Annotated in this window: 43 protein-coding genes, 2 pseudogenes and 1 other annotated feature (2 of these 46 only partly in view); of the genes and pseudogenes, 17 read left to right on the top strand and 28 right to left on the bottom strand. The window is 63.8% G+C overall.

What is annotated here, in order from left to right:
- From IPP28_13355 to IPP28_13375, 5 genes are all read right to left on the bottom strand, one after another.
- On the bottom strand, positions 1–1,121 hold the 5' portion of the coding sequence (locus tag IPP28_13355; GenBank protein MBL0041999.1) for a chromosome condensation regulator RCC1. It extends 82 nt beyond the left edge of the window; the window shows 1,121 of its 1,203 coding nt (coding positions 1–1,121); its start codon is at positions 1,119–1,121; its stop codon lies beyond the left edge, outside the window.
- 70 nt (positions 1,122–1,191) lie between these two features.
- Entirely contained in the window at positions 1,192–3,963 is a 2,772-nt protein-coding gene (locus tag IPP28_13360; protein ID MBL0042000.1) for a serine/threonine protein kinase, read from the bottom strand.
- Positions 3,960–4,523, bottom strand: a complete 564-nt coding sequence (locus IPP28_13365) for a sigma-70 family RNA polymerase sigma factor (protein MBL0042001.1) — start codon at positions 4,521–4,523, stop codon at positions 3,960–3,962. The genes IPP28_13360 and IPP28_13365 overlap by 4 nt, the downstream gene beginning before the upstream one ends.
- Before the next feature lie 7 nt (positions 4,524–4,530).
- The gene (locus IPP28_13370) at positions 4,531–5,133 is read right to left on the bottom strand and encodes a glutathione S-transferase family protein (GenBank protein MBL0042002.1); all 603 of its coding nucleotides are present in this window, start codon (positions 5,131–5,133) and stop codon (positions 4,531–4,533) included.
- Positions 5,130–5,708 carry a GNAT family N-acetyltransferase gene (locus IPP28_13375; GenBank protein MBL0042003.1) on the bottom strand — a complete coding sequence of 193 codons (579 nt, stop codon included), beginning with the start codon at positions 5,706–5,708 and terminating at the stop codon, positions 5,130–5,132. The genes IPP28_13370 and IPP28_13375 overlap by 4 nt, the downstream gene beginning before the upstream one ends.
- Positions 5,709–5,836: 128 nt before the next feature.
- On the opposite strand from IPP28_13375, the gene IPP28_13380 reads away from it, so the two are divergent.
- Positions 5,837–6,775 (top strand): exopolyphosphatase, encoded by a 939-nt coding sequence (locus tag IPP28_13380; GenBank protein ID MBL0042004.1) that lies wholly within the window; start codon positions 5,837–5,839, stop codon positions 6,773–6,775.
- Positions 6,776–6,802: 27 nt separating this feature from the next.
- On the opposite strand, the gene IPP28_13385 is transcribed toward IPP28_13380, so the two are convergent.
- From IPP28_13385 to IPP28_13430, 10 genes and pseudogenes are all read right to left on the bottom strand, one after another.
- A complete protein-coding gene (locus IPP28_13385; GenBank protein ID MBL0042005.1) occupies positions 6,803–7,966 on the bottom strand; it encodes an acyl-CoA dehydrogenase family protein in 1,164 nt (387 codons plus the stop codon).
- A 94-nt stretch (positions 7,967–8,060) separates the two neighbouring features.
- Positions 8,061–11,873, bottom strand: coding sequence for a TIGR02099 family protein (locus IPP28_13390; protein ID MBL0042006.1), 3,813 nt, complete (start codon positions 11,871–11,873; stop codon positions 8,061–8,063).
- 37 nt (positions 11,874–11,910) lie between these two features.
- The gene (rng, locus tag IPP28_13395) at positions 11,911–13,383 is read right to left on the bottom strand and encodes a ribonuclease G (protein ID MBL0042007.1); all 1,473 of its coding nucleotides are present in this window, start codon (positions 13,381–13,383) and stop codon (positions 11,911–11,913) included.
- 102 nt (positions 13,384–13,485) lie between these two features.
- Positions 13,486–14,058, bottom strand: coding sequence for a septum formation inhibitor Maf (gene maf / locus IPP28_13400; protein ID MBL0042008.1), 573 nt, complete (start codon positions 14,056–14,058; stop codon positions 13,486–13,488).
- Between the two features lie 10 nt (positions 14,059–14,068).
- Positions 14,069–14,539 (bottom strand): 23S rRNA (pseudouridine(1915)-N(3))-methyltransferase RlmH, encoded by a 471-nt coding sequence (gene rlmH, locus IPP28_13405; GenBank protein ID MBL0042009.1) that lies wholly within the window; start codon positions 14,537–14,539, stop codon positions 14,069–14,071.
- Between the two features lie 12 nt (positions 14,540–14,551).
- Positions 14,552–14,920: a ribosome silencing factor gene (rsfS, locus tag IPP28_13410; protein MBL0042010.1), complete on the bottom strand. Its 369-nt coding sequence runs from the start codon at positions 14,918–14,920 to the stop codon at positions 14,552–14,554.
- Between the two features lie 249 nt (positions 14,921–15,169).
- On the bottom strand, positions 15,170–15,826 hold the full coding sequence (nadD, locus tag IPP28_13415; protein ID MBL0042011.1) for a nicotinate-nucleotide adenylyltransferase: 657 nt from the start codon (positions 15,824–15,826) through the stop codon (positions 15,170–15,172).
- On the bottom strand, positions 15,826–16,848 hold the full coding sequence (holA, locus tag IPP28_13420; protein MBL0042012.1) for a DNA polymerase III subunit delta: 1,023 nt from the start codon (positions 16,846–16,848) through the stop codon (positions 15,826–15,828). The genes nadD and holA overlap by 1 nt, the downstream gene beginning before the upstream one ends.
- Positions 16,848–17,327, bottom strand: a complete 480-nt coding sequence (locus tag IPP28_13425; protein MBL0042013.1) for a hypothetical protein — start codon at positions 17,325–17,327, stop codon at positions 16,848–16,850. The genes holA and IPP28_13425 overlap by 1 nt, the downstream gene beginning before the upstream one ends.
- A 1-nt stretch (position 17,328) precedes the next feature.
- Positions 17,329–19,966 (bottom strand): annotated as a pseudogene (locus IPP28_13430) (leucine--tRNA ligase).
- Between the two features lie 129 nt (positions 19,967–20,095).
- Here IPP28_13430 and IPP28_13435 point away from each other — a divergent pair.
- Positions 20,096–21,427, top strand: a complete 1,332-nt coding sequence (locus IPP28_13435; protein ID MBL0042014.1) for an amidohydrolase family protein — start codon at positions 20,096–20,098, stop codon at positions 21,425–21,427.
- A 60-nt stretch (positions 21,428–21,487) separates the two neighbouring features.
- Positions 21,488–22,354, top strand: coding sequence for a thioredoxin (trxA, locus tag IPP28_13440; protein MBL0042015.1), 867 nt, complete (start codon positions 21,488–21,490; stop codon positions 22,352–22,354).
- Between the two features lie 25 nt (positions 22,355–22,379).
- Here the strand turns inward: trxA and IPP28_13445 are convergent, their stop codons facing one another.
- Positions 22,380–22,796, bottom strand: a complete 417-nt coding sequence (locus IPP28_13445; GenBank protein ID MBL0042016.1) for an MAPEG family protein — start codon at positions 22,794–22,796, stop codon at positions 22,380–22,382.
- Positions 22,797–22,885: 89 nt separating this feature from the next.
- Between IPP28_13445 and IPP28_13450 the strand changes: the two genes are divergently transcribed.
- A complete protein-coding gene (locus IPP28_13450; protein ID MBL0042017.1) occupies positions 22,886–24,547 on the top strand; it encodes a DUF1631 family protein in 1,662 nt (553 codons plus the stop codon).
- Positions 24,548–24,553: 6 nt separating this feature from the next.
- On the opposite strand, the gene IPP28_13455 is transcribed toward IPP28_13450, so the two are convergent.
- The 4 genes from IPP28_13455 to IPP28_13470 form a co-directional block, all read right to left on the bottom strand.
- Positions 24,554–25,714, bottom strand: coding sequence for an acyl-CoA dehydrogenase family protein (locus tag IPP28_13455; protein MBL0042018.1), 1,161 nt, complete (start codon positions 25,712–25,714; stop codon positions 24,554–24,556).
- Positions 25,715–25,771: 57 nt separating this feature from the next.
- Positions 25,772–26,803 (bottom strand): hypothetical protein, encoded by a 1,032-nt coding sequence (locus tag IPP28_13460; GenBank protein ID MBL0042019.1) that lies wholly within the window; start codon positions 26,801–26,803, stop codon positions 25,772–25,774.
- Positions 26,778–28,181, bottom strand: coding sequence for an MBOAT family protein (locus IPP28_13465; protein MBL0042020.1), 1,404 nt, complete (start codon positions 28,179–28,181; stop codon positions 26,778–26,780). Before IPP28_13465 ends, IPP28_13460 begins: the two co-directional genes overlap by 26 nt.
- A gap of 62 nt (positions 28,182–28,243) precedes the next feature.
- Positions 28,244–28,693: a GNAT family N-acetyltransferase gene (locus tag IPP28_13470; GenBank protein MBL0042021.1), complete on the bottom strand. Its 450-nt coding sequence runs from the start codon at positions 28,691–28,693 to the stop codon at positions 28,244–28,246.
- A gap of 151 nt (positions 28,694–28,844) precedes the next feature.
- Here IPP28_13470 and IPP28_13475 point away from each other — a divergent pair, with 151 nt between their 5' ends.
- The 3 genes and pseudogenes from IPP28_13475 (at position 28,845) to IPP28_13485 (ending at position 35,433) form a co-directional block, all read left to right on the top strand.
- A complete protein-coding gene (locus IPP28_13475; protein ID MBL0042022.1) occupies positions 28,845–29,771 on the top strand; it encodes a metalloregulator ArsR/SmtB family transcription factor in 927 nt (308 codons plus the stop codon).
- Positions 29,768–33,582, top strand: a pseudogene (metH, locus tag IPP28_13480) (methionine synthase). Before IPP28_13475 ends, metH begins: the two are co-directional and overlap by 4 nt.
- A gap of 90 nt (positions 33,583–33,672) precedes the next feature.
- Positions 33,673–35,433, top strand: coding sequence for a GGDEF domain-containing protein (locus tag IPP28_13485; GenBank protein ID MBL0042023.1), 1,761 nt, complete (start codon positions 33,673–33,675; stop codon positions 35,431–35,433).
- Between the two features lie 21 nt (positions 35,434–35,454).
- Here the strand turns inward: IPP28_13485 and IPP28_13490 are convergent, their stop codons facing one another.
- From IPP28_13490 to IPP28_13505, 4 genes are all read right to left on the bottom strand, one after another.
- Positions 35,455–36,777, bottom strand: coding sequence for a PD40 domain-containing protein (locus IPP28_13490; protein ID MBL0042024.1), 1,323 nt, complete (start codon positions 36,775–36,777; stop codon positions 35,455–35,457).
- Positions 36,778–36,851: 74 nt separating this feature from the next.
- Positions 36,852–37,901: a nucleotidyltransferase domain-containing protein gene (locus tag IPP28_13495; GenBank protein ID MBL0042025.1), complete on the bottom strand. Its 1,050-nt coding sequence runs from the start codon at positions 37,899–37,901 to the stop codon at positions 36,852–36,854.
- Positions 37,902–37,946: 45 nt separating this feature from the next.
- Positions 37,947–38,942, bottom strand: a complete 996-nt coding sequence (locus IPP28_13500; GenBank protein ID MBL0042026.1) for a restriction endonuclease — start codon at positions 38,940–38,942, stop codon at positions 37,947–37,949.
- A gap of 67 nt (positions 38,943–39,009) precedes the next feature.
- Positions 39,010–40,497, bottom strand: coding sequence for an ABC transporter ATP-binding protein (locus tag IPP28_13505; protein ID MBL0042027.1), 1,488 nt, complete (start codon positions 40,495–40,497; stop codon positions 39,010–39,012).
- A 459-nt stretch (positions 40,498–40,956) separates the two neighbouring features.
- On the opposite strand from IPP28_13505, the gene IPP28_13510 reads away from it, so the two are divergent.
- Genes IPP28_13510 through IPP28_13525 form a run of 4 tightly spaced genes read left to right on the top strand, consistent with a single transcriptional unit; the run spans position 40,957 to position 46,425 of the window.
- Positions 40,957–42,216 carry a site-specific integrase gene (locus tag IPP28_13510; protein ID MBL0042028.1) on the top strand — a complete coding sequence of 420 codons (1,260 nt, stop codon included), beginning with the start codon at positions 40,957–40,959 and terminating at the stop codon, positions 42,214–42,216.
- Positions 42,209–43,942 (top strand): site-specific integrase, encoded by a 1,734-nt coding sequence (locus tag IPP28_13515; protein ID MBL0042029.1) that lies wholly within the window; start codon positions 42,209–42,211, stop codon positions 43,940–43,942. Before IPP28_13510 ends, IPP28_13515 begins: the two co-directional genes overlap by 8 nt.
- The gene (locus IPP28_13520; GenBank protein ID MBL0042030.1) at positions 43,932–45,962 is read left to right on the top strand and encodes a hypothetical protein; all 2,031 of its coding nucleotides are present in this window, start codon (positions 43,932–43,934) and stop codon (positions 45,960–45,962) included. Before IPP28_13515 ends, IPP28_13520 begins: the two co-directional genes overlap by 11 nt.
- Positions 45,943–46,425: a hypothetical protein gene (locus tag IPP28_13525; protein MBL0042031.1), complete on the top strand. Its 483-nt coding sequence runs from the start codon at positions 45,943–45,945 to the stop codon at positions 46,423–46,425. The genes IPP28_13520 and IPP28_13525 overlap by 20 nt, the downstream gene beginning before the upstream one ends.
- A 622-nt stretch (positions 46,426–47,047) precedes the next feature.
- Here the strand turns inward: IPP28_13525 and IPP28_13530 are convergent.
- Entirely contained in the window at positions 47,048–47,749 is a 702-nt protein-coding gene (locus tag IPP28_13530; GenBank protein ID MBL0042032.1) for an ATP-binding protein, read from the bottom strand.
- A 337-nt stretch (positions 47,750–48,086) separates the two neighbouring features.
- Here IPP28_13530 and IPP28_13535 point away from each other — a divergent pair, with 337 nt between their 5' ends.
- From IPP28_13535 to IPP28_13545, 3 genes are read left to right on the top strand one after another with little or no spacing between them, the layout of a single operon-like run.
- Entirely contained in the window at positions 48,087–49,151 is a 1,065-nt protein-coding gene (locus IPP28_13535; GenBank protein MBL0042033.1) for a hypothetical protein, read from the top strand.
- Positions 49,141–49,650 (top strand): HNH endonuclease, encoded by a 510-nt coding sequence (locus IPP28_13540; protein MBL0042034.1) that lies wholly within the window; start codon positions 49,141–49,143, stop codon positions 49,648–49,650. Before IPP28_13535 ends, IPP28_13540 begins: the two co-directional genes overlap by 11 nt.
- A 4-nt stretch (positions 49,651–49,654) precedes the next feature.
- A complete protein-coding gene (locus tag IPP28_13545; protein MBL0042035.1) occupies positions 49,655–51,493 on the top strand; it encodes an ATP-binding protein in 1,839 nt (612 codons plus the stop codon).
- A 210-nt stretch (positions 51,494–51,703) separates the two neighbouring features.
- Here IPP28_13545 and IPP28_13550 read toward each other — a convergent pair whose 3' ends face one another.
- Together IPP28_13550 and IPP28_13555 are read right to left on the bottom strand one after the other, a co-directional pair.
- Complete coding sequence (locus IPP28_13550; protein ID MBL0042036.1) at positions 51,704–52,900, bottom strand: hypothetical protein; 1,197 nt, start codon at positions 52,898–52,900, stop codon at positions 51,704–51,706.
- 272 nt (positions 52,901–53,172) lie between these two features.
- A complete protein-coding gene (locus tag IPP28_13555; protein MBL0042037.1) occupies positions 53,173–53,529 on the bottom strand; it encodes a hypothetical protein in 357 nt (118 codons plus the stop codon).
- 67 nt (positions 53,530–53,596) lie between these two features.
- On the opposite strand from IPP28_13555, the gene IPP28_13560 reads away from it, so the two are divergent.
- A protein-coding gene (locus IPP28_13560; protein MBL0042038.1) for an IS3 family transposase occupies positions 53,597–54,828 on the top strand; the annotation gives its coding sequence in 2 pieces (ribosomal slippage) (positions 53,597–53,885 and positions 53,885–54,828; 1,233 coding nt in all).
- Positions 53,875–53,991, top strand: a sequence feature (AL1L pseudoknot). It overlaps the preceding gene by 117 nt.
- Positions 54,829–55,061: 233 nt before the next feature.
- On the top strand, positions 55,062–56,009 hold the full coding sequence (locus IPP28_13565; GenBank protein MBL0042039.1) for an FRG domain-containing protein: 948 nt from the start codon (positions 55,062–55,064) through the stop codon (positions 56,007–56,009).
- 332 nt (positions 56,010–56,341) lie between these two features.
- Here the strand turns inward: IPP28_13565 and IPP28_13570 are convergent, their stop codons facing one another.
- Positions 56,342–56,629: a hypothetical protein gene (locus tag IPP28_13570; GenBank protein MBL0042040.1), complete on the bottom strand. Its 288-nt coding sequence runs from the start codon at positions 56,627–56,629 to the stop codon at positions 56,342–56,344.
- Positions 56,630–56,748: 119 nt separating this feature from the next.
- Here IPP28_13570 and IPP28_13575 point away from each other — a divergent pair, with 119 nt between their 5' ends.
- Positions 56,749–57,671 carry the start of a serine/threonine protein kinase gene (locus IPP28_13575; GenBank protein ID MBL0042041.1) on the top strand. It continues 1,804 nt past the right edge of the window, so 923 of the gene's 2,727 nt are visible here — the first part of the coding sequence; the start codon lies at positions 56,749–56,751; its stop codon lies off the right edge, out of view.

Here is a 57,671-nt window from a genome sequence, read left to right on the forward strand (position 1 = left end):
GCGCCACCGATCTGGCCGGTGCCCAGTTGCCCGAAGCTGCCGTGGCCCCAGCACATCACGTTGATCGGATCGGTGCGCACGCGCGCGCAGGTGTGTTCGCTGCCGGCCGCGATGGCGGAGACCTCGCCAACGCCGACCACGGCGACGGGTACGACGTGGTTGTTGCGATTCCTGCCATCGCCGACGTTGCCGAAGTAGTTGTATCCCCAACAGCTCATCGCGCCACCGTCGCGGATGACACAACTGTGGAAGTCGCCGGAGGCCACCGCGCTGGCATCAGCGATGCCACTCACCGCCACCGGCACGGCGCTGTCCTGACCGAGTCCGTCACCCAGCGCGCCATAGCTGCCAGAGCCCCAGCAGGCGACGCTGCCGCCTTGCAGCACCGCGCAGTTGTAGTCGCTGCCGGCGCTGAGTGCGATCGCCGTGCTGATCCCGAACACGTCGACCGCCGCGAGCACGCCCGGATCAGGATTGATGCCGCCGTTGCCGAGCTGTCCGCGGTGATTGCGACCCCAGCACTTCACGCTGCCACCGTCGACGATGGCGCAACTGTGGCTTTGACCGACCGCGATCGCGGTCGCGCCGCTGATGCCGACGGCCTGTACCGGAACATTGGTTTCGGTGAAGGCGCCGTTGCCGAGCTGGCCGTGATAGCCATGCCCCCAGCACCACACGGTCTCGTCTTCCAGCACGGCACAGCTGTGGTTGCCGCCGGTCGCCACCGCCAGGGCGGTCGTGATGCCGACCACCGCCACCGGCGTGCCCGGACTGGATCCGCTCCCGTGGCCGATCTGGCCCCAGCGGTTGTAACCCCAACACCAGACACCGCCCGAGCCCGTGACGGCGCAAGTGTGCTGGTAGCCGCCGTCGACCGAGACGACATCGGTCAGGCCTTCGACCTGCACCGGCGCCGCGTAGCTGTAGTTCGCCGCGATGTCGCCGAGCTGACCCTGTTCGTCCCAGCCCCAGCAATGCAAGTCGCCGCCCGGCACGACGGCACAGGTATGCCCGCCACCGGCCGCGAGTTCCTGGGCGTGAGCCGCCATCGACAGGAGCAGGACCGCCAGCGCACCCGTTGCCGCCCAATACCCCGATGTCGAACGTTTGGTCTTGCGCATGATCGCCGTCTCCGATTCCGACGCAACGAACGTCGTTTCCGGTAGACGCACGGAAACCGGGTGAAACGGCTCATTCGTCCTGCAGGCGTCCTCGCAGGGCATCACGTCGTGATGCCGCCGTGGGCGACAGCCGGCCTTCGGCTTCGAACGCGGCCCAAATCGCAAGGGCGGATTCAACCGCCCGGCGTGCCACCTCGACATCCGCGGGTGCATGCCAATGGGCCTCGGCAACCTGTGCCCAGGCCTCGGCGAGATAGTCCCGGAATCGGGCGGCATCCGGGTCGGCGGCCGCGAGTGCGGCCAACGCATTCGCTGCCGCCAGCAGCGAAGCACGGCCGCTGGCGACGTCGCCGGCGGCCACCAGGTTGCGCCCCAGGTGCATGCGTGACAATGCGTGGCTCAATGCGAAATCGGGTGAATGACCGACCAATGCGGCCTGCATCGACAAGGCTTCGCGATGGCTGGCCACCGCACCGGGAAAGTCGCCCAACGCTTCGCGCAATTCGCCATGTCGACGATGGGCAAGCGACAGCGCCAGGCTTGCTTCCGGATTGTCCGGACTCGCGCGGCGCCAACGCTCGTTGACTTCGATCTGGCGCGCAACGATCGGCATCGCATCACGGGCCCGTCCAGCCTTCAGCAACTGACGTGCGGCCCAGCCGCAACTGGCGGATACGGCCTGCCACAACATGTCGTTGCCAGGGTCACGGGCGAGCATCGCTTCAGTGGTTGCAAGCGCCTGCAGGGCCGAAGCGACCGAAGCATCGAGGTCGCCCAATGCCTCGCGCACCGGCACCAGTCGCGAATGCACCAGGGCCTGCTCGTATCGATAGAAACTGTCGTCGGGGTCGGCGGCCGCCAGATCCGAAATCGTCTCCAGGGCGGCATCGAGCGCGGTTGCCGCCTGTGCCATGTCGTTCTGGCCGATCCAGTATTCGCCGTCTCGCAACTCGCTCTGGTATTGCCCGAAGCGCAGCCCGGCATCATCGGGATGCGACTTCATGGCGGCTTCGCGCAGCGCGCGGGCCTGCTCGTGCGCGCGTCGCGAGGCCGCGATTTCGTTCAGCGATCCGGAACTCTCGCGACCGAGCAAGTCGCCGTAATGATCAAGCACGTTCGCATGTTCGATCACGATGTCGGTCTGCGTCCGGGTGCTCGCAGGCAGCGCCGAAAATGTCGCCAGAGCCCGCTCGAACCGCTGCTTCGCGTCACGGAGTTCTCCCGCCTGATAGCGCAACTCGGCCTGACGCGACTGCAACTTCGCCCCCAGCAGGTTGGCCGCCACTCTGTCGTGGTCGCCGTGCGGCATGCGATCGAGCAGTGCTGCTGCGGCGGCATAACTTCGCGCAGCCCCTTCGAGATCACCGATGTTCGGTCCAAAAGGATTGCCTTGAAGGTCGCCGACCTTGACGTAGGCGGCTGCGGTATCGACGAGCAAGGCGACATCGTCGCCCGCTTCGCGCGACAGCGATTCAAGATAGCGCAGCGCATCGGCCACGAGGCGCTGCTGCATCGGCAACGAACCGCCAAGCTTGCGGATGCCTTCCTGATAGTCGAACAGGACGGTGTTTGCGAACTGGTGCACTTGGTCGAATCGGCGCTCGGCGCGTTCACGCTCCGTCGCGGCGATCCGTGCCTGCCACACGGCAGCGACGGTCGCGACGACGAGCATCAGCAGGCAGGCGGCCACGACCGACACCGCCGCACGATGACGTCCGACAAATCGCCGCAATACGTAGCCGGTCGTGGCGCGGCGCGCCGTCACCGGTTTCCCCGCCAGAACCGCACGGACGTCTTCGCCCAGCTCACGCGCCGACGCATATCGCCGCTGCGGTTCCTTCTCCAGCGCCATGGCCACGATGCGATCGAGATCGGCGCGCCAGCTGTGGGGCATCTCCACCTGACCCGCCTGCCGCAGCAACGACGGCGCATCCTCGTACAACAACGCCTGCCGCAAGGCCTCGTCGCGGCGCCCTCCCTGCCGGAACGGATGCGCGTTGCCGAGCAGTTCGAACAGCAACAGGCCGAGGGCGTGCACGTCGGTCGCGGTGGTCACCGGCTCGCCGCGCAACTGCTCGGGCGCGGCGTAGGCGGGCGTCAGCGATGAGCCGAAATCACGTGTCAGCGTGCTGTCGATGTCGTCGCCGATCAGCTTGCCGATGCCGTAGTCGAGCAATTTGGGTCGGCCGTCCGCCCCCACCATCAGGTTGCCGGGCTTGATATCGCGATGGACCAGCAGCCGCTGGTGCCCGTATGCAACGGCGTCGCAGACGCCGGCAAACAGCTGCAGGCGCCGCTCCGCCGAAGGTTGCTCGGCAACGAGGTACCGATCCAGTGTCCGACCTTCGACAAGTTCGAGGGCGAGATATGGCCGCCCGTCCTGCGCGACACCGGCATCGAGCAGCCGCACAATGCCGGGATGATCAAGTCGCGCCAACAGGTCGCGCTCATGCTGCAGGCGCCGGGTACCCGCGGCATCAAGACGCCCCTGCTGCAACACCTTGATCGCGACAGTCTGTGCAAAATCGCCGTCGCGGTGTGCTCGATAGACGATGCCCGATCCACCTTCGCCGATGCAGGCATCGATGACGAACGGCCCGATGTGATAGCCGACGCGCACGTCGTCGTCTTCAAGTGCCGCGAGCGCCGACAACGGCATCGCGTCGGGCAGCGCCTCGTTGTCCAGTTGCGACAACAATGACGCCAGCTCGGCGGCCAGGTCCGGCGATCGCGCCGCGACCGCGGCCAGATGCGCCTGGCGGGCCTCCGCGGCCAGCGCCAGCGCGGCATCGAGCTCGGTTTGCAGTACTCGCCAGTGCTCGGGATCGGTGCGCGAATTCACGCCGACAACTCGCGCGACAACCACAACCGCGCCATCGTCCAGTCCCGCTTCACAGTCGCAAGCGAAACGCCGAGCAAGGTCGCGATTTCCGTCAACTCCAGCCCGGCAAAGAACTTCATCTCGACGATCCGCGCCTGACGCGCGTCGAGTGCGGCGAGTGCATCCAGCGCTTCGTGCAACCCGATCACGTCGAATTCGGCACCGACGATTTGTTCCGCCGCGGACAGGCTGACCAGCTCGATGCCATCGCCGCGTTTCTGCGCGGCCCGGTCACGGGCGTGGTTGACCAGAATGCGCCGCATCATGGTCGCGGCCAGGCTGAAGAAATAGAGGCGATCGCCGGGGTCGGCCGACGCCTGCACCGCCATGCGCAGCCAGGCTTCGTGCACCAGCGCCGTGGTCTGCAGGGTATGGTTCTCGCGTTCGCGCCGCATCAGGCCGCGCGCGACCCGTTTCAGTTCGTCGTAGACCAGCGGTAGCAAACGATCGAGCGCCGCGGCATCGCCGCCACGGGCACTGCGCAGGTCCGCTTCGATCGACTCGCCCGAGTACACCGACACCCCTGTTTCAGTCGCGCTGCCTCACGAAGCGCGGCTGCGATTCTACGCGGCGCAGCCACGCCTGCACATGAGGATACCCGCCCAGTTCGATACCGCCGGCCGGCGCATCGTGCGTGTAGGCGTACAGCGCGATGTCGGCGATCGAGTACCCGCTCGCGACCATGAAGTCACGCGTTGCCAGTTCGCGCTCCATCACCGCCAGCGCCTGATGCGCGCGCGCCTGCAAACGCGGCAACTCGGCGCGGCGCGGATGATCGGCCGGCAGAAACTTGGCGATGAAGCGTGCGACCGCGACGTAAGGTTCGTGGCTGTATTGCTCGAAGAACAGCCATTGCAGGGTTTGCGCGCGTGCCCAGCGCTCGTTCGGCAGCAGCGGCGACGCTTCGGCGAGGTAGCAGAGAATGGCATTCGACTCGGCCAGGCAGCGACCGTCTTCCAGTTCCAGCAGCGGCACCTTGCCGTTCGGGTTTTTCGCGAGGAATTCCGGCGTGCGCGTGCCGCCGTTGAGCGTATCGACCTCGATCCAGCGATACGGCTGGTCGAGCTGCGACAGCAGCAGCTGCAACTTGTAGCAATTGCCCGAGGCACACATGCCATGGATCGTGATCATGCACTTCGCTCCGTGCTGCGGCGTGCCAGCCATTGCGTACGCGTTTGCCCCCAGAGCCCGATCTTCGCGTCGGCATAGGGTTCGGGCAGTCGGCCGGGACCGCGATAGCTCGAACCGAGCCGTTCGGCGAGCTTGATCGAGGCGTCGTTGTCCGGATCGATGCTGTGGATGACCTCGGTCCAGTCCAGATTCGCGAAGGTCCAGTCGATCGCCGCAGTCGCGGCTTCGGTCGCGTAGCCCTTGCCCCAGACATCGGGGTGAAAGGTCCAGCCGACCTCGGTGCCGGGCCAGCCGTCGGGAAACCAGGGCCCGGTCATGCCGACCCAGCGGCCGCTGGCCTTCTCGATCACACTGAACATCGCGAACCCCTGCACCAGCCATGCCCCCGGCATCTGCAGGAATCTCCGCCAGGCCGCGGCCCGGGGCAGCACGCCGCCGATGTGCTTTGCCGCGTTTTCGTCGGCGAGCAGCTCGGCAAAGCGCTCGAAGTCTTCTGATCGCTGCATGCGCAACACCAGCCGCCGGGATTCCAGCATCGGCGGGTTGGAAAGGACGAACGGTACGTGCTGGGGCATGGGCGGTCATTTGATGGCGAGCCTGCAGCGAGCTTGACGACTGTGCCGCAGACCTGCAATTCCCGCTCGCCGTGCGGTGATTTGGGGCGCTAGACTCGGTCGAATCCTTGCCGCCGGAGCCCCGCATCATGAGCGAATCGCAACGTTATCGCCTTGTCACCCGCAGTGATTTCGATGGCCTGGTCTGCGCCGTCCTGCTCAAGCAGCGCGGCATCATCGACGAAATCAGTTTCGTGCATCCCAAGGACATGCAGGACGGCAAGGTCGCGATCGGTCCGCGCGACATCACCACCAACCTGCCCTACGTCCCGGGCTGTCATCTGGCGTTCGACCACCACGCCAGCGAAATCATCCGGCTCGGCGCCGAGCGTCCGGCCAATCTGATCATCGACGCCGGCGCCGCTTCGGCCGCAGGCGTGGTCTATCGTCACTTCGGTGGCGAGGAATCCTTTCCGACAATCGCGCCGGCGATGATGGCCGCAGTCGACAAGGCCGACTCCGCGCAATTCTCGCGCGACGAGATCCTGAATCCGGAAGGCTGGGTGCTGCTGAACTATCTGATGGATGCCCGCACCGGCCTCGGCCGCTTCCGCGAATTCCGGGTGTCGAACTACCAGTTGATGATGGAACTGATCGACTACTGCGGCACCCATACGATCGACGAGATCCTCGCCTTGCCGGACGTCAAGGAACGCGCTGACCTGTATTTCGCCCACTCCGAGATGGCGGAAGACCAGATCCGCGAATGCGCGACCGTGCACGACAATCTGGTCGTGCTCGATCTGCGTGAAGAAGACCCGATCTACGCGACCAATCGCTTCATGATCTACGCGATGTACCCGCAGACCAACATTTCGATCCACGTGCTGTGGGGCCTGAAAAAACAGAACACCGCGTTCGCGATCGGCAAGTCGATCATCAACCGCAGTTCGAAGACCGACGTCGGCGAACTCTGTCTCAAGTACGGCGGAGGCGGCCACTTCGCCGCAGGCACCTGTCAGGTGCCCGTGGACGATACCGACCGCGTGCTCGCCGAACTGATCGAGACCATTACTAGCGACGGCTGACCATGATTGGCACAGCGGCGACCGCAATCAGAAGGCGTTGATGCCCGTCAGTTCGCGGCCGACGACGAGCTGATGCACGGTCTCGGTGCCTTCGTAAGTGATGACCGATTCCAGATTCAGTGCGTGACGGATCGGGCTGTATTCGGTGGTGATGCCGGCGCCGCCCAGCACGTCGCGGGCCTCGCGGGCGATGTCGAGTGCCATGCGCACGTTGTTCCACTTCGCCAGCGACACCTGGGTCGGCTGCATCTTGCCGGCGTCCTTCAGGCGACCGAGCTGCAGCGACAGCAGCTGTGCCTGGGTGATGCGGCGCGCCATGTCGGCAAGCTTCAACTGCACCGCCTGCGTCGACGCGATCGGCTTGCCGAACAGGATGCGCGACTTCGCGTACTCGGTCGCGGTGTGCAAACAGTCGATGGCGGCGCCGATCGGCCCCCAGGTGATGCCGTAACGCGCCTGCGTCAGGCAACCGAGCGGACCCTTCAGGCCCTTCACGTTCGGCAGGCGATTCGCCTCCGGCACGCGCACGTTGTCGAAGAACAGGGCCGAGGTGACTGACGCGCGCAGCGACATCTTGCGATGCACGACCTGCGCGGTGAATCCGGGCATGCCCTTTTCGAGCAGGAAGCCCTGGATGCCCTCGTCGGTCTGGGCCCAGACAATCGCGATGTTCGCGAGGTTGCCGTTGGTGATCCACATCTTGGCGCCATTGATCAGCCAATCGCCGCCGTCGCGCTTGGCATGGGTCTTCATGTTCGCCGGATCCGAGCCGCCATGCGGTTCGGTCAAGCCGAAGCAGCCGATCACTTCACCGCGCGCCATCGGCGGCAGCCACTTCTTGCGCTGCTCTTCAGAACCGTAGGCGTAGATCGGGTACATGCACAGCGAGCTCTGTACCGAGGCGAAGCTGCGGATGCCGGAGTCGCCGCGTTCCAGTTCCTGGCAGATCAGTCCGTAGCTGACGCCGTTCATGCCGGCGCAACCGTATTCGGTCGGCAAGGACGAACCGAGCAGGCCCATCTCGGCCATCTCGGCGATGAGGTGTTGCGGAAATTCGCCCTTGTCGAAACAGTCACCGATGATCGGGATCACGCGCTCGTCGGTGAAGCGCGCCACCGCATCCTGCACCGCCTGTTCTTCCTCGGTCAGCAGCGAGCGGATGTCGAACAGATCGTAGGGATTCAGGGCCATGGCAGCGGATCCGGCAGAAAAAAGGTCGGGCATTGTAGTCGTGGCGGTGGTGACGGTCACGCCAACACGCGTTTCAATGCCGCCCTGCCCGGGATCAGCCCGAACCGTCCTCCGCCGCCTGGCGGCGCGACATCTTGCCGATCAGGGTGATGTCGGGCTTGTCCCAGGTGCCCCGCACGCGATAACGCGAGGAGACGACTTCATCGATCGGCTTGCGCATCACTTCCTGCGCCAGCACGCCGACCACGGCACCGACCGGGCCGCCGGCGACCGCACCGACGATCGGCAAGGCGCCACGCAGTTTCGGCGTCACTTCCATGTCCTGTTCGTAGTCCTTGGCACGCAGCCCGGTGCGGCCACTGATGCGGATGTCGGCCGCCGGACCCTTGATTTCGAGGTTGGCGGTATGGGCACTGCCGTCGACCAGGGTGAAGCTGCCGCGGATGCTGTCGAAGGCCATGCCGGTCTGGAAGAAGTCGCGAAAATCGAGCGACAAGCGGCGCGGAATCGCACTGAAATTGACCAGACCAAAGATCCTGCCGGCGCCCGGATCGACGTTGAGGATGCGGCCCTCGCCCACTTCGCCGGACAACTCGCCGTCGATGTTGACCAAGCCGAACTGCGCCGGCGAACCCGCCCAGTTGCCCTTGATCCGCGCCACCGTCTGGCCGCCGTCGATGACGCCGGCATACCCCAGAGACTCCAGCATCTTGCCGAGGCTTTCCGAACTCAGGGTGATGTCGAGCCCGCTGCGTTCGCTGCCATCGACCAGTTTCCAATCGCCGCTGGCGCGCATGGTCAGGGTCGGCGAACGCGCATCGAACTGTTCGATGCGCAGGCCCCCGGGCATCGGCTGGGTTTCGACGCGCGCCTCGCCAAAGCTGGCCGCGCCAAGCTTGAGGTCACGTACCCAGATGTGCAGCGGCGGCAATTGCGACGGATCAGTTGGACGCGAACTGCGCTGACCGGCCACGTCGGCCTCGGGCCAATGCAACTTCTCGAACTGCAGGGTCAGTCCACGCGTGGCGAGCTCCGCTCGCGGCACCTCGAAACTGCCATCGATGCCGACACCCTCCAGATCCACGCGGGTGACGCGCGCATCGCGTTCGATGCGCAGCGAGGTGTCGGCAAAGCCACGTCCCATCACCTCGAGTTCGTTCGCCTGCAGATCGACGCTGAGATCGGGCGAGGCATCGCTGCCACCAACACCGAATGCGCTCCAGCCGCCCAGGTCGATGCTCGGCGCACTGCCCGAGATCCGCAGGCCGGGGCGCGCCGGCAACACCGGCAATTCGCCGCCGAGCGCCAGATGACCCGCGAATTCGCGCTGATCGTCGGCCATGCGGGCCTTGAAGCGCGCCATCGCGCCGATCTGCACATCGAGTTCATGTCCCGCCGCCGGCAACTGCACCGACATGCGCAAGGGCATCGGCGATTCGGCATCCTTGCCGAGCGGCGCCGGCAAGTCGAGGGTGATGCCGCGCAAATCGGAATTCAGCGTCAGCATGGACAGCGCCGGCCGTTCCGGATCCGGGCTGCGCGGCACCACCAGCGACAGATCCCAATAGGCCTTGCCAGGCAGCCGGTTCCAGTAGGGATCGAGGACATGGAAGGCGCTCATCACCGAAGGTGCCTTCATGTCACCGCGCAGGCTGGCTTCCAGTTGATGGGCCGGGTCGGCAGCGTGCGCACCCACGGCAATGGCAAAGCGTGCCGCGTCGCCGTCGACGCGCACGTCGAGACCTTCCGCGTCGAATCCGTCGCGCGAAAAGCGCACGATCCCGTTCGCCTGTTCGAACTTCAGGCCCCACTTCGCATCGGCCAGATCGGCATCGTGCAAATCGACCCGACCTTCCAGCGTCGGTTCGCCGAGACGCAGCGCCAGCGGCAGGCGCAGGTCGAAGTTCGCATCGCCACGACCACCGATCGACAACGCCAGCAACTCGTCGCGATAGCGCTGGTTCAGCGGCGTCGCACGCAGAAATTCGAGCAGGGCCGGCCCGGCACCCTCGGCGCTGCCGCGCAGGCGCAGGATCGGATCCTTGAAGCTTTCGAGATCACCTTCGACTTGCGCGATGGCCACGTCGAGAATGCGGCCGTCGCGCGCCACTGCGGTCATGCCGCCATTGCGGAAGCGCGTCTCGACCTGATGCACCTGACCACGCGGCCAGTCGCGGTGGTAATCGAGCACCAGGTCGACGATCTCGGCATCGGCCATGAAACGGCCTTGGTCGGCATTGAACGGCCAGTCGTCAAGATCGCCGCGGATACTGGCGACACCACGCGTGATGCGCCCCGAGACCAGTGCCCGATCCAGCCAGCCCCGCGTATTGGCCGGCATCACGACGATCGGCCAGAACGCCTTGGCCGCAACGATGCCGCTGTCGCGCACATTCACCGCGGCATCGATGAAGGGCCGCTTGCCGTCTCGCTCGAACACCAGCGCCAGCCAGCCGTCCAGCCCGAAATCCTCGCCTTGCAACGCCAGTTCCGGAAACTCGACCCGCACACCATCGCCTTCCCGGACGAGCACCAGTTGCGCGCGCTCGATGTGCACGGGAAAAGGGGCGGGGAACACACCGGGAAAATCGATCACGGTCTCCACCGGCTCGACCTGGATCACGACCGCTTCGGCATCGCCACGCACGTCGGCATCGATCCCGGCGACACGCGGACTACGCCGCGTCGACGACAGTGCGACATCCTTCAATTCGCCGGCGATGTCGGCCACGTCGCTGTCCTTGCCGGACATGCTGAATTCCCGCAAGTGTCCGATCGGTGCCGCCTCGAACAACCAGCCCGCCGTTCCGGGCGAGGCCAGGGTGCTCAGGCTGAGCCAAGGCATGAGCCGATCCAGTTCGAGATGTTCGACCGCCAGCGTCCACGCGCCATTCCCGCGTTCGCGTTGCAGCGACAGCTTGCTGCGCGCCGGATCGTCCTGGTCCAGGGTCGGGCCTTCGAGCAGCGAGAACTGCTCGCGTTCCGCATTGCGTGTCCATTGCAGCGCGAGGCGGGTCGCATCCGGGCTGTAGCGAGCCTCGATCTCCTCGCCGTTCGACAGCCGCACCGGCCGCATCCCGCGCAATGCCAGTGCATCGGCCGCAAGTTCGATGCGACCGTCGGTGATTTCGCTGCGCAGGAATTTCGCCCAGACCGAAAGGTCGGCCGCGCCGCCGGCGAAGCCGATCCCGGCAACGCGAAGGTCTCCCAAGGCCTGGGCCACCGGCAGCGCCTGCGCCTGCGCGTAGCACTGCCCCGAGCGGAAATCGGCGGCGAGATCGCAACGCACGTCGATCGGCGCGGCATCGCCCAGTTTCGCGCGACCGACGATGCGCTGGCCACCGACACGCGCGCCGATCGCGACATCGATGTCACCGAGTCGAATGCGGCTGTCGCTGCCGACGTCGTGGAAGCTCAGCACCGACTGACTGACGCGGAACGCACCGAGCGCGCGCAGTGCGTCCAGCGGATCGCCGACGGTGTCGGCCGATCCGCGCCACTGCACGATGCGGAAGCGACCATCGGCATCGCGCTCGGCATCGATGGCCAGTCCGATGATGCGCAACTCGTGCCAGGGCACGTCTCGCTTGAACGGTGCATAGAAGTCGACGACGAGTTCGGCGCGCTCGACTTCGAGCGCCGGATGACCGGTATCGCCACCGATGCGCAGGTCACTGATGCGAAAGACCGGCCCGCCCGGCAGCCATTCGCCGTCGAGCGTCGCGAAGTTCACCGGGCGATGCAGGCGATCGGACAGGAACTGCTGCACGCGCTCGGGATGCGCCAGAACCCAGGGGAACAACAGACTCAACCCACCCATCAAGGTCGCGGCCAGAATCAGCAAGCCGCCGACGCCGAACAGGATGCGGCGGCGGACGCGACGACGGCGGGCGCGCTCGGGATTCACCCGCGCCGCTCCATCATCGCAACGGCCGCGCGCTCGATCACATCACCACCACGTCGTACTGTTCCTGCGAATACTGGTCTTCGGGCTGGAAGCTGATGGTCTTGCCGATGAACTCCTCCAGTTCCGCGACCGCGGCGGATTCCTCGTCGAGGATTCGCGCGACCACTTTCGGCGCCGCCAGCACCAGCAGCTTTTCGGCATCGAACTGGCGCACCGCGCGGGTGATCTCGCGGAAGATCTCGTAGCACACGGTCTCGGCCGTCTTCATCGTGCTGCGCCCGGCACAGGCCGGACAGGGTTCGCACAACTGCCGCTCCAGGCTCTCGGTCGTGCGCTTGCGCGTCATTTCGACCAGGCCCAGGGGCGACATCTCGTACACCGTGGTCTTGGCGTGATCTCGGGTCAGTGCCTTCTCCAGCTGTCGCAACACCTGGCGCTTGTGTTCCTCGTCGGTCATGTCGATGAAGTCGATGATGATGATGCCGCCGAGGTTGCGCAGTCGCAGTTGCCGGGCAACCGCCTGTGCCGCTTCGAGATTGGTGCGATACACCGTCTCTTCGAGATTGCGCGTGCCGAGATAGGCGCCGGTGTTCACGTCGACCGTGGTCATGGCCTCGGTCTGGTCGACGATCAGATAGCCGCCGGACTTCAGCGGCACTTCCTTCTTCAAAGCACGCTGGATCTCGTCTTCGACCCCGTACAAGTCGAAGATCGGGCGCTCGCCCGGATAGTGCTCGACCCGCTCGACCCAGGCCGGCATGAACTGGCGCGCGAATTTCAGCAGTCGCTCGTAGGCCTCGCGCGAATCGACGCGCACCTTGCCGATGTTGTGGCGCATGTGGTCGCGCACCGAGCGCAGCGGCAGACTCAGATCCTCGTACACGCAATCGCCGACTTTCGAATGCGCGAAGCGCGCACTCACCGCCCGCCAGACCTTCTGCAGATAGGTGATGTCGTCCTTCAGCGCCTCGTCACCGACGCCGTCGGCATTGGTACGCACGATGTAGCCGTGTTCGCGTTCGACGGCGAGCGCCAGCATCAGGTCCTTCAGGCGTGCACGTTCGACTTCGTCTTCGATGCGCGCCGACACGCCGATCTGCTTGCTGGTGGCGAGCAGCACGAGATAACGCGACGGCAGCGACAGATGCGTCGTCAGCCGGGCACCCTTGCTGCCGATCGGATCCTTGACGATCTGCACGATCACCTCCTGGCCTTCGTGCAGCAATTCGTTGATCGGCGGCGTCGGTGCCGGAGCCTCCGGCGCCTCAAGGTCCGGGGACGGCGTGCGCACGATGTCCGAAGCATGCAGGAACGCAGCGCGATCCAGCCCGACTTCGACGAACGCCGCCTGCATGCCTGGCATCACCCGCTGCACGCGACCCTTGTAGATGTTGCCGACATAGCCGCGACGCGAGGCACGTTCGACGTAGACCTCCTGCAGCATGCCGTTTTCGACGAGGGCGACGCGTGTCTCGCGCGGCGTCACATTGATCAGGATCTCTTCGCTCACGCGGCTCTTCCGTTCAGCTTTGATGCACTTATAGCCTGCCGCCGATGAACCGCGATAGTCCGCAGATTGACTTGCGGCAAACAAACGCGAATCACGAATTTCTTACACGGCGAATCCGAAGCCTCGCAGCAGGACCGCGGTCTCGTGCACGGGCAGGCCCATGACGCCGGAAAAACTCCCGGACAAGTGCGCGACCAGGGTCGCGCCGCGGCCCTGGATCGCATACGCACCGGCCTTGCCGAAGGGCTCGCCGGTCGCGATGTACGCAGCGATCGCCGGCTCGTCGATCATTGCAAAGCGGACCTCGGACACCGACACGGATTCAACCTCGCGCCCGGCACTGACCAGCGCGACCGCCGAGATCACCTGATGCGTGCGCCCGGACAACAGGCGCAACATGCGTGCGGCGTCGGCGGCATCGGCCGGCTTGCCGAACACGAGGCCATCCAGCACGACTTCGGTATCGGCGCCGAGCACCAGGGCACCGGGCACGGCGGCCACCTGCAACAGTCCGGCGCCGGCCTTTTCGCGCGCAACGCGACGCACGTAGTCGAGTGGCGACTCGCCTCCGGCCGGGGTCTCGTCGACGCCGACCTCGAGTGGTTCGAACACGACACCGATCTGGTTCAGGAGTTCGCGCCGACGCGGCGACTGCGATGCAAGGAACAGGGTCATCGGCACGGCCTCAGGCGCGGTGATAGGGATGGCCTTCGAGAATCGAATGGGCGCGATACAACTGCTCGGCGATCACCACGCGCACGAGACCGTGCGGCAACGTGAGCGGCGACAGCGACCAGCGCGCAGCGGCGCGTTCCAGCAGCACGGGCGCATGGCCATCGGGGCCACCGATGGCGAGGGCGACATCGCGACCGTCGAGCGTCCAGCGCCGCATCTGCTCGGCGAGCTGCACGCTGGTCCAGGCCGCACCGCGCTCATCGAGCGCGATCAGCTGCACGTCACGACCGACGGCGGCGAGCAGGCGCTCGGACTCATCGGCCTTGTGTTTCGCGGCATCACCGCCCTTGCCCCGCTTCGCCAGCGGCAATTCCACCAGTTCCGGGGCGAGGTGCCTGGGAAGTCGCTTGGCGTATTCGGCGTACCCGTCATTGACCCATGCGGGCTGGCGCTCGCTGATGGTCAGCAGGCGGATACGCATGGATCGAACGGATCAGGGCGCAGCTTCGGCGTCGTCGTCGCCACCCACGCTCCACAACCGTTCCAGGCCGTAGAACTCGCGGATGCGCGGCAGCATCACGTGCACGACGATGTCACCGAGGTCGACCAGCACCCATTCGGCTTCCTTCTCGCCTTCGATGCCGAGCGGCATCATGCCGGCCTTCTTCACGAAGCGGACGACCTCGTCGGCGATCGACTTGACATGGCGCGTCGAGGTGCCGCTGGCGATGAACAGCAAGTCGGCAAACGACGCCTTGGCGCGAATGTCGATCTCGTTCACGTCCTTGGCCTTGAGCTCGTCGAGCGCGGCAATGACCTGCTTGCGCAGCAGTGCGGTCTCCTTCGCCAAGGCCGGCGGCACGGGTGCAGACGCAGCCAGTTCCGGTTTCGCGGCCAGCTTGCGCGGCGCGGCCAGTTTCTTCACGGCGACTTTCTTCGCGGCCTTCTTCACGCCTGCCTTCTTCTTTGCTGCAGGCTTGCGCTTTCCGGAAGCGGCTTTCTTCGCAGGCGCCTTGCGCGCGGTCGTCTTCGCTTTCGGCTTGGCTTTGGAGGTCGTGTTCAAGTGGGGAATTCCCTTGGCACGGCGGACTGCCGTGGACCGCAGTATAGGTCAGTCCGGCGCCGATCCCGACCGATACAGTCCGTTCCGCTCGATGTAGTCGGCCACGGCCTCGGGCAACAGGAAGCGCGGATCGCGGCCGGCCGCAATCAGCGTACGCACCGCCGTCGCCGAAATCGCCAGCGGCGTGACCGCGAGTTCGGCGATGCGTCCGGCGGCCTGTCCGCGCAACTGCGCCAGCGCGCCGCGCCGCGCGACGGCCTGGGCACGCAAGCTTTCCGGCCAGGCGACGCGATCGGCCGCGCCCGGCCGCGTCAGGATCAGCACGTGCGCGAGGTCGAAGATGTCGTGATGGCGATGCCAGGTCGCGAATCCGGCAAAAGCATCTGCACCGACACACAGCACCAAGGGCCGATCGGGCCCGAGTTCGGCGCGCAGCTCGGCCAGGGTATCGACGCTGTAACTCGGGCCGGCCCGACGCAACTCGCGATCATCCGCGTGCAGGCGCGCGCATCCGCGCAGACCGAGCGCCAGCATCGCGAGACGTTGCTCGGCGCTGGCCAGGGGCTGCGGGCGATGCGGCGGCACCGGCGCCGGCAACAGGCGCACGTCGGCGTCCAGGGCTTCGCTGATCTCGACCGCGACGCGCAAATGGCCGATGTGGACGGGATCGAAGGTACCGCCGAAGATCGCCGTCAACATGCCCATCAGGCCACCATGCGTTTGCCGGCGCGTGCGTCGCTGATGCGCAGCAGCAGGCGCTCGAGCGCCAGAAACGGATCATCCACGCCGCGCCCCTTTGAAAGCCGATCGCCCCGTGCCGCTTCGGCGAGACGCTGCTCCCAGAATCGTGCATCGCCGCGCGCCAGCGCTTTGCGGAACGCGGCATCGCGCGCACCCCAGATGCCTTCGTTGCGGAATGCCCCGGACTGCTGTGCGCGCGGCAGCTGCGACAATCTCGCTGCGGCCTGCAAGTTCGACAGCAGCCAGGCCATCAGGGTGGCCGGCGCTTCGCCTTCGGCGCGCAGCGACGCCAGCATGCGTCGCGCCCGTGCCCCATCACCGGCAAACGTCGCCTCGACCATGCCGAACACATCGAACCGCGCGGAGTCGGCGACCAGATCTTCCAGCTCGCGTTCATCGATGCGGTGTCCGTTCGCCAACAGTGCGAGCTTGTCGATCTCCTGCGCGCAGGCGAGCAGATTGCCCTCGGTGCGGCGCACCAGCGCGTCCACCGCATCCGCTGTCAGCTGCACCGAACGCGAGGCCGCGCGCGCTTGCACCCAGCCCGGCAACTCGTCGCGCTTCAGCGGCCACAGCGCCAGAAATACCCCGCTGCGATCGATCGCCTGGGTCCACTTGCCTTCCTGCTTCTTGCTCCATTGCATGCAGGTAATCAGCAGCACACAGTCGGACGGCGCGCGTTCGCACCATTCCTGGATCGCCTCGGAACCTTCGGTGCCGGGCTTGCCGGTCGGCAGGCGCAGTTCGATCAGGCGCTGCGATGCGAACAACGACATCGCCGCCCCCGACCGTGCAAGATCGTTCCAGTCGAACCCGGACTCAACGTCATGGACTTCGCGCTCGCTGTAACCGAGTTCGCGTGCGCGGCTGCGCAAGGCGTCCGCGGCCTCGATCACCAGCAGGTGCTCTTCGCCGGCGATCAGGTACACCGGCTTCAGTTCCGTCGCCTTCGCAATGCGGCTCGCAAATTGCGCGGCGGCGCTCATCAGCGGGTCGCTTCGATCCGCCGCAGCAGAGCGGCCAGGGTGTCGCGGCGCAATTCCTTGCGCGCCAGTTCGTCTTCGGCCGCGGCACCGAGCGCCTGGGTCTCGTCGAAGCGATAGTCGCGGCGACGCTCGATGGCATTGCGCGCGACAAGGACCGTGCCGTCGGCCGCGACGACTTCGAATTCGACGCGATGCACCACTTGATATTCCTGCACGCGCGCTGTGCCGCTGACCGACAGCGGCACCGTGTTCAGTACGTCGCCAAGTATGCGCAGCACCGCGACCTTGTCGGTGACGTCCTCGTGCAGGGTCGCACCGGCGCGCATCAGCGCGCGCCCCAGTTCCTGGCCGATCGGACTGAACGGGGCGACGACTTCGATGCGCAATTCCTGCAATGCCGCCGGCAGTACCGCCTGTTCACGCAAGTGGAACCCGCAGGCAGTGAGCGACATCAGCACGGCAAGCAGGACGATACGCATCTCAATTGGCCACGATGTTGACGATCTTGCCGGGCACGACGATGACCTTGCGAATGGTGACGCCGTCGAGGAATTTCTGCACCGCCGGATCGTGGCGCGCGGCGGTTTCAGCGTCTTCCTTCGACGCGTTCGCCGGCACTTCGATCTGGCCGCGCAGCTTGCCGTTGACCTGCACCGCGAGCACCACCGAATCACGCACCAGTGCCGACTCATCGGCCTTCGGCCAGGGCTGGTCGTCGATCTGCGTTTCGGCATGACCGAGCGCCTGCCACAACGCGTGCGCGGCATGCGGCACGATCGGATTCAACATCAGCGTGATCGCGGTCCAGGCTTCCTGGCGCACGGCACGTGCGGCGTCCGAAGAGTCGTCGAACTTCGCGATCGCGTTCAGCAGTTCCATCAGCGCCGCGATCGCGGTGTTGAAGCTGTGGCGGCGGCCGTAGTCGTCGCCGACCTTCTGGATGGTCTCGTGCAACTTGCGGCGCAGCGCCTTTTGTTCGGCGTTCAACACGGACGCGTCGAACTTCGGCGCGGTACCGCCAGCGACATGCGACTGCACGCCCGCCCACAGGCGGCGCAGGAAACGCGCCATGCCTTCCACGCCGGACTCGTTCCATTCCAGCGACATTTCCGGCGGCGCGGCGAACATCGAGAACAGGCGCACGGTGTCGGCGCCGTAACGCTCGATCATCGCCTGCGGATCGACGCCGTTGTTCTTCGACTTCGACATCTTCTCGGTGCCGCCGATCTGCACCGGCTGGCCATCCGCCGCGAGCTTCGCGCCGAGGATGCGGCCGCGTTCGTCGCGCTCGATCTCGACATCGGCCGGATTGAACCAGTCCTTGCCGCCGTTGGCCTGTTCGCGGAAGAAGGTTTCCGCGACGACCATGCCCTGGCACAGCAGGTTGGTCGCCGGCTCGTCGGTCTGCACCAGCCCGGCGTCGCGCATCAGCTTGTGGAAGAAGCGGAAATACAGCAGGTGCAGGATCGCGTGCTCGATGCCGCCGATGTACTGGTCGACCGGCAGCCAGTAGTTCGCGCGCTCGTCGACCAGGTCGGTGGCGCCCGGCGAGGTGTAGCGGGCGTAGTACCAACTCGATTCCATGAAGGTGTCGAAGGTGTCGGTCTCGCGTTCGGCGGCGCCACCGCATTGCGGGCAGGTGGTCTTGCGCCAGGTCGGATCGGCCTTGATCGGCGACTTCACGCCCGAGAACGCCACGTCTTCCGGCAGCACGACCGGCAACTGGTCTTCCGGCACCGGCACGGCTTCGCAGGTCGGGCAGTAGATGATCGGAATCGGGCAGCCCCAGTAACGCTGTCGACTGACGCCCCAGTCCCGCAGGCGATAGTTGACCTTGCGCGCACCGGACTTGCACTTCTCCAGGCGCTCGGCGATGGCCTTGAAGCTCTGCTCGAAGGTCATGCCGTCGTAGGCGCCGGAATTCAGCAGCAGGCCGTGCTCGGTATAGGCCGCGGCCTGCACATCGATGTCGCCGCCGTCCAGCGGACGGATCACCTGCTTGATCGGCAGGGCGTACTTGGTCGCGAATTCATGGTCGCGTTCGTCGTGGCCGGGCACCGCCATCACCGCGCCGGTGCCGTAACCCATCAGCACGAAGTTCGCGACCCAGACCGGTACACGTTCACCGCTGATCGGGTGCGTTGCGTAGATGCCGGTGGCGACGCCGCGCTTTTCCTGGGTTTCCAGAGCGGCTTCTGCGGTCGCGCCGTGGCGGCATTCCTCGATGAAGGCGGCCAGTTCCAGATTCGTCTGGGCCGCCTTGATCGCCAGCGGATGTTCGGCGGCGACCGAGACGAAGGTCACGCCCATCAAGGTGTCGGGGCGCGTGGTGTAGACGCGCAATGGCGTCGCTTCCCTCGGTCGCTCCCGGCATCCTGCCTCCCGCGACACTAGTGCTTCCCTGCACGTCGACCGCGAAGTCGATCTCCAGGCCTTCCGAGCGCCCGATCCAGTTGCGCTGCATGGTCTTGACCGCTTCCGGCCAGCCCGGCAGGCGATCGAGTTCGTTCAGCAGTTCCTCGGCGTAGGCGGTGATCTTGAAGAACCACTGCGGGATCTCGCGGCGTTCGACCACGGCGCCGGAGCGCCAGCCGCGGCCGTCGATGACCTGCTCGTTGGCGAGCACGGTTTCATCCACCGGGTCCCAGTTCACGACCGAGTTGCGGCGGTAGACAAGCCCGCGCTTGAACAGCCGCGTGAAGAACAATTGTTCCCAGCGGTAGTAGTCCGGGCGGCAGGTCGCGAATTCGCGGGTCCAGTCGATCGCGTACCCGAGCGCCTGCAACTGCCCGCGCATGTGCTCGATGTTGGCGTACGTCCACTTCGCCGGCGCGGTGTTGTTCTTGATCGCGGCGTTTTCCGCCGGCAGGCCGAACGCGTCCCAGCCCATCGGCTGCAGCACGTTCTTGCCGTTCATGCGCTGGAAGCGGCTGATCACGTCGCCGATCGTGTAGTTGCGCACGTGGCCCATGTGCAAGGCACCCGACGGGTACGGCAGCATCGACAGCACGTAGTACTTGGGCTTACTGCGGTCTTCCGTGACCTCGTAGGCGCGGGTACGCGACCAATACGCCTGGGCGGCGGCTTCGATCGATTTCGGGTCGTAGTGTTCGTGCATGCTCGGGTTGCGCCGCAAGGACGCATCGCTCAAAGGGGGTGACAGCCAGACTAGCGCAGCGCCTTTCCGGGCGGCAACCGGATCGGCGCGCGGCTGGCTACACTGCCGGACTTTCGTCAGGAGTCGACCATGCGCCTCGTACTGAGTGTTTGTTTGTTCGCCTGCCTCGGTAGCGCCCACGCGACGACGCCGGTGGCGAAGATCGTCGACTGCGCGCACGCCATCGACATGCGCGCCGGCAAGCTGCTCGGACGCACCGCGCTGCTGGTCATCGATGGACGCATCGCCGATATCGGCGCCAGCGTCGAATCCCTGTCCACGTCGCCGGCATTGACCGACACCGGGCTCGATTTTGCCGCGCTGCCGGTGCATGCCCTGCCCGCGCACACCTGCACGCCCGGCTGGACCGATCTGCATGTGCACCTGTCCGGCGAGCAGAACAAGGAGTCCTACAGCGAAGGGTTCCGCCTGAACGCGGCCGACTTCGCGTTGCGCGGCAGCGTTTTTGCCGAGCGCACCCTGATGGCCGGCTTCACCACCGTGCGCGATCTCGGCAGCAGCGACGGCATCGCGATCAGCCTGCGCAACGCCATCAACAGCGGCTGGATCAAGGGCCCGCGCATCTTCGCGGCGGGCAAGGCGATCGCCACCACGGGCGGCCATGCCGATCCGCGCAACGGCATCAGCAATAAATTGACCGAGGCGCTCGGCTATCCGCAGCCGCAGGACGGCGTCGTCGACAGCGTCGACGAGGCCCGCAAGGCCGTGCGCCAGCGCTACAAGGAAGGCGCCGACCTGATCAAGATCACCGCCACCGGCGGCGTGCTGTCTTTCGCGAAGTCGGCCGACAATCCGCAGTTCACGCTGGAGGAGATCCAAAGCATCGTGCAGACAGCGCGCGACTACGGCTTCCACGTCGCCGCGCATGCGCATGGCACCGAAGGCATGAAGCGCGCGATTCTCGCCGGCGTGAACACCATCGAGCACGGCACCTATGCCGATGACCAGATGTTCCTGATGATGAAGCAGCGGGGCACCTATCTGGTACCAACCCTGGTCGCGGGCGCCTATGTCAGCGAGAAGTCGAAGGATCCGACCTGGTTTCCGGCCGTGGTGCGACCCAAGGCGGCACGCGTCGGCGCGCAGATCTCGGACACGTTCGCCAAGGCGGTCAAGGCCGGCGTGCCGTTCGCGTTCGGCACCGACTCCGGCGTATCCCCGCACGGCCAGAACGCGCGCGAGTTCACGCTGATGGTGCAGGCCGGCGCAACCCCGATGCAGGCCCTGCAAGCCGCGACCGTGGTACCGGCGAAGATCCTCGGCGTTTCGGACCAGGGCACGCTCGACGTCGGCCAACGCGCCGACATCGTCGCGGTGCCGGGCAATCCGCTAGACGACATCAGTGCCACCGAACGCGTCGCCTTCGTGATGAAGGACGGCGTGATCTACAAGTCGCCCTGAGCGCTTGAATCCGCCCCGGCACGCACCCAGATCACACCGCCCTATTCATTCGGAATTGCCATGAGCGCCAGCCCCCATGTGATCGACGTCGGCGTCGAAGGCTTCGAAACCACGGTCCTCGCGAAATCGCAGGAAACGCCTGTACTGGTCGACTTCTGGGCGACCTGGTGCGGCCCCTGCAAGACGCTGGGCCCGCTGCTCGAAAAGCTCGCCGACGAATTCAACGGCGGCTTCATCCTGGCCAAGGTCGATGTCGACAAGGAACAGCAGCTCGCCGGCTACTTCCAGATCCGGTCGGTGCCGACGGTGATGCTGGTCAAGGGCGGCCAGATCGTCGACGGCTTTCCGGGCGCGTTGCCGGAAGGCCAGGTGCGCCAGTTCCTGCAGCATCACGGCGTCCTGCCGCTCGAAGCAGCCGCCGTCGCCGACGAACCCGAATTCGTCGAATTGACGCTGTCGCCGGAAGAACAGGTGGAAGCCGCGCGTTCGCTGATGCTGTCGGCGCCCGACCGGCCCGAACTGCGCCTCGACCTGATCGCCGCCCTGCTGCAGGCCGGTCACGCCAAGGAGGCCGAAATCGAACTCGACGGCCTGCCCGCGAATCTCGCCACCGACGACCGTGCCAAGCGCGCACGCGCCCAACTCGATTTCGCAAAGGCATTGCAGGACGCACCCGGCGAAGCCGAACTCGTCGCCCAACTTGCCGCGAATCCCGCCAACCACCGTGCCCGCCATCAATTCGGCGTGCGCAAATTGCTCGCCGGCGATCACGAAGCCGCACTCGAGAGCTTCCTCGCAGTCATGCGCGCCGACCGCAAGTTCGACGACGACCTCGGCCGCAAATCCCTGATCGCCGCCTTCGCCCTCATCGACGACGCCGACCTCGTCAGCCGCACCCGCAAGCAGATGGCGGCGCTGATCTTTTGATCCGCCGGGCGTCGGCGGTTCCGTCTCAGATCAAGGCTTGCAGGAGCTGAATCGTCCAGTACACGGCGATGCCGAGCTGGACCACGAACAGGCTGAAGCGGACGCTGACCGCCGCTGCACTCAGCGAGGCCAGGTGCACGCTGGATTGCAGGACACGCGCGGCAAGCAGGATGAGCGCCAGCGGGTCGGTCCGATCGGTGTGCCCCGTGACCATCGCGACCGCGAGCAGTCCACCGAACACCGGCAGGCTCTCGACGCAATTGGCATGCGCCCGCGCCAGTCGCTGCATGAACGGCGACAGATTGGCATTGTCCGGGCGGAACGCGTTAGGCGGCGTCTTGCCGAGCACGACCAGGCGCGTGCGCAGCAATTCCATCAGCACCAGCAACGCCAATGTCCACCCGATGAATCCGGTCAACGCGACTGCACTGGCCTGTTGCATCGGTACCCCCCTGAATTTGAAGACCTCGGTCACAATTTGACACGCCTGTGTCAAACAGTATCATTGCGCCGATTCCCCGAGGTCGGAATATGCCCAACGTCGTCGAGATCGGCGCGCGTCGCGCCCCTGCAGGCACACCGCAACTCCCCTCCGAGATTGCGGCCAGCGCCGGCGCGCGCCTGACCCGGACTTTCCGCGAAACGCTGGCAAGTTGCGACGATATTCTGTTCGGACACGCCCAGCGCGCCATCAACGGCTTGCGCCAGGCGCAGTATTTCGACGATCAACGGCAGCTGCGCCTCAGCCGGGAATCGGCCACGCGCGCCTTTGCGAGCGTGTGCATGGCCGTGCTCGAGGGCCGCGCGACCGAGGACGGTCCGGTGACCACCGTTCGACTCGTCGACGATCCGTTGCAACTCGTGGCCGATGACGACCTGGAACTCGATCTCGCCTTGTTCCGCGTCGGCAAGCGCTGCGACGAGATGGCACCGCGTCTTCGCCATCAGGTCCAGCGTCGACTGGAGATCGTGTTCGGATTGTCCAGTGGCGCCACCACGCCGCTGTCCGGCGCGATGCTCGCGAAAATGTGTCGCGCCGGCCTGGCATCGATCGAGCTCGGGCTGGAATCCCGATTGATCGTGCTGAAGCAGCTGGAAAAGCGACTGGCCGCAGACATGGAACCGCTGCTGGAATCGGTCAATTCCTTGTTGCTCGAACATGGCGTCCTGCCGAATTTGCGCGCTTCGTCCGCGCTGCCGAGGACGATGCCGTCGTCCGTGTCGAGCGGTCATGCCGTCGCCGCCGCGCGACACGTCGTGGCCGCAGCGCCCGCACCGGCGCCGGACGTGCAGCAACTCGGCGAAGTGCTGACCCGGATGACGCAGTGGATGGCGCAGCAGACCGCCGTTGCCGAGGTCCCGACCCAGGCGGCCGCACCCGTGCCGATGGCAGCGCCGTCGGCTTCGGCATGGCCCGCCGCCGCCGCGATCGCCGCACCGGAAACGCAGGTCCAAGCCGAACTGGAGCGCGAACGTCGCCGCAACGAAATCGCCGAGCGTCGCGCCGCGGAAGTCGAGCGGGCGCAGGAGCTGCGTTTCACCGCGCAGCGTTCCGCCGATCAGGTCGTGACCATGGTTCTGTCGCAGGCCCATGTCCCCGACGGCATCGGCCAGGTCGTGCGTGGCCCATTGCGTCGCCATCTGGAAACCGTGCATGCCCGTCGTGGCGAAACTTCCACCGAATGGCGCAGCGCCTGCAAGCTGGTGCGCGACATCGCGTGGGCGCTGGACCCGGAAACCGCGAGCAACGAACAGGCCCACTGGTGCGCGATGGTGCCGGGCATCGTGTCGTCGTTGCGTGCGGCCCTGCTCGGTGTCGGCATGGCCGATCACGAGACCGATCGGGTCATCGCCGAATTCGGCGCCCGCTACGAACAATTGCTGGCCCCGACCGCCGCACCGGCGGTCGCCGAATCGCCGATTGCAGCCACGGCGGAACGCACGCTGCCGAGCTTCACCGACGCCTTGCGTCACGTCCGCCAACTCGTGCTGGGGCGATGGTTCGAACTGGTCGACGACCAGGGCCGCCCGCAGCGCGCGAAGCTGGTCTGGACCAGCGCGATGACCGAACGCTGCCTGTTCGTGAACGGTCACGGCAAGCTGGTCGCCGATCGTCCGCATGCACGGGTCGCGAACGATCTTCTGGCCGGCCAGTTCCGCGAAATCGACGACGCGGCACTGGCGACCGCCTGAGCCGGATCAGCGCAGGCCAGTCTCGTTGCGCGCGATGACGAGGCGCTGGATTTCCGACGTGCCTTCGTAGATCTCGGTGATCTTGGCGTCGCGGAAATAGCGCTCCAGCGGCATTTCCTTGGAATAGCCCATGCCGCCATGGATCTGCAGCGCCTGATGGGTGATGAACATCGCCGCTTCCGAGGCCGTCAGTTTCGCCACGGCCGCCTCGGTACTGAATCGTCCACCGTTCTTTTCGGTCTGTTCCTTCGCCCAGGCGGCACGCAAGGTCAGGATGGTCGCCGCATCGAGACGACACTTCATGTCGGCGATCTTGGCCTGAATCATCTGGAACGACCCGATCGGCTGGCCGAAGCTCTTGCGTTCACGCACATAGGCAACGGCGGCCTGATAGGCGGCGCGCGCCAGCCCGACCGCCTGCGAGGCGATGCCGATGCGACCGGCATCGAGCACGCCCATCGCGATCTTGAAACCCTCGCCCTCCGTGCCCAGCACCTCGTCGACTTCGGCGACGTAGTCGGTGAACTCGATCTCGCAGGTCGCGGACGCGCGGATGCCGAGCTTGGGTTCGGTCTTGCCACGATGGAAACCGGGCTTGTTCGTATCGATCATGAAGGCGGTGATGCCTTTCGCGCCCTTGCCGGGTTCGCTCATCGCGAACAGCACGATGTAGCGCGCCACCGGCCCCGAAGTGATCCAGCTCTTCTTGCCGTTGATCACGAAGCGGCCGTCGGCCTGCTTGACCGCACGGCACTTCATCGCGGTCGCGTCCGAACCCGACTGCGGCTCGGTCAGCGCGAAGGCACCGATCTCGCGCCCCTCGGCGATCGCACGCACGTACAACTGCTTCTGCGCTTCCGTGCCGAACTTCAGGATGCCGTTGCAGAACAGCGAATTGTTGACCGACACGATGGTCGAGTGGGCACAGTCGGCATGCGCGATCTCGATCATCGCCAGCACGTAGGACACCGGGTCCATGCCGGCACCGCCGTATTCGTGCGGCACTTCGATGCCCATCAAGCCGTTCTCGCCCAGCGTGCGGATGTTCGCGAGCGGGAATTCGCCGGTGACATCATGATGTTCGGCACTCGGCGCGATCTTTTCCTGAGCGATGCGACGGGCAACGTCCTGGATGGCCAGTTGTTCTTCAGTGAATGCAAAGTCCATGGTCGGTCTCGCTGTGAACGGAAAGGGTGGCGACGTCGCGCCGCGTGGCCCCGCAGTTTAGCGGAGCGGTGCCACCGGCTGCGATGCGTCGATCCAGCCACGCCGCTGCAATTCCTGCACCAACAACGTCGTCAGCATGGCTCGATCTTCGCCGCGCACGTGTGAATGATCGGGCAAGGGCAAAGCCCGCATCGCCGGCACGTCGTCGGCATGCAGGGCGTGGATGCCGTCCATCGCCGCGAACACGTTCCAGTAGGCGGCGCGGTCGAAGTACTCACGTTCCAGCGCCGCGACGCGGCCCGACACCGGCGGCTGGAAGAAGACCACGTCGCCGCCGCGGTGCTGGATCGCCTTGACCCAGGCCTGGATCTGGCGCGCGTCGGCCAGGTAATCGGCGACGGCGGGTCTCGGTTCGCGCATTTTCTGCTCGGCGCCCTCGTCGAAGGCACGCGCCGATGCGGCGGCGTCGAACTGTCCGAACAGGATCTCGCCGCCGCGACCGCTGTTGATGCGGGTCACCGGAATGTAGGGCGTGCCGCCCTCGAACCATCGCTGCAGGCCGGCTTTCCAGCCCAACGCCGGATTGGCCAGCACGCTCGCACGCTGCCAGGCATTCAGCAGCAGTCGGTGCACGCGCCAGTTCGGGGTCCAACGCAGGCGATGGTAGTCGACGTATTCCTGCTGCATCTCCCACCAGCGCCGCAGCATGCCGTGGGTATCGACATCACAGATCACCAGACCGCGGAAGTCTTCGTCGGCCGCGAGATCGCGCAACATCGCGATCGGATGGCGGCCATTGAGCGAAAGCATCACCGGCTTGGTCCGCGGCAACAGGCTGCGCCACTGCTTCGGATCAATGCCGTAGGCGCTACGGGACGCCCCGATGAACACCACGGGACGCGGATCGTCGCCGTACACGCGATCGCGCTGAATCGACCACAACTGCTTCGAGTCGATCAGTCCCGCCGGCATGCCATACGCGCGCCAATGCCGGTCCAGCGCGAGCAACGCCAGCACCGCGATCACGACCGCCGCCAGCCACACCCCGTGCAGCGCGCGCGGCTCAGAACTGGAAGTAGATGAAGGCATTGGAATCTCCCGGGCTCAGCACGACGAGCACGATCAACAGCGCCAGGGCCGGTGCCAGCAGCCAGGCGGGCGCGCCGGCGACCACCTCATCCAGGCTGCGATCGCGCGCCCACCACTGCACCAGCACCAGTACCGCAAACGCGACCAAGACGCACTTCGCGGCGAAATCGAGCGGCGTCCACGGCGCCGCAAAGGCCTGCAGGAATTGCGCCGTCGATGCGAAATCCGGCGAGCGGAACGGAATCCACAAGGCGACCACCGCGATCAAGGTCACGAGCGCCCACAACGGCCGCGACCAGCCCCGCACCTCGGGCACGACGCCGTCACGTTCGCGCAGGGCGCGCTCGACCGCCAGCAGTAGCCCGTGGCAACCGCCCCAGAGCACGAAGTTCCAGCCGGCCCCATGCCACAGGCCGCCGAGCAGCATGGTCAGCATCAGGTTGCGATAGGTACGCCAGGCGCCGCCACGATTGCCCCCGAGGGCGATGTAGAGATAGTCGCGCAGCCAGGTCGACAGGCTGATGTGCCAGCGCCGCCAGAAGTCGCTGAAACCGACGGCCGCATAAGGATTGCGGAAGTTCAGCGGCAACTCGAAGCCAAAGCAGCGTGCAGCACCGATGGCGCAGCAGGAATAACCTGCGAAGTCGCAGAAGATCTGACCGGCGAACGCCAGCGACGCGGTCAGCGCGGCGCTCGACGACAATCCCGACAACCCGTTCCAGGCGGCATCCGCAACCGGCGCGAACACGGTGTCGGCGAGCACGATCTTTTCGAACAGGCCCCAGAGCATCCACACCGCACCGTGCGCAAGGCCGGACCATGAGGGCGCACGCGGCGCCACCAGCTGCGGCGCGAAGGTGGTGAAGCGCACGATCGGGCCGGCCACGAGTTGCGGGAAGAACGCCACGAACAGGCAGAAGTCACGCAGCGAATGGATCGGCTCGACGCGACGACGATAGACATCGAAGGTGTAGGACACCGACTGGAAGGTGTAGAAGGAAATCCCGACCGGCAGCACCAGCCCCAGCGACCACGGATCAAGATGCACGCCGACGCTGGCCAGCAGCGCCGCCAGGTTCGCATGCAGGAAAGGTCCGTACTTGAACAGGGCCAGGGTGCCGATGTTGAGCACGATGCTGGCGGCAAGCCAGAAGCGTCGATGCGCCGGATCCTCGGCGGCATGGATACGCCGCGCGAGGAACCAGTCGAGCACGCTGGCGCCGGCCAGCAGCAAGGTGAAGGCCGGGCTCCAGGCGCCGTAGAACACGTAGCTCGCGACCAGCAGCAGGTTCTTGCGTGCGTTCCAGCCACGCGTCAGCGCCGCGCCGGCCAGCACGATCACGAAGAACAGCAGGAAGGTCAGGGAGTCGAACTGCATGGGGCCGCGGAGGTTAGTCGATGCCCCGATCGACTGCCAGCGCGCTCAGGCGTCGTCGCGCATCAAGCAAGGCCGCGTTCGTAGCAGACGAAACCCTCGAAGGCGGCCACGCGGTCGTAGAGCGCCCGCGCTCGCGTGTTGTCCTGATGGGTCAGCCAGTACAGGCGCTCGCAACCGCGCGCCTTGGCATCGGCCGCGACCTGGGCGATCAGTGCTGCGGCCACGCCACTGCCGCGATGTGCCGGCTGCACGTAAAGGTCCTGCAGGTAGCAGGTCTCGCCGAACGACCACGCCGTGCCGTGCGTGAAGTAGTGCGCGAGTCCGATCGGCACACCGTCGGCGTCACGCGCCAGCCAGCCGAACAACGGGCCATGACCCTGCACGAGCTGCGCAAAATTGCGTTCGAACAAGGCCTGTGGCCGCGTGCTTTCGTAGAAGGTCAGATAGTCGCGCCACAAGCCCGACCAGGCAGCCCGGTCCGCTTCCGCAACCTGCGAGATGGACAACGTCATCGGCGATTTCTCCATGGTCGATGACGGACCCTAACGTCTCGGTCGCCATCACGCACGGGCCAGCGCTTGCATCGTTCACGATGCGTCGATTGACCACTCCCGGCGCAGCCATTACCGTGGCGCATCTTTTCATCGCGATAAAACGATAAATATGGATCTGACGGACCTTTCCAGCCTGTTCCGGACCCTGTCCGACGCGACGCGCGTGCGCCTGCTGGTGCTGCTCGAAGCCGAGGAACTGACCGTCGCCGAACTGGCCGCGATCACCCAGCTGGCGCAGCCGCGCGTGTCCACGCATCTGGCCAAGCTCAAGGAACTCGACCTGGTGCGCGACCGCCGTGCCGGCGTCTCGGCCTATTACCGTTTCAACGCCGAACTCGACGACAAGCACGCGCAGCTGTGGCGCACCTTGCGCACCAGCATCGACGACGCCCTGCTCGAGGACGACGCACGTCGACTGCCGACCGTGCTGGCCAAGCGCGCTCAATCCGAAGGTTGGGCCGACGCGGTCGCCGGCGACATGGAGCGCCATTATTCGCCGGGCCGCACCTGGGAGGCGCTGGCGCGCGGCGCGATGCATCTGGTCGAGCTCGGCGACGTGCTCGACGTCGCGTCGGGCGACGGCGTGCTCGCGGAACTGCTGGCACCGCACGCGAAATCGATCCTCTGCGTCGACTCGAACGAACGCGTCATCCATGCCGCGCGCGACCGCCTGAAGCCGTTGAAGCACGTGCGCGTCGAACACGGCGACATGCACGCATTGAGCTTGCCCGATGCCAGATTCGATCTGGTCTTGCTCATGCATGCCCTGACCTATTCCGAGCATCCGGCTCAGGCCGTGCGCGAGGCCGTGCGCGTATTGCGCCCGGGTGGCCGGCTACTGGCGCTGACGCTGAACAAGCACGCACACAAGGCGGCCGCCGAGGAGTTCGATCACTGCAACCTCGGCTTCACCGTCGATGAATTGAAGAAGCTGGCGAAGAAGGCCGGCCTCGACGTCATCGACTGCGAGGTCAGTTCGCGCGAGAAGCGGGCCCCGAATTTCGAAGTGCTGACCCTGCTGGCGCGCAAGCCATGAATGCCTTGCCCTGGCTGAACCCGGCGCGCGTGGCGCTGCTCGAAACGGCGTTGCGCGAACGCATCCTGATCCTCGATGGCGCGATGGGCACGATGCTGCAGCGCGCCCAACTCGACGAAGCCGGATTCCGCGGCGAGCGCTTCGTGGTGGGCGCCGGCTGCGGACCGGGCTGTCCGCATCATGCTCCGCACGAACATGCCGAGAAGGACCTCAAGGGCAACAACGACCTGCTGTCGCTGACCCAGCCGCGGCTGATCCGCGATGTGCATCGCCAGTACCTCGATGCCGGCGCCGACCTGATCGAGACCAATACCTTCAACTCGACCTCGGTCTCGCAGGCCGACTACGCGCTCGAACGCATCGTCTACGAACTCAATCGCGAAGGTGCGCACCTGGCACGCATCGAATGCGATGCGGCCGAAGCGCGGACACCGCAGCAGCCACGTTTCGTCGTTGGCGTCCTCGGCCCGACCTCGCGCACCGCGTCGTTGTCCCCGGACGTGAACAATCCCGGCTTCCGCAACATCCATTTCGACGAACTGGTCGCGACCTACCGCGAGGCGGCCAACGGCCTGATCGACGGCGGCGCCGACACGATCATGGTCGAGACCATCTTCGACACGCTGAACGCCAAGGCCGCGCTGTTCGCACTCGACGAGGTGTTCGCCGAACGTGGTGAATGCCTGCCGGTGATGATCTCCGGCACCATCACCGACCGCTCCGGACGCACGCTCAGCGGCCAGACGGCCGAAGCCTTCTGGTATTCGGTGCGCCACGCGAAGCCGTTGTCGATCGGCTTCAACTGCGCGCTGGGCGCCAAGGACTTGCGGGTGCATCTCGACGTGCTGTCCGAGATCGCAGACACCTTCGTCAGCTGCCATCCAAACGCCGGCCTGCCGAATGCGTTTGGCGGCTACGACGAAACCCCGAAGACATGGCGGCGGTACTCGGCGAATTCGCCCGTGCCGGCCTGCTGAACATCGTCGGTGGTTGCTGCGGCACCACGCCCGAACACATCGCCGCGATTGCCGATGCCGTGCGTGGCGTCGCGCCCCGTGCAGCCGCGACACCGGCACCGCATACGCGTCTCTCCGGCCTCGAACCCTTCGTGATCACGCCGACCACGAACTTCGTCAATGTCGGTGAACGCACCAATGTCACCGGCTCGGCGCAGTTCCGCAAACTGATCAAGGACGACCGCTACGACGAAGCGGTCGTGGTCGCGCGCCAGCAGGTCGAGAGCGGCGCCCAGGTCATCGACATCAACATGGACGAAGGCTTGCTCGACGCCGTCGCGGCGATGCGCAAGTTCCTGTTCCTGATCGCGTCCGAGCCCGACATCGCGCGCGTGCCGGTGATGATCGACTCGTCGAAGTGGGAAGTCATCGAAGCCGGCCTGAAGTGCGTGCAGGGCAAGGCGATCGTCAACTCGATCTCGCTGAAGGAAGGCGAAGCGGCCTTTCTCGAGCATGCCCGCAAGGTGCAGCGTTACGGCGCCGCCGTCGTCGTCATGGCCTTCGACGAGACCGGCCAGGCCGACACGATGCAGCGCAAGGTCGAGATCCTGACCCGCGCCCACGACCTGCTCGTCAACGAGGTCGGCTTCGCGTCCGAAGACATCATCTTCGATCCAAACGTGTTCGCGATCGCCACCGGGATCGAAGAGCATAACGCCTACGGGATCGACTTCATCGAGGCGACGCGCGCCCTGAAGCGGCGCTTCCCACTCGCCCACGTTTCCGGTGGCGTATCGAACGTCAGCTTCTCGTTCCGCGGCAACAACCTCGTGCGCGAAGCCATCCACGCCGTGTTCCTGTACCACGCGATCCGCGCCGGCATGGACATGGGCATCGTCAACGCCGGCGCATTGCCGATCTACGACGATCTCGATCCCGACCTGCGTGAACGCGTCGAAGACGTGGTGATGAATCGACGCGGTGACGGCACCGAGCGCCTGATCGAAGTGGCCGAACGCTACAAGGGCAAGAAGGGCGACGCGGTCGACCACAGCGCCGCCCTCGCCTGGCGTGAACGCGCGGTCAGCGAGCGGCTGAAGCATGCACTGGTGCACGGCATCGATGCCTACGTCGAACTCGACACCGAAGAAGCGCGGCTCGCGTCGACACGTCCGCTCGATGTGATCGAAGGCCCGTTGATGGCCGGCATGAACGTGGTCGGTGATCTGTTCGGTGCCGGCAAGATGTTCCTTCCGCAAGTGGTGAAATCGGCGCGCGTGATGAAGCGCGCGGTCGCGCATCTGATTCCCTACATCGAGGAAGAAAAACTGCGCAGTGGCCAGGTGCATCGGTCGAACGGCAAGATCGTGCTCGCCACCGTCAAGGGCGATGTCCACGACATCGGCAAGAACATCGTCGGCGTCGTGCTCCGCTGCAACAACTTCGAAGTGATCGATCTCGGCGTGATGATCGCCGCACAGAGCATTCTCGATGCCGCCCGCGCCGAGCAGGCCGACATCATCGGCCTGTCCGGACTGATCACGCCCTCGCTCGACGAGATGGCGCACGTCGCGCGGGAGATGAAGCGGCAAGGCTTCACGCAACCGCTGCTGATCGGTGGCGCCACCACCTCGCGTGCGCACACGGCGCTGAAGATCGCGCCGCACCTGGCGACGCCGGTCGCGTGGGTCAAGGACGCCTCGCGCGCGGTCGGCGTCGCCCAATCGCTGATGAGCGCGGACCTGCGTGCCGACTTCGTCGCGAAAACCAATGCCGACTACGCCGATGTGCGCGCGCGCCATGCGAACCGGGGCGACGCAAAGCGACTGGTGTCGATCGACGCCGCGCGCCGGCAGGCCTTCCAGCCCGGCGCGCATGTGCCCGAAGCGCCCAGGCACCCCGGCCTCACCGTGTTCGAGAACTGGTCGCTCGCCGAACTCGTGCCCTTCATCGACTGGACGCCGTTCTTCTCCACCTGGGAACTCGCCGGCCGCTATCCCGCCATCCTCGATGATGCGATCGTCGGCAGCGAAGCGCGCAAGCTGTTCGACGATGCCCGCGCCATGCTCGACACCATCGTGCGCGAGCAATGGTTGCGGGCGAAGGCGGTGGTCGGGATCTGGCCGGCGCATCGCGTCGGCGATGATGTTCGTATTGATGTAGGAGGGCCACTCGTGGCCCGACCGGCACTCGACACAAGCACTGATCGGGCCACGAGTGGCCCTCCTACAGAAAGCCAAGGCGTTCTGCATTTCCTCCGCCAGCAAGTCGACAAACCGGTCGAACGTCCGGACTTCTGCCTCGCCGATTTCATCCACGACGCGAATGGCCCGCAGGACTGGATCGGCGGATTCGCGGTGACCGCCGGCATCGGCATCGAGGAACACGTCGCCCGCTTCGAAGCCGCACACGACGACTACAATGCGATCCTGCTCAAGGCACTCGCCGACCGTCTCGCGGAGGCGCTGGCCGAAGCCCTGCATCGCAAAGTACGGCGCGAAATCTGGGGTTATGCCGCGGACGAGTCGCTCGACAACGAGGCCTTGATCGCGGAAGGTTATCGCGGCATTCGCCCGGCGCCCGGCTATCCGGCCTGCCCGGACCACAGCGAGAAAGGCACGCTGTTCGCGCTGCTCGATGCCGAACGCAACGCCGGCGTGAAGCTCACCGAGAGCTTCGCGATGTACCCGACGGCGGCCGTCAGCGGTTATTACTTCGCGCATCCGCAGAGCCAGTATTTCGTCGTCGGTCGCGTCGGCAAGGAACAGGTCGAGGACTATGCCCGGCGCAAGGGCTGGTCGCTGGCGCAGGCCGAGCGCTGGCTCGCGCCGAACCTGGATTACGATCCGGAATAGCGCGGGTTCCGTCCGCGCATGCGGCGGCAGGTCCGTCGGTACAATCGTGACTTCAGGAATGATGGGCAACGACCGGGGACTGACATCCACATGCCGCTGATGCGCTATGCCCGACCTGCGTTGCCGATGCGTCTGTGCATCGCGGTGCGGCGCGCGCTGTGGTGTCTGTTGTGGATGCTGGGCGCGGTCCCCGCGGGCGCGGCACCGCTGCTGCTGGAGGATGCGACGCCGATTCACGACGCGTGGCCGTACGTGCAGGTGCTGTCCGACCCCGATCGCTCGATCGATGCCGACGAGGCGCTTCGACGCCTCGCGGACTTCAAGCCGCCCGCCTCGCCGCATGCCGGCATGGGCTTCCGCAACGATGCGCTTTGGTTTCATCTGCCGGTTGCGGTTCCGCCCGGTGCAAGTGGCCGCTGGGTCCTGGAAATCGACTACGCCTTGCTGAACCGCACCGACGTCTTCGTGGCCCGCGAAGGCCGCACCGAGCACGTCGCAACGATGGGCAGCTTGTTGCCGTTCCGCGATCGTCCGCTGGGTTCGCGCACGCCGGCGGTAATGCTAGACCTTCAGCCGGGCCAGAACACCGACATCCTGTTTCGCGTCGATACCCGCAGCTCGGTGATCGTGCCGGTGAAATTCCTGAGTCCGGCGGCGTTTCACTCGCATGCCAATCACGAGTTCCTGCTGCAGGGGGTGCTGATCGCGATCGGCTTTTGCCTGCTGGTCTTCAGTGTGCAGCAGTGGATCAACCTGAAGGACGCGGTATACGGAAAATATGCGGCCGTGATCGTCTGCCACCTGTTGTTCAACATGCACTTGTTCGGCCTGGGTGCGATCTACCTGTGGACCGACCGGCCCTGGATCGAAGTGCACATGGCCGGCCTTTCGTTGCTGCTGGTCTCGGCGACGCTGGCCTTGTTCGTGGAGGCCGTGCTGGCGGACGACTTGCATCCGCGTGCACGCTTGGCGCTGAAAGTGCTTGCGGCCGCACTCGCGATTTTCGCGCTGCTGTTCGCGCTGGACTGGATGAACAACCGATGGCTGGGCGTAGTCTCCGCCGTGTTCGGGCTGATGCCGGCGCTGATCGGCCTGCGCGGCGCCATCGCCCGGGTGCGTCGCGGCGACAGCGTCGGCACCTATTTCATCGTGGCCTGGACCGGCTATTTCCTGACCGGTGTGATCCTGTCGCTGACCATCAACGGTCACATCGGCGTGAATTTCTGGACCTTGCATGCGCTGCAGTTTGGCGCGACCTTCGACATGCTGCTGTTCATGCGCATCGTCATCCTGCGCACCGCCGCCGAGCATCGTGTGGCGCAACAGGCCCGACTCGAGCGCGACATGATGAAGTCGCTCGCCAACACCGACTCGCTGACGGCGCTGAAGAACCGGCGCGGCTTGAACGAGGCGCTCGTGACCCTGGTGCCGCGTGCGACCACGGAGCGGTTGCTGGCGATCTACATGCTCGACCTCGACGGCTTCAAGCCGGTCAATGACCTCTACGGGCATGACGTCGGTGACGAACTGCTGGTCGCCATCGCCGGCCGCCTGACCGCCACGGTGCAATCCCGCGACATCGTCGCGCGCGTGGGCGGCGACGAATTCGTGATCGTCGCCACCGAACTGGCCAGCGTGGCGACGGCGGCCGATCTCGGTCAGCGCTTGCTGGCCGCGTTCCAGGCGCCCTTCCGGCAAGGTGAACTGGATTGCCGGGTCGGTGTGACGATCGGCTATGTGCTGGTGCCGCAGGACGGCACCCAGATCGCCGACCTGCTCAAGGCCGCCGATGCGGCGATGTATGCGGGCAAGCAGCGCGGCAAGGGCGTCGCAGTGCGCGGTGCGCTCTAGGTCCGGACATCCGGACCTCGATCACTCGAAACCGTCGCTGAAGATCGCGTACAGCACACTTTCCTCGATGCCGACGAACACGTCCTGGCTGCTGTTGCCATCGCCAGGATCGAGATTGGACGCCGCCGAGTCGAACACGACGACATCGCCGCTGTCGCTCAAGTCGATCACGGTGCCGGAAGCGCCATTGCCATCGGCATTGCCCGGCGTGCTGCTGAGTCGGAAGAACGCGCCGTCGCTGCCGCGTCGGAACCAGACTTGCTGGCTGACACCGACCAGGCTGCTCGCGCAGTTCATCGCGATGTCGGCATCGTCGCTGACGCGCGGTTCGGCGCACGCGGCCGTGGTCGGCGGCGCCGGAATGCTGGTCGTGGTGTTGCTCTGGCGGTCACGCAGGAAGATGCGGCTGGGACCGATGCCGGCACCGGTCTGGAACGAGCGGAACGCCACGTAGCGCGCGTTCGGCGAGATCGAGGGCTGGTCGGCGGCGGCATTGAAGGGCGTGCCGTTGCTGAAGCGACTCAGCAGCGTCGTCGTGCCCGCCGTGCGATCGCGCAGGTACACGTCTTCGATGGTGCCGGAGTTGGCACCATCCAGCGTCGCATCGGCGGCGAACACGACGTAACGACCGTCACCGGACACGGCATGGTTCGACAAGGCGCGACTCCAGCCGGCGATCTGCACTTCGTTCGAATCGACGCTGATGCGTTCGGTCGGGCCGAGTTGGCCGCCATCGACATTGACGATGAAGGTGTCCGGTGCGCTGTTGCTGTCATTCGCGATCAGGTTCGATGCGTCCGACCAGAACGCGACGAAGCGGCCGTCTCCCGAAGTCGATGCATACCGCGACGCGCCATTCGGCGCCACGCCGCCGAGGCCACGACTCACCAGCAAGGTATCGAACCCGACTTCGTTTTGCGGCAGCGCGATCTGGAAGCTCGCATAGATGTCGCTGAAGTTGCCCTGCGTGCCACCGAGATTGGTCGCCAGCGTCTCGAATGCGACCACGGTGCCGCTGTTCGATGCCGACGGCGCAAAGCAGTTGCCATTGCCGAGCCCGGACAGCGCCAGCACCAGCGACAGCTCCGGTGGCGTCGCTGCCGACGTGTCGGCGCGATAGAGATTCAACGCACCGTTGGCCATCGGCCCGAGATTGTTCGACGTCGACACGAAGAAGATGAAACGCCCGTCCCCCGACACCGCCGGATCACGCGTCCCCGCCACCGGCTCGGCACTCGTCACCGGATTCAGGATTCGCCCGGCCAGCACCGGATCGGCAACCAACGGCCCCGCGCCCAGCAGCGCACCCAACCCGACCAGCACCGCGCTCTTTGCACGCCACATCGCCCTTCTCCTCCTGATGTGGTCACGCTATACGCAATTCCGATCGAGCGATTGTCATGGGTCATGAAACCCGATCATCGCTCCGCAGCGAGCAATGCGGCTTGATCCGGCGCCGTCGCGCGCAGGGCCCGCAATCCTTCGTCGGCGCGCTTGCGCCAACCGGGCCCGCGTTCGCGCGCGTCCTGCCAAGCCGCCATCAGCGGATCTAGGTCGGTGTTCGCGAAATACTCGATCAGCGACGCCGCCTGCGCGACATCCTTGCCGATCTTGGCGCGATAAGCGCCGCTGCGTTCGGCGATCACCAGCAGCTTGTGCACCGCATAACGTGCCGGCGCCGGAAGACTGACGACGACGCAGCGACCGGTCGGGTCGAACAGCGTCGCCTGTTCGATACCTTCGAGCGAGAACTCCATGAAGCGCAACGGCTGCAGCGCGACGTCGAGGTGCTCGATATGGATCGGGTCATCACTACGCCCGGTCTTCGGCGTCAGGAAGTCGATCTGGAACTCGGGCTCGTCCTTCTTGCGATAACTGGCACCGGCTTGGCCACGATACTGAACGAGCGGCAGAAACCCCTCCCCCATCGTCGTCAGCGCGGCGTGTGGTGTCGAATCGACCGTGGCCGGCAAGGCAATCGAGACGTTTCGCCCCGCATGCGCGAAGTCGACATCGGCCGTTTGGTCGGAGCCGACCCATTGCAGTCCCAACTGGTTCGCATACGCCAGAAATGCATGCGTGCCGATCAGCACGCCGCCGGCGCGGAAGAAGCCGAACTCGTTGAGCCGCAGGATCACCGACAAGTGTTTGCGCTGAACCGTGGCATTGCCGAGCGAGCTCGCACTCTTCGCCAGCGGCTTCAGGTTGTCGACTGGCGCCGCGGCCCGCGCGCGCTCCACCAGCGCGCGTACGTCGGACGAATCCGGTCCCACGTAGATCTGGCGAACACGCTGGTCGGGCTCGCGAAACGCGAAATACCACTGCGTCGTGCCACGCACCTTTTTGGTCGCGAAACTGCCCTGCAGATGCGACACGTCCCGAGCCAACTCCAACGCCATCGCCGCCGCATGCACCTGCGCATACGCCGTCGACGCCGACACCGGAAGCTCGCGGTAGAACTTGGGCATAGCGCGTTATACAACAAATTTATTTTTGTTGTATAGCAAGGAAATTCATGCAGGCCAATAGAGCCGCTTCAACGGAATCAATCGACGACTGTCGGAATCCATGCGCTCGTAGTAGTCGAGCACCGTCTTCACCAGATCGTCTAGATCCATCAGCATCAACGGAATTGTCGCTCGATCAGCCTCATAGCGGGCCTCTTTGGTAAAACCGCCGCTGCTGACATACAAACCTTTGTCCTCCCGATGCCGACCACCCAGAAAGCTGCGAATCTCCTGCGCACCCATTAAACTGTTTGGCCGATGCTTGACTTCCACCACGATACGCGGGCTCTCGAAACCGAAACCGTCCGGCGACGCCACGATGTCCTTTCCACGGTCAGCACCAGGAGGAGAAACACGAGTTTTGTAACCCATGGCTCTCAAGAGCCCAGCAACCAACTCCTGCATCTCGTCCCACGACAAGCGGATCAGTCGATCCTTGATGAACTCAGCGCTCTTGTTCTGAATGTCGCGATAAATGTCCTCAACTTGCTGAACATCTTCGGTGTCGTCGGCTCGAAGACTGGATGTCTGCAAACCGGACCCACTGGTCGCCACGCGTTCAATTTCGCTCGCGACATCCGGCGATAACAGAAACAACGTGGCAATAGCGCCCAAGCTGTTACGCGCTGAAACGGAGAGCGCATCCCGATAGACCTGACCGCGCCAGTCAACGTCGCGGACATTTGGGCCATTCGGCTGTTTCGAATCATGCCGATAGTCGCTCCGAATCGTTCCAATGAGGTACTTTCGTTCGGCCGGATCATAAGTAACCACGCCGTCACCGATCTTCATCTCACGAACGAATCGGAAAACCATACCCGCAGAAGTTGAGGTCTGTGCCTTGGTGTTGTCCAGGTACACACGACCGATCTGGCGCACAAAATCGTCGCGCGACTTCAACGCCGACATGTCCCCCATTTCCTGCCACCCGATCGAAACCATCGATCGTGATTTGAACTCATCGATACGCCAGCCACCCTCTCCAGCTCGAACCATCCACATATTTGCCTTCATGACGCGGATCCCTGCTCTGCAGACCGGGCAAGGCTAGCGTACGTAATCGCAGCGTTCACTCCCCCGTCTGCAACCGCCACAGCGCGGCGTAGGTGCCGTTTTTCGCGACGAGGTCGTCGTGGGCGCCGGATTCGAGCAGGCGGCCGTGTTCGATGACGTGGATGCGGTCGGCGTGGCGCACGGTCGAGAGGCGGTGGGCGACAACAATCGTGGTGCGGCCCTTGGAGACGTGGGCGAGTGAGCGCTGGATCGCGGCTTCGGTTTCGTTGTCGACGGCGGAAGTGGCTTCGTCGAGGATCAGGATGGCGGGATCGCGATAGAGCGCGCGGGCGAGTGCGATGCGTTGGCGTTGGCCACCCGACAGATTCGCGCCGCGTTCGCCGACGGCGCTGTCGTAGCCGTTCGGCAAGGCGGCGATGAAGTCGTGCGCCTCGGCGGCGCGGGCGGCGGCTTCGATGCGGGCGCGGTCCGGCTGGCGTTCGCCGTAGGCGATGTTGTCGGCCACACTGCCGTCGGTCAGGAACGGATCCTGTGCGACATAACCGATGCGTTGCCGCAATGCGACCGGATCGATCGCGGCGATGTCCTCGCCGTCGAGCAGGATGCGCCCGCGGGCCGGATCGTGGAAACGCAGCAGCAGCTTCAGCAGCGTGCTCTTGCCACTGCCGGTGCCGCCGACCAGCGCGACCGTCTGCGCCGCCGGCACCTCGAGCGTGATGCCGGACAAGGTCGGCGCGTCGGCATACGCGAAGCCGATGTCGTCGAAACGCAATGCGCCGCGCGGACGCTGTTCGATGCGGCGCGCGCCGCGTTCCGGCACCCGCGTCTCCAGCAAGTCCATCACCCGATTCACCGAGGCCATCGCGCGCTGGTACAGGTCGGTCATGTCGGCGAGCCGCGTCATCGGCCACAGCAGTCGCTGCGTCAGGTAGACCAGCGCCGAATAACTGCCGACGCCGATCGCCCCGGTCAACGCCAGGTGACCGCCATACAGCAAGGTCGCGACGAAGCCGGCGAGGATGGCCATGCGGATCACCGGCGTGATCGCGGCACTGAAACGGATCGCTTCGGCATTGCGCGCGCGGAACTGGTCGGACGCGGCGCGCACATGTTCGCGTTCGAAATCCTCGGCGGTGTAGGCCTGGATCGTGGCCATGCCGGCGAGGTTGTTGTTGAGCCGGTTCGACACGATGGCCGCTGCATCGCGTGCCGCGACATAACGCGGATACAGCCGCCGCTGGAACCAGAACGCACCGAACAGGATCAGCGGGATCGGCAGCAAGGCCAGCACCGCGAGATCGCTGGTGATCACGAAAAACACCGCGCCGACCATCAGGCTGGAACAGAACACCTGGATCAGATCGTTCGCGCCGGTGTTGAGGAAGCGCTCGATCTGGTTCACGTCCTCGTTCATCAGCGCCATCAGCTTGCCGCTGCGTTCGCGCGCGATGAAATCCGGCGGCAGCCTCTGCACATGCGCATAGGCCGCCTGGCGCAGCTCGTGCTGCAGGTCCTGAGCGAGACCGCGCCATTTCAGCGCCAACCATTACGTGCGGCGCTGTGATACGCCGCCATTACTAGGGTAATGTGGTGACACCGGCTCTTTGCCCCCCTGTCATAGACAAAGCTCTGCCCCTCTGACCGGCAGCAGCCGGTCGGGGGAGGCAAGCGCCCGAGCACGGGCGCGCAGCCTGCGGTTTTGCCTCAACGTCTGCCAGCGCCAGTCAGTGAGAGAACGGATTGGTATTCGTCGCACAGGAGCGGAAGATGCAAATCGTCATCGAGTCGGAGCGAGATCGTCGGGTGCTGCATTGGCTTGTCGAGCAGGCCGGGGAGGAGGCTGTGGCGTCTGCATGCCTCCAGCTCGCGGGTCGAAGGCGAGCCTTTCCCAGCAACGTGGCCAAGCTACTCGGGCTTAACCCTCCGAAGGCATTAGCGCTGGCCTCACGTGAGTCGGCCGCTGCCCACATGGCGGCCATCGCCAAGCTTCTGGGGGTGCCGAGTGGCCAGTCTTGAACTGATTCAATTCCAGCCGCACCTGGCGGAAGTGCTGGAAGGTGAGAGCCCGGATTCGGTCGCGTGGCGTGCGTCGCGAGCCCCTAAGGTTTTGCCAACGATCGTCTGGGCAGACGGCGAAGGCTGGGGTCAAGCCAACCTTTGGGCGCACCACCTTGCCGCGCAACTCGATCCAAAGACGGTGTTGGCTTCCGTGAAGCACTTGGCCAGCTACGCGCAGTGGCTGGAAGCCGAAAAGACGGACTGGTGGCACTTCCCTGAGAAGAAAGCGGATCGATGCCTGTTCCGGTTCAAGAAGGCGCTCATCGCCGCACGGGATGCACGTGAAATCGCGCCTTCTACTGCCAGCGCCAGAATGGCCGCAGTGGTGCGCTTCTACCGCTGGGCGCACGCAGCGGAATTGATTACCCCGGTTGGCCCGATGTGGGACGACCGGCATGTTGCGGTGAAGACCGTGACCACGTTTGGCCTTGAGCGCACCATGCAGGTGATCACAAGCGAACTGGTGATCCGCAACACCAAGGTCAAAGGCGGCTTCCAGCTGGAAGATGGCGTGCTGCCGGTGAGCGATGAAGGTCGCCGCGACATTCAAGCTTTTGCGGAAGCGAATGCCAGCGAAGAATTACGCTTGATGCTGGCGCTTGGCTTCGGGTCGGGGCTCCGGCTAGGCTCCTTGTGCGATCTGAAGGTGGCCACGCTCGAGAACGCCACGACGGATCCGGCCACAGGCTGGCGACGCATGGCCCTCGGGCCTGCGGCCCACCCGCCTGTCGCGACCAAGTTTGGGGTGAGCGGCAAGGTTCCCATTTGGGATGAGCTGCGCGCCCGAGCGCTTCAGTACGCCACCAGCACGCGGCGCCTCAAGCGGCAGGCGAAGGCGGCGCCCGAACATCGCGGCCTGCTGTTCCTGAACAAGAACGGCAAACCCTACTCGCAAGGCGCGGTGACCACCGAGATGTGCCGGCTGCGAAAGGAAGCGCTTGATGCCGGCGTGTCCGTGTTCCGCGACTTCTACTTTCACCGTTCACGCGCGACCTTCACAACCCTGTTGATGCGGGTGGCGTTGCGCGTGCTGCCGGTGGCAGATGCCATCGATCTGACGCGCGAGTGCGCCCTGCATGCCGACGAGAAGACCACCTTCGGCTACGTCAAGTTCGTGGAGAAGACGGCGGCGATGAAGGCCCATGCCGACGCCTTCACCGAGGCCTTCCTGGGGCTGGCCAAGCAGGGAGGAAGCCATGCTTGATCTGGCGCTTCCTGATCTGCGGGTTCACTCCATTCCGACCGGCTCGCACGGCAGCGGCTGGGACCTGACGCGCTACCTGTATCGCGGCGCTGCAGCCATGAATCGCAACAAGGTAGATGTGTGCATCGCGCAAGGCCGGCTCGGGCCGATTCGCAGCGAGCGACTGGAGTTGCTGAAGGCGATTCATGCTGAGATCGAGGGCCTGGGAGGCTCTGTCGCGTCGAAGGTGGCTTACATGAGCTGCTTGACGCCGTTCATCGAGTGGGTCGATGAACGGGGCGACAGTCTTTCCCTCGATACCGCCAGATCACTTTTTCTTGGCTACGCCGACCACTTGCGTCATCGCGTTGCCGTCAAGGGTGTGAAGCATGGATCCGCCCACGGTTACGTGCTTTCCCTGTGTGGACTGCTGGGGCCTGTGTTGGATCCTCACACGCCCCGTGCCTCTGCGGCGCTTCTCCAACTCGCCGGGATTAGGCGCCCAAAGCAGCAGCGGCGATCACGTGGCCTGCAGGCCGACAAGCAGCGCCTGGACGACACCTTTGCGTTTGGCCACTTCCTTGCCGATGTCTGCGCCGCGCTCACGGTGGAGGCTGTGAAGGGGCCGTTGCCGCTGGACATCCCCATCCGTGAAGGACAGCAAACGCTGCGACTGGCGGGGGGGCTAAAAAAGGCCGACCTGGATCCCAGCGCCTTGAAGTGGCCGTATGAGCGGGAGATCGCGTTGCGCAAACGCGCCGCGCTGGCTCCCGAGGCTGATGCCAAGCAAACGCGACCCGACTTCATCAACTTACGCATCAATGTGGAACTGCTGATTTTTATTGCGCAGACCGGCATGAACCTGGAACAGGCCCAGACTGAGCCCCGAGCGGAGTATCGCTGGCAAACGGACGACCAGGACTACATTGTCCGCGCTGTGTACAAGGGGCGTCGCAAGGGTGTGGCGCAATTCGTCGTATTCCGCGAATACCGCGACCACTTCCAGCGTTACCTCGACTGGCTGGACGCTCTGGGCCTAAACGATGGCGATGATCGCCTCTTTCCGTTTCTGCATACCCAGATGCTGCCTGGCCACCACAAGGTAGTTAGCGCGGCCATACGTAAGTACTGCAAGAAACTGGGCATTCCTTTCGTGGGCCCGCGCACGCTGCGCAACACGCGTGTCAACTGGCTCCTACGGCGCAGTCGGGACCCTGAGCTGACCGCGGAGATGGCTGCTCATACGGTGCAAACGTTGCTCCGCATCTACGATGAGGGCGACCTGCAGTCGGCCTCTCAGGAGATCGGCAGGTACCACGCCGAGAACGATCCGACCCTGACGAAGAAGCCGCGCACCATCCCGATCTGCCTCAAGGGCGAAGAGGGCCCGCGCCCGTTGCCGGACACTCCCAAGGAAGCCCCGCCGCCCGATTGCGTGACGCCGGAGGGTTGCCTGTGGTGCATGCACTTTCGCGATGTGATGGCTCCGGACTACTGCTGGCGTTTGGCCAGTCATCGCTTCCTCAAGGCGCTGGAAGTAGCGCTCTTTCTCCCGCCGGAAGGCCAGCCGCTGCATCCGGGTTACCTGGTCATTGATCGCTTGACCGCAAAGCTGAATGCGATTGCGGCACGCAGCGCCGTCTGCGCCGAGTGGGTGAAAGAAGCCAAGGAGCGTGTTCGGGAGGGCGATCACCACCCCGACTGGGCCGGCCTGACCAAAATCGTGGAGAGCCTCAATGACGCCTGAAATTCACCTGCTTAGCCTGCACATCGATTCGCCGCTGGTCACGCCGAGCGCAGCTAATTTCCGCCCGCCCACCTGGCCGCCGCCGCCTGATTTTCCGGTGGTCATCGATGCGCAGGGCACGGTCGTATCACGCTACGGCGAACCTAGTTGGGACCTGACCCTATGGGCCGGCAAGGCGTTGAAGCTTTCATTTGGCCATGGCGACAGCAAGTACAACGGTGCGCCCGTCAGTGCCGAGAACGCGGACCTGCTGCGACAGATCGCCGGGCAGGGGCTCTGGGGCGTGCTGCAGTCACGATCCACAAACACACTAGTGAGCCGCAACAACGATCTCCGCCAACTGGCGGCGGCATGCAGTTCCCACGGTGTGCTGCTCAGCGAGCTGTGGCGATTCCAGCAGGTGATTGATGCGGTGGCCGAGCAGCTGTCGTCGAGCACGGCGAATAATTTGCTTGGCCTGCTGAGCCGACTGTTTGCCCTCCGCGATGCGCTGGGCTTTTCTATTCTGGATGAAGACGGCCTCAAGCGACTGGCCGAGAATGTGCCAGAGCATGAAGGGGTGCAAACCGCCTACATCCCGCCGCGCATCTGGACCTATCAGGTTCTTCGGCTGCGCGAGTTCTTGGACGATTACCTCGCCCACAAAGAGAACGTCGAAGCCTGCTTCACCTTCTGCCTAGAGGCCTACCAGATCAATGCCGGAGGCTGGGAGGCGCTGTTCAAAGAGGGGTTAGAAGCGAAACATAAGCCGTTTCACCATCGTCGGCGTGTCGGAAGTCGCTCCGGACACCGGCACTTCCACGGTCCATTTCGGGACACCGCCAGCCGCTTCGGTATCGATGGATTGATGGCGCGTTGGGTCGGAGGCTTGTCGTTAAAGAATTTCTCCTCGCTACTCACGATGGTTCGTGAGGTGGGGCTGGCATACACCCTCAACTTTTCGCTGATGCGCAAGGAAGAGGCTGCGGCCCTGCGGGCAGGGTGCTACAGCGTCGAGCAGGACAGTCTGAATCAGGATGTGCATTTGCTCGCCAGTGCGACAACCAAAACGGAACAGGACCCGGATGCGCGCTGGATCTGTTCGCCGAGCGTGGCGGTCGCCATTGAGGCGATGACGCACGCGGCCCAGTTGCGGCTCAGCGTGGTATTGCATGATCCGCGTCGCCGTCTCAGCGCACAGGATCGCAAGCACCCCCTGCTTGCGCTCACGCCTACTGAGCCGTGGAGTGGAGCGGCCTCGCCAAAGGGCGACAAATCCGCTACGGCTAACTACAGCGTTTTCATCAAAGCCCGCTCTCTGCTCTTTGATCCGGAACAGATGCGCATCACCCAGACCGATCTCGACATCGCTCAGGCGATGACCATGGGCCTCGAACCCGAGGTGTTTGCTGTTGGCAAGGTGTGGCCGCTGGCCTTTCATCAGCTGCGCCGGACGGGCGTGTGCAACATGCTCGCCAGCGGTTTGGTGTCAGAAGCGTCCCTGCGGTACCAGCTGAAGCACCTGACCATCGTGATGACGCGGTACTACGGCCAGAACTACTTCCGCCTCAAGGGCAACCTCACCGACGAGGCGACCGGATTCTTCCTCCGGGAGATGTATCAGGCGATCAAGCGAGGGTTCGAGGAACTGAGTGGCGACCAATTCATCTCGCCGCATGGCCAAAAGCGCAAGGATCAGATTCTGCGGCCCATCACCGAGCTCGACCACAAGGACTTGCTCAAGGCCGCGAAGTCGGGCGCGATCACTTATCGAGAGACGCTGCTGGGCGGCTGCACGCAGGTCACCTGCGTTTATGGCGGCATCACCAACATCGCCAACTGCATGGGTACGGCCGGGGATAGCAGCAAGCCGTGCGATCGGCTCATCATCGACAAGGGGAAGCGGTCCATCGTGGCGAAGCTGATCGACGAACTTGATGCGCAACTCGGCCAAGTCCCGTCCAGCTCGCCTCTGTGGCAGTCGATCATTGCCAATCGAAAAGCAGCGGAGGAGGCGATCAATGTCATCGACCAAAACTGACGTGCCGATGGGTCGCGCTGAGGCAAAGCTCCGCGAGTCCTTTGAGCGCCTGAAAACGGGTAAGACGCTGCATGTTCCCGTCGGCACCCGCATGAGTCAGAACGCGGTGGCAAAGGAAGCTGGCGTGATACCCAGCGCGCTACGCCCGAGTCGCTTTCCCGCACTGTGTCGCGAGATCGCCGAATGGATCGATCAGCACAAGGACGACCCCAGCCAGAAGTCGGGGCGGCAGAAGAACCTCGCTGAGCGCAATGCGAGGCGGGCTGTTCGTGATCGCATGGAAACAATGCGAGTGCAGCGCGACCTGGCCCTGTCGAAGCTCCTGAGCGCCGAGGCGCACATCCTGGAGCTGACTCTGGAGGTCAGGCGCCTGCGTGCTTGCGCACCCGCGCCGCCCAAGCCTATTCGTCCAGCGGATCGTGGCCAGTCGGCCACCAAAAAGCCACTTCGGGCCGTAGATTGACGGCTTGAATGGAGCCTACACGCACCTGAAAACCGCCAGTCAATTGCCCGGCTTCGCCACGCCATCTGACCATGCTCGCCGGCGAAACTGCCCAGCACCGGCGAGAACCTGACCGGCAGAAATCGGCCAACATCGGACCAACCAACGCGCGCAACTTGATGTAGGTGCTTTGGCGCGAGCAGCCCGAACGAATCGTTGCACTATTAGCGTGAGCAGCGTTCCTCAGATATCGGGGCAAGCTGCGGAAGTTCTCGATCTCGACGAGTTCGCGGAAGTGCATGATGTGCGCTTCGGACGCTGGCCAGCTTGTGCGGATCCCGGTCCCTCGTGAGCACCTGTCCCGGTTCGTCGTGAGCACGCGCTCCGGTACTTCGTGAGCACGCTTTCCGGTGGTCCCGATCACTAGATGATTCCCGGCACGCCGATCATTCACTCCGGCGACGCAAGCACCGAAAATTTCTCGAACGGATTTGCAGCAGCGCCCCCGGCAATCGGAAGCGTGCTCGGCGGTCAACGTCAAGGGTTTGGACACAGATTTCGACAAGAACGGCGATGGGTCCGGCACCAGTTGCGCGGACCCAGCGGAAGACGCGACGAACGTCGCCTTGAGACTGAGGTCTGACTAAGTAGTCTTGCCGAGACGCTTCTTGCCCTGAGCTTTCCGCATTGACTCGCCCGAGATCGAAATGCGGTGAGCCGCATGAACGACTCGATCGAGGATGGCGTCGGCGATCGTGGGATCCGGGAAGAACTCGTGCCATTTCTCTGTCGGCCACTGGCTTGTGATCAACAGCGATGTCGACCGCATCCTGCGATCCACAAGCGAGAGGAGAAACTGCGCAGCGCCTTCGGTAATCGTGCCGATGCCAAGGTCATCCAAGATGAGGAGATTAGGCTTGGCAAGATTGCCCTTGAGCTTCGACAACGAACCGTCCAACTCAGCGCTCGCGATCTCGTCAAGAAGCTCACTGACCTTGCGAAAAACGACGCTCATCCGGTGACGGCAAGCTTCGGTACCCATGGCGCACGCGAGGTAGGTTTTCCCGACACCAGTCGGACCAACAATCAACAGATTCAAGTGAGTCCTAACCCACTCACACCTGGACAGCCCGCAAACGAAGGCCCTGTCGAGGCCGCGGTCACTATTGAAATCAAACTCTTCCATCGTTGCGAGTTCAGGCATGCGCGCTGATGCCACGAGCCGCTTCAGCTTGCGATTCATGCGTTGCGAGGTTTCAGCCTCGACCAGCCAAGCAAACCGATCGTCGAACGGCGCCTCCTGATGAGACGGGGTTTGCATCTGAAGCTTGTAGGCCTCAGCCATCGCGGTAAGGCGGAGCTCGCGAAGGCTTTCAACAGTTTGCTGGACATGCCTCGACCGTCAAACGCATCGCCTCCATCCGTTGCCGCTGATCTGCCCCGTGAAGACTAAGGATCCTCGCGCCGCACTAGATCGATGATTCGCGAGTTGCCCTCATGCATCGCATCACTGCATCGGTGCTCTGATTCTGCCTATGTCGTCGACGTTTTCACACAGCCTCGGCCACTAGCGGACACTCGCTCCCATTTTTCCTGATGGATGGATAACCGTCAGTCGCGCCGTGCATTCTGTCCCAAATATTGGCTAACCTACCGATCAAAGGTCGACTCGGATGCCCGCCATGTCCTCGGTATCGCGCGCTGCCATCAACAGAAAGATTCGCTTGCCGATCGATTTTGACCACCTGGTGTCCAAGAACTGGTTCGGGCCAATCGCCGTGGCAATGCACGACAAGTCTCAGGATTACGCGACTGTTGGTCAGCTGATTGACTTGACATTCAAAGCTCTTGGCATAATCACTCGGAGCGGTCCCAGGAAGGTAATGGCTGCGGCTATTCTCAGGGCGGTCCGTGCGCTGGTGTCGAATGGAACACTGGATCGATACGGCAATGATCGAGTACGAGTCCGCGATGCAGTCCGTCTCGAGCGGTATCGCCAGCAATATCTGCACTCGCCTTTGCCGACGTTGCGCCGGCGCGATGTTGACCAGACGGACTTTTCGAGCTCCTCGCCGCCATTGCCTTCTGCTCAGCACGATGGACGCGATCTTTCAGGGGGTTTCGACGACGGCTACATTGACGAGCCGACGTACCCGATTTCCTTGCCACCTTTGCTGAGGCATTGCTCGGGCGGCCAGCTTCTGGAAACGGAGCCGGTCTTGGATTCAGAGTTTTCTTCCTCCGGACCATCTGACCAGGAACTGAGTGAGGATGAGCAGCGAATCTTGTCGAGATTCCTAGATGGTGTAGATGACCCTCAAACGGAAAGCCCGTTGGCAATCGTGCCCACTTCTGAAGTCACGGAGCTGCCACCTTTGAACCCGTCAGACTCACCCACTGTTACCAAATGGATCCCAGAGCTTCTGTCGAAATTCACGGAGGAGTCGGGCGTTACGGTCAAAGCATCTGGCTCCCGGCTCGAGGGCCGCACGGAAGAGATTCGCTTTAGTGTCGAGCTGCGGCTGAATCGCGAGGTCCGCGTTCGAATTTGGCCGCCTGACAGCCAAGGACAAACGCTTCTCGAGGCGAACAATCGGTCTTGGTACCTCGCTCCAATCGGTGGTAGCCCATCTGGATCTCTGTTTTTGATGCGCGCATGGACGAACGTTGTTTGCCCCGACGACGTGGCCCGTCAGATCTTGAACGACATCCAGTTCATCAAAGATGCCATAGCTGATGAGGATTGAACCCATTGAAGAGGATGCGCGAGATGCTGCCAAATTGCTCGTGCGAGCTCGGCGCATCGGTCGCGTAGGTAGCATCGTCACATTCGGACTTTGGCGAAACATTCGCGGCATCGAACACGCGCAATCGCTTTACGCTTCTGCTCAGGAAGACTTGGTCGCTCTTCGCTTGGGCGTCACGGAGCTTGCTGAACTTCGCCAGCGAATTTCCGAATGGGAGGACATTCGTGGCGTTCGCGTCGCCAAGTACGCTTTCCCCGACTTACTGCTTGATGGACGCCAAACCTACGGCGCTGATTGGCAGGCACTGCGCCTCGAGATTTTGGAGCGCGATAGTTTTTCCTGCCAGCACATCGATGGTGCGTGCCGAGGACCGCTTCAGATTCACCACATTATCTGGCTCAGCCAAGGAGGCTCAAACGATCCGAAAAATCTGGTGACCCTTTGCAGGTTCCACCACGGCCTGCAGCATCCTGACAACCCAGCTTTTACTGGAGACTGAAGAAATGGAGGTTTTCGGTGCGACCCTGCGCGGAATTGATGGCGAACTGATTCGACTTCGTGTGTTAAGTGAGGCGCAGGCTCGGGGTGTCACCGTCTTGGGGGACGCCCGTACTGCGGTAAGACAAGGCACGATCGAGCGATGCTTGTCCTGCGTGCGTGCCCTTGAAGGGTTTGAGCAAGTCGGTAACACGCTGCGTTACCTTGTCGACCTTTCACCTGTACAGGTCCGCGTCGACTCGCCAGGCATTGACCTTCCGCTGGCGATTACTTTGCTTCGAGGAACTGTCCTGCAGAGTCTCGAAGACCTTAAGGCTGACATTGCCAATCGTGAAGGCAAGCTAAGGCAGCTTGGGGATGAACATCGCACGGGCAACAAGAGCCCGGAGCAGCGTCAGAAGACGCGCGGACTAATGATTGACGCCATAACCCAACTTAAGCGCCAAGGTGAGATCGCTGCGGAATATCAGGCGGTGCTGGCCGCCGACCAGCGGCACTACCTATTGATTGGCAAGCTGGACATCACCACTGGAGAGATAGAGCCGCCTGGCGATGGCGCTCTTGGCTTGATTGCTGCTGCCACCCGACACGATCGCCCCATGACGGTCGTCGTCCCTGAAGCTTGCGAGGTACATGCCGCCATCGTTGGCAGGAGCGCTCCGCAAGTCACGACCTTGAAGGCTAAGGATCTCGCCGAGGTCTGGCGCATCGTTACAGGCCAAATTCAAGGACGGCCCTGTCGTCGCTCCCAAGGCGCCATTCGCGTCAAACGCTTCGAACAGGCGCAGCAGGCCCCTGATCTCAGGGATATCGAAGGCAATGCGCGGGCCAAAATGGCCCTCGAGATTGCGCTTGCCGGCCGTCACTCTTTGCTTATGCTCGGACCGCCAGGACAAGGCAAGACAATGCTGGCCCGTGCTGCAACCCGCCTCCTGCCCGACCTGTCCGACGACGAGTTGCTCGAAGTCAACAAGGTCTATTCTGCCCGCGGTGAGTTGCATGCCAACGAGTTGGTTGTCACTCGACCGTATCAGGAGGTGTCAACCACGGTCAGCGAGGCGGCGCTTTTCGGCTCCGCAGCAACGGCCGACAGTCCTAGGCCGGGCCTGATCTCAGCAGCTCATCGCGGCATCGCATTCTTTGACGAGATCAATCTTCTAAAAGGCGAGTACTTAGACCAACTTAGGGCGCCGTGGTCCAACGGCGAACACACGGTCCAGCGTGCGCGATTTTCCGTAACGTTTCCCAGTCGATTTGCCTTCCTAGGTGCTATGAACCCATGCCCTTGTGCACGACGGTTCCTCCATCGCTGCAGCATGTGTCTCAAGGTCGTACTGGAGGGAAGGACATGTCCCGATCATTCAAAGGCTGTACTGAATCCAGAATGCCGGTGTACTGATGCGCAAGTCCGAAGACATTTCGGGTGTATTTCGCAGCCGATCCGCGATCGGATCGACATGCTTTGCCTAGTGTCTCGCCATGATCGTGATGTGGACTGGCGCGATGACCTCTCCTCGCGCACCGTCAAGACTCGCATTGCGAAAGCTTGGGAAATTCAGGCGAAGCGCTACGCCAGCGCAACTTGGACCGGAAGATGCAACGCAGACTTCATGCGCTCGACTGACCTTGAGCAATTCGGCGCGATCGCTCCCGACACAAAGCATCAGATGGAAGAAATTCTCGCGAAGCACTATGGCCTTGAGGAAGACTCATTTCGCAAGCGTGATCAGTTGCTTTCCATTGCGCGAACAATTGCGGATTTGGAAGGCGTCGCTCGAGTAAGTACTTTCCATCTCAAGCAGGCGGTCGAAATTTCCGGTCTACCCCAGCGCCTAATGCTTTAGTGTAAGCGTCCAGCCAACCTAACTTCCCACGTGTCCTGGAGCGAGCATTCTGGCCGAGCGCGGACGACGACAAGCTCCCCAGAAGCGGCTGCGATGGCGCCACCCGGCCAGCGCTACTCGCCCCTCCGATCGAACTTCCGCTTCGGGTTGTTGACGCTCGTTCAGACCTGATCGGGATCAGCTTTGGGCGAGCGTCAACAACCGCGAGTGCTATTCGGCGATCAATGCTACTCGTTCCGACTGCTCGATCCGCGCGCCGTAGGCGATCTTGAAGGCTTCTTGCTCCGCGGCTTGCCATGCGTGCAAATGTGCCTTGATACAACGGATACCTTTCCCGTTTAGAGTCATCGCGACGAATGCTTGTGCGACCGATACGCCCAAGCTCTCAAGTAGCGTCTCAGCCGCGGCCACGCCGGCCCTGCATTCGTCCCCACCGGCTCCAGCGCCATTGAAAGCGAGATACGCTTCCATTTCTCGATCCTTCTCAGCTTCTTCCGCATTGTCTCCGTTACTGTGCGAGGCGATCCAATCTGCATATTCGTGCAGCTTGATACCGCCCCAACAGTAGATATCTCGCACCTCGGCTCGCGAGAGCGTCGCTGGCTCTGCGTGCAGAACCTTGAGCGCGGCTTCGAGGAGGCAATCTTCGACTCTTTCGCCAAGCAACAGATGAACACCTCGGCTCCTTGCACGTCGCCAGACGTCGATTGCACGGTCGCGTATTGACTGGCCGTCGCCCCAAGTTGGCGGCTCTCCATCGGCTCCAAAAAAGTACTCCGAAGGCCATCGCACATCATGCTTCTGGACTTGCTCGAGCGCCATCGCAATCTCATACCGCGCCCGTGCCGCGTCCTCGGTTAGAAGCCAGTTCTGGAGCGGTTCTATTGTTGCGGATTGGTGACCACGGTGCACTGCTGCAAGCAGTGGCCGACCTTCCCGTTGCAGGAACAGGGCCAGCGCGCTGCCATCGATCATTGCTGAAACATGCCAACGGATCGTGCGATTGTCGAGGAAGTCTCGCTCCTGAGAGATTGCTTGTTGCTCGTTGCCGACGCCCACTCCAACGCGACCTTCGTGTGTGAGCGTCACGAATGCCTCGAGAGGCCGATGCTGCTTGTCCTGCCTTATGTGAAGAGGAACTCGACTTGCGCTCAGCCGTTGCAGATCGAAGTGTATGCCGTCATTGGCCGGATCCCGCGACGCCGATGGTCCGAAGTACGACTGTCCGAACAGCACATGCACAACGTCGCGCTCCAGTCGGAAAATCGAGCAGGCATCGCCAAGAAATATGGGAACTACCAAATCTTCGATGGTTAACAACCCGGCACTCTCCGCTTCTTTGGCTGCGGAATAGGTGCATCGCCATAGGGCAATCGCGATGAAGTCTCGCAAACGTTTCGACGACAAAGTGATTCGAGCGAGTTTCGCGCGTCTACTGATAGCGCGCACTACCGTTCGAACATTTGGCAATGTGTCCTCCTCGTTCAAGCGTGATTGACGGCTTCGAGGTTTCAGCCGATGAGATGTTGAGCTTCGGCTTCTATTGCCGAATCGTAGCTCGCCCAGTTCATCGACGCGAATGAAATGCCAAGACTTTCGTAGGCAGCCACGAACCATCCGCTAAACGTCCGCTCCGGGTCGTCGTGAGTCGGCCAATGCAAATCTCAGTTCATAGCCCTCTAGGTCTTCGGGATCGTCGCACCGAGCTCGACCAATCGATTCGCGACCGCCACGATGAAATTGTTGGCCTCGATGTGCATCATCACCATGATTTCGTGAAGCTGGTGGACGTCCAACTGAAGGCGTTGGCCAGGTGCGTGTTGGACCTTTCGCTCGACGATGCGCAAGGCAATGGTGGCAGGTTCATTGAGCGAAACGCCGATTGCGCCAGGACCGGAGTACGTTGCACCACTCTCACCGATGAGTTGAATCTCGAATCCCATCCACGTGGTTTCCATCGTACCGGTCGCTTCGTCGACATCTCGTGTGCCTACAATGCTACGTCGATGGGTCTGCGTGTTGCGAAACTTGTTCAACGTATCGAAGTGTCGCTTGAACCGCCCCGGGATTTGAGGAGGCTCCAACTCTTGAGAAGATGGAGCCATGAACAAGTCTAAGAAGTTCTCCCCGGAAGTACGTGAGCGCGCAGTGCGCATGGTGCAGGAACATCGCGGCGACTATCCATCGCTGTGGGCTGCGGTTGAATCGATTGCGGCGAAGATTGGCTGTGTGCCGCAGACGCTGCTGACGTGGGTGCAGCGGCACGAGATCGACAGCGGCGCTCGCGAAGGCGTGACGACGGCGGAGGCGAAGCGCGTGAAGGAACTCGAGCGCGAGGTGAAGGAACTGCGCCGTGCCAACGAGATCCTGAAGTTGGCCAGCGCGTTTTTCGCCCAGGCGGAGCTCGACCGCCGACTCAAGTCCTGAGGGACTTCATCGATAGGCATCGCGATACCCACGGGGTCGAGCCGATCTGCAAGGTGCTGCAGATCGCTCCGTCGGGTTATCGAAGGTATGTGATGTTGCGGCGCGATCCGCAGCTTTGCTGTGCGCGGGTCCGGCGTGACGCTGCACTGGTGCCGCAGATTGAGCGCGTCTGGCAGGCCAACATGCAGGTTTACGGGGTCGACAAGGTCTGGCGACAGCTGGGTCGCGAAGGCATCCCGACGGCACGCTGCACGATCGAGCGCCTGATGCGTCGTCAGGGGTGGCGCGGCGTGGTGCGCGGCAAGGTGGTGCGCACGACGGTCAGTGATGGCAACGCGCCGTGCCCGATGGACCGGGTCAATCGACAGTTCTACGCCGAGCGTCCGAACCAGCTGTGGGTGTCGGATTTCACCTACGTTTCAACGTGGCAGGGCTGGCTGTATGTGGCTTTCGTTATTGACGTGTTCGCCCGACGCATTGTCGGCTGGCAGGTCAGCACCTCAATGCGCACGGATTTCGTCCTGGATGCATTGGAACAAGCGCTTCATGCACGCCAGCCCGAGCGCGACAGTGCACTGATTCACCACAGCGACCGCGGTTCGCAGTACGTGTCGATCCGCTACAGCGAGCGTCTGGCCGAAGCCGGCATCGAACCGTCCGTGGGCAGCAAGGGCGACAGCTACGACAACGCGCTCGCAGAGACCATCAACGGCCTCTACAAGGCCGAATTGATCCATCGTCGCGCACCATGGAAATCCCGCGAGGCCGTCGAGCTCGCAACGCTGGAATGGGTCGACTGGTTCAACCACAGGCGACTTCTCGAACCGATCGGCTACATTCCGCCTGCCGAAGCGGAGGACAACTACTATCGGCAACTCACCGGTCACGCAGTCCCAATGGCCGCATGACTTAAACCAAACAGCCTCCACGAAAACCGGGGCGGTTCACGAATTCCTTCCGTTGGCGAACTAAGCGATACCGATGCAGCCGCGTACGAATTGCTGAAGGATGAGCTAAGGAAAAAGTAGAATTACGAAGTCTGAGTATTGACTCTGTTCGTATGCATGATCGGACCCGGGGGCCGGCGATTCAATAGTTGGGCTTCACACTCAGGCACCTTCGCACAATCGAGCAACGAAGCATGACGCCATCCGACTTCTGGCAGCCGTTTGAATTCACGGTCAAATCGTTCAACGATCTGGTGAAAATTATCGACCAAATCATGGATCGTGCTGTCGAGCATGACATTCAGTTCGCATGGAGAGGCCAAGTAGATGCTTCATGGTCCCTACACAGCTCCCTCTATCGCCGCCTTAGCCTCACATCAGTAGCAACGCCCGACGAGGCGGCTTTGGCGGAGCGCGAGCTAAATATTCTGATCGATCTGCATCGTTGGGGCCTGCACACTCATCCGACAGTGGGCAGACTGTCGGTTCTCAACCAGCTCGCAATTCTTCAACACTATGGAGCACCAACGCGCCTGATCGACATAACGCTGAATGCGTGGGTAGGCGTATGGTTTGCCGTCGAGAAAAAGTGGCAGAACGGCATCGAGGTCCATCACGACAAAGATGCGCGTCTGTTCGCGGTCGACATCACTGGCAGGCTGACGAATGAGCACGACGACTACCGCTCATGGGAGGACTCCGTATCTAGACCCTGGCCGGACGGAAAGGCGTCGAAGATCACAAAAGAGGAGTGGACGACGTCAGTGTACGCTTGGCGCCCATCTCGTCTTGATGAACGTATTTCGGCACAGAACGGTGCATTTCTGTTTGGTGGCGTTCCAGCAACGACAAAGCCAGATGGAAACAAGTTCCAGTTCCCGAAGAGCTCGAATAACAAGAACGGTCATTGGAAGATCGAGGAAGGTCGCTCCGCGTGCTCGATTCCCCTCCGTCCGCACAAGTTCGACGCGACGAGAGGGAAGGCGACGACTGGCGCGCTGTATACATTTCGTATCGCTGCGAGTGCAAAGCAGCCTATTCGTGAGCGCCTTGAGAAGTTGTTTGGCTACACCCACGCGACGATCTACCCGGACTACACGGGGTTCGCGACCTTTGGCACACCTACACTCAAGAGTTGGTGAACCCCAACTACGCGATCAAACGGATCACGGGGATGGGCTACCTCTTTTCCTGATTGAATACCGGGGCGCCGCCGCTTAGCGCTACTTTGAATGTCCGCTTCGGGTCGGGAGTCGCCGGTCAGCGCCTTGCTGGCGGTGGGCGGTTTGGTTGCCGGCCATGGTCAGACTGGCTGGCGAAGCTGGTCATTCAGGTTGGCACGGCCCGGGCAAGCGGTTGGCAATACGCACACCTTCTTTTCTGGTGACAAAACCCGCCTATTTGTCACTGAAATCGCTCTCAATCTGGTGACGATGCGGAAACTTCCGAAAGACAAGCGCAGCAAGGGTTTCGACTATGTCACCATAATCATCTGTAACGGGTTCAGCGCGTACAGGTATTCGAAGACCGATTCGAACACCCAGATCGCGATGGTGAGCGCGGTCAGCCATAGCAACTGGTCCATCGGCTCGGCGATGCCAAGCCCGGCCAGGAAGCTCTGCTTCTGGTTGACGACGACATCGACCGCCACGCCGATCAGCAATTCGGGCAGCACGTCGAAGAACTTGTTCAGCACCGAGTAGACCGCAGCCAGCACCGCATTGCGGCGGTACGGGCGGGCGAAAGCGAACAATCGGGACAAGGGATGGGTATTCAGGGCAGCTTCCTCGGTCGGAACGACAGCGCGGCGTGACCGCGAGTGATCCGCAGCACCCTCGGCGCACGTATATTCGACCAGTATCCCCGATCGGCCCGTAGCGCATGCAGTCAGAACGCTGGCAACAGATCCGCAGCATCTTCGAACAGGCCGTCGAACTGGAAGCCGGCGCGCGCGCGACCTTCCTCGACGGTGCCTGTGGCGACGATGCGGAACTTCGCCGCGAGGTCGACAGCCTGCTCGATGCCGACACCGGGGCCGCGGGCGAGCAGACCTCGCTCGGCGCTGCGGCGCCCGAGTTGCTGAAGTCGCTGCACGACGATGAAGACCTGGCGCGGCGCCGCGCCTGGCAGGGCCGCCGCGTCGGTGCCTGGAAGCTGGTGCGCGAGATCGGTCAGGGCGGCATGGGCGCGGTCTGGCTGGCCGAACGCGACGACGGTGCCTACCTGCAACAGGCGGCCGTGAAACTGGTCCGCTCCGGCTGGCACGACGACGACTTGCTGCGCCGTTTCCGCGCCGAACGCCAGATCCTCGCGGCGCTGAATCATCCGAACATCGCCCGCCTGATCGACGGCGGCCTGGCTGACGACGCGCCCTTCCTGGTGCTCGAATACGTCGACGGCGAACCGCTGCAGCGCTGGTGCGCCGAGCATCATCTCGATCTCGAAGCGCGCCTGCGCCTGCTGCTGACCGTCTGCGACGCCGTCGCGCATGCGCACAGCCGGCTCGTGGTGCATCGCGACCTGAAGCCGTCGAACATCCTGGTCGACCGCGATGGCCAGGTGAAACTGCTCGACTTCGGCATCGCCAAGCTGCTCGAGGGCGAAGGCAGCCGCGAGATTTCGGCGATCCGCATGTTCACACCCGACTATGCGGCACCCGAGCAGGTGCGCGGTGACGCCGTGACCACCGGCGTCGATGTCTATGCACTCGGCCTGCTGCTGTACGAACTGCTGACCGGCCAACGCCCCTATGGCCAGGCCGCGTCGACGCCGGCGGCCTACGAGCAGGCGATCCTGACCCAGGA

This window comes from Lysobacterales bacterium, assembly GCA_016721845.1.
Classification (GTDB): Bacteria; Pseudomonadota; Gammaproteobacteria; order Xanthomonadales; family Ahniellaceae; genus JADKHK01.

Coding starts and splice junctions, on each gene's coding strand:
- IPP28_13485 (MBL0042023.1), top strand. CDS start 33,673: ATGCCGCTGATGCGCTATGCCCGACCTGCGTTGCCGATGCGTCTGTGC.
- IPP28_13475 (MBL0042022.1), top strand. CDS start 28,845: ATGGATCTGACGGACCTTTCCAGCCTGTTCCGGACCCTGTCCGACGCG.
- IPP28_13450 (MBL0042017.1), top strand. CDS start 22,886: ATGCCCAACGTCGTCGAGATCGGCGCGCGTCGCGCCCCTGCAGGCACA.
- IPP28_13425 (MBL0042013.1), bottom strand. CDS start 17,327: ATGCGTATCGTCCTGCTTGCCGTGCTGATGTCGCTCACTGCCTGCGGG.
- IPP28_13565 (MBL0042039.1), top strand. CDS start 55,062: ATGACGCCATCCGACTTCTGGCAGCCGTTTGAATTCACGGTCAAATCG.
- holA (MBL0042012.1), bottom strand. CDS start 16,848: ATGAGCGCCGCCGCGCAATTTGCGAGCCGCATTGCGAAGGCGACGGAA.
- IPP28_13490 (MBL0042024.1), bottom strand. CDS start 36,777: ATGTGGCGTGCAAAGAGCGCGGTGCTGGTCGGGTTGGGTGCGCTGCTG.
- IPP28_13380 (MBL0042004.1), top strand. CDS start 5,837: ATGAGCGAATCGCAACGTTATCGCCTTGTCACCCGCAGTGATTTCGAT.
- IPP28_13460 (MBL0042019.1), bottom strand. CDS start 26,803: ATGCCTTCATCTACTTCCAGTTCTGAGCCGCGCGCGCTGCACGGGGTG.
- IPP28_13495 (MBL0042025.1), bottom strand. CDS start 37,901: ATGCCCAAGTTCTACCGCGAGCTTCCGGTGTCGGCGTCGACGGCGTAT.
- IPP28_13465 (MBL0042020.1), bottom strand. CDS start 28,181: ATGCAGTTCGACTCCCTGACCTTCCTGCTGTTCTTCGTGATCGTGCTG.
- trxA (MBL0042015.1), top strand. CDS start 21,488: ATGAGCGCCAGCCCCCATGTGATCGACGTCGGCGTCGAAGGCTTCGAA.
- IPP28_13445 (MBL0042016.1), bottom strand. CDS start 22,796: ATGCAACAGGCCAGTGCAGTCGCGTTGACCGGATTCATCGGGTGGACA.
- IPP28_13370 (MBL0042002.1), bottom strand. CDS start 5,133: ATGATCACGATCCATGGCATGTGTGCCTCGGGCAATTGCTACAAGTTG.
- IPP28_13530 (MBL0042032.1), bottom strand. CDS start 47,749: ATGGCTGAGGCCTACAAGCTTCAGATGCAAACCCCGTCTCATCAGGAG.
- IPP28_13515 (MBL0042029.1), top strand. CDS start 42,209: ATGCTTGATCTGGCGCTTCCTGATCTGCGGGTTCACTCCATTCCGACC.
- IPP28_13455 (MBL0042018.1), bottom strand. CDS start 25,714: ATGGACTTTGCATTCACTGAAGAACAACTGGCCATCCAGGACGTTGCC.
- IPP28_13540 (MBL0042034.1), top strand. CDS start 49,141: ATGAGGATTGAACCCATTGAAGAGGATGCGCGAGATGCTGCCAAATTG.
- nadD (MBL0042011.1), bottom strand. CDS start 15,826: ATGGGCATGTTGACGGCGATCTTCGGCGGTACCTTCGATCCCGTCCAC.
- IPP28_13435 (MBL0042014.1), top strand. CDS start 20,096: ATGCGCCTCGTACTGAGTGTTTGTTTGTTCGCCTGCCTCGGTAGCGCC.
- IPP28_13535 (MBL0042033.1), top strand. CDS start 48,087: ATGTCCTCGGTATCGCGCGCTGCCATCAACAGAAAGATTCGCTTGCCG.
- IPP28_13385 (MBL0042005.1), bottom strand. CDS start 7,966: ATGGCCCTGAATCCCTACGATCTGTTCGACATCCGCTCGCTGCTGACC.
- IPP28_13545 (MBL0042035.1), top strand. CDS start 49,655: ATGGAGGTTTTCGGTGCGACCCTGCGCGGAATTGATGGCGAACTGATT.
- IPP28_13470 (MBL0042021.1), bottom strand. CDS start 28,693: ATGACGTTGTCCATCTCGCAGGTTGCGGAAGCGGACCGGGCTGCCTGG.
- rlmH (MBL0042009.1), bottom strand. CDS start 14,539: ATGCGTATCCGCCTGCTGACCATCAGCGAGCGCCAGCCCGCATGGGTC.
- IPP28_13520 (MBL0042030.1), top strand. CDS start 43,932: ATGACGCCTGAAATTCACCTGCTTAGCCTGCACATCGATTCGCCGCTG.
- IPP28_13525 (MBL0042031.1), top strand. CDS start 45,943: ATGTCATCGACCAAAACTGACGTGCCGATGGGTCGCGCTGAGGCAAAG.
- maf (MBL0042008.1), bottom strand. CDS start 14,058: ATGACCCTGTTCCTTGCATCGCAGTCGCCGCGTCGGCGCGAACTCCTG.
- IPP28_13500 (MBL0042026.1), bottom strand. CDS start 38,942: ATGTGGATGGTTCGAGCTGGAGAGGGTGGCTGGCGTATCGATGAGTTC.
- IPP28_13375 (MBL0042003.1), bottom strand. CDS start 5,708: ATGCCCCAGCACGTACCGTTCGTCCTTTCCAACCCGCCGATGCTGGAA.